Genomic DNA, 57671 nt, shown 5'->3' with positions numbered 1-57671 from the left:
CATCGACTAGTGTGATGACTTTTTCGAGGCTAAGTAGTTGCTGGTAGTATTGATTAGACAGCAACTGCAATACTTCTAAAGGATGCCCAAGTCCCGTAGGCTCAATAAGCAATCTGTGTGGATTGGCTTCTTTGAGTAATTGATTAAGAGCAATTTGCATCGGTAAGCCTGATGCACAGCACATACAACCGCCGGGGACCTCTCGGATATACACTTGTTGGTCTTTTGGTTTGCTAAGTAAGTTGCCATCAATACCAATTTCACCAAACTCGTTAACAAGAATAGCCCACCTCTCGTTTTCGGGTTTGTGACTGAGAAGATGTGTAATGGCAGATGTTTTGCCTACACCCAAAAAGCCAGTGATGATGTTGGTCGGGATCGCAGTGATCGGCTCTTTGTTACTTTGCATTGCTTGCTCCAAATTATGCTCATTAGAGTGACGAGTGCGCTCTAGTATATTTGAAATGTTATAGTATAACAATTGTTGTTATTCACCGAATAGTAATGGAGTTGGTGGTCGGTGTTCATACATGGCAACTGAGGCGCTGCGCTTGAATTGGCGGCAGGGTTGTGTGGAAATCAAAAAAGCGGCAGATTGACCGCCGCTTTTGTAGAGCAAATATTATTTGCGCCAAATTCCTTTTGGTAGGGTTTTAGCTATCTCTGGTCGACTACTAGGGTCAAATTTAGGTGTTTTGCCTTCTTTTAGCTGTGCTCTATAGTCTTTGGCAAGCCAAATAACAATGCCAGATAGCATAAACAGCGCAGCGACGTTAACAATGGCCATCAGGCCCATAGAGATATCTGCAAGTGTCCAAATAAGGCCAAGTTCGCCTACGGCACCAAACATTACCATGCCTAAAACACAAATACGGAAAACCATCATCGCCATTTTGTTTTCTTGTAAGAACATCAAGTTGGTTTCAGCATAACTGTAATTAGCCACGATAGACGTAAATGCGAAGAAGAAAATAGCCACCGCGATGAAGATAGCACCCCATTCACCTACATGTTCAACCAGTGCGGCCTGCGTAAGCGCGATACCAGTTACGCCTGAGTCAGGTACAAGCTGGTTTGAAAGTAAAACCAGTGCCGCTGTCGCACTACAAATAACAATGGTATCTACGAATACACCAAGCATTTGTACATAACCTTGTGATGCAGGATGGTTTGGGTTTGGTGTAGCACTGGCTGCAGCATTCGCGGCACTACCCATACCCGCTTCGTTAGAGAATAAACCGCGTTTAATACCTTGGATCATCGCCTGCATAACCGCGTAGCCAACTGCACCACCTGCGGCTTGTTCTAGTCCAAAGGCGCTATTGATGACCTGCATAAATACGTCCGGGAGTAGTTCAAAGTTGCTGAAGCAAACATAAAGTGCCACCATCAAGTAAGCCAATGCCATAAATGGCACCACAAGCTCAGCAAAACGAGCGATGGTTTTAAGGCCACCAAAAATGATGATTGCAGAGCCAATAACCAGCAAAATACCCATTACATACTTAGGTACATCGAATGCCACTTCAAAAGCTGCTGCAATGGAATTTGATTGTACTGCGTTAAATACTAAACCAAAAGCTAGGATAAGACAGAGTGAGAATAAGATCCCCATCCAACGCTTGTTAAGGCCGTATTGCATATAATAAGCAGGGCCACCACGGTAGTTACCCTCTTCATCTTTGACTTTGTAAAGCTGAGCAAGCGCACTTTCAGCAAAGCTGGTTGCCATACCAATAAGTGCAATTAGCCACATCCAAAAAATTGCGCCAGCACCGCCTAAATAGAGTGCAACGGCAACGCCCGCCATATTGCCTGTACCGACACGTGCTGCGAGTGATGTACAAAAAGCTTGGAAAGAGGAGATCCCTTCACCTGCGTTATTTCGGCTATTGGCCATGACTTTGATCATGTGCGGAAACTGGGCAAATTGAATAAACCCAAGTCGTATTGTAAAGAAAACACCGGCTGCGATGAGTAGGTATATAAGAATATGTCCCCACAACAGGCCGCTGATTTGGTTAAAAAACTCAGCCATCGGATATCCTTTATTTAAGGTAACGAATAATTTTGAGGGCGTAACTTACCACAACTTGGCATGTATACGAAATTACTGCGCTGAATTCAAATGTACAATATTGTTTGCATAAGCCTTATTTATAAGGCCTATGATGGTAATGCAGCCACTAAGAAAGCAGCTTAGGCCAAGATAGATTTTCCAAATCAGGGAAAAAGCTCAGTGCTTGTAATTTATCTGACCAGCCCAGTACTAGCGATGTAATGTCTGCCAAGTAAGGCATGGCAAAGTAAATGCAGCCAGCTGACACGGCAACCTGTGACAAGGAGGTAATAGGGTATCTTAAATCGAGTAATTTCATTGCTGTACCAAAAGAAGCCTTGAGCTCTTTGTTGTCAATGTCCACGCTATAGCATTCATCTAAGATCAGATGGGTAAGCGCACCTGTGAATACAAAAAAGCTGGTCAACAATGCGGTATGTAATGAGGCACCGAACAAAATAGAGCCGTGAAATGTAAGCAGACTAAACATCAGAACGGCAGATATTGAATGCAGGGTTGCTCGGTGGACAGTGAAGTGTTCAAAAATCGGTTTTATGAGATACATAAAGGTGACGTAGACCAGCAATCCAACTAACCAAGTTTCTGTTACCGAATTAAATTCGTAATTGAGTATAAGAGTACCGGCAACCAAAATTGCAAATACGCTAAACAGACTATTTAAAGATCTGGATTTGTCCGAATCAAGATCTGGTAATAGGCCTGCAAGTGCCCCAACGATAAACAGCCCAAGTGCCCCAAAGCCATTGATCTCCGCCATACTAAGCAATACTGAACTCAAGGTCGCACTCACGACAGTCGATGCTTTAAGATGTGTAGAAAAATTTGCCATTTTACTTCCAAGCAATTGATTAAGTTAACGAATAAAGGACACTTTTTGTTTTCATCTAGTGTACAGCAAAATTGACCTTGCGCACACGTCTAAGGGTGACTTGAAGTAGTTTGAAGGAGTAATTACGAAAGTACGCTGAGTTTATCGTCAAAGATATTACATTGAGGTGTGTTTCGAACAACTGAGACTGTAATAAGGTGTAATGTTCTTTATTCATACAGTTGGCTAGCCTAAAGCAATTAATCACGCTAGATAAGCGTATAAGCCGAAATTCCATGTTGAGCCTGTCAAGAAATGACGTTAGGAGTGAGCACACAATGCACTTTCTCAACCCCATGTTGCAAAACCATCCGATGGAAAGCTCATTTATTCAGACATGGCTTAATCGACTCGCAGATAAATACACACCGTCCTTGTTTCAATCTTATGCTAGTACTTCAGGGCATGTCGAAACTGGACCTTATATTGATATTTATGACGCTCGCCATGGTAGTGTCATATATCGTGAATTTTCAGATGTCTTAAACACAGTTGAAGCAATATCTATCCATAATGGCCAATTGCTGAACTTTGGCTCGTTTGCTGATGTTTATGGCAGTGCTAAATCCCATTCGGCGATGGTGAGACTACACCGATTGTCGCCCGGAGAGGCGATCTCGCCAAGTTGCGTTAATGTGCACTGCTATCTTGTGGAGTCTGCTTTGTGTCGACATTATGCAGACCTTGGTTTATTTGGCTTGTGTGGCAGTGCAAAGCGTGTACTGCAAGATTACAACTTGGATTATATACATAACGCGCTTGATTATTTAAATTGCAGTCTAGATAAACATGACTGCTTATTTTGCTTTGGCTTAGACCCTTACTTGCTTAATTGGGGCAAGCCTTTGGGAGAGCTGAATGTAGCAGCACTCGACGCGCTCGATTTGGGGCGTCCAGTTTGTATTGTTAGCAACAACTTTTCAGTGGCTTTTGTAAACTCTGATCTGATCAATCAAATTAGGCAAAGCGCGATAGGTCACTCACCTTCGTTTCAGAGCTTTATTGATTCAATAAACAAGCATGGTTACGTCAACGCTGAAGGCATGTCTATGTTGCCATGGGCATTCAGTGAAAAAGAATTATTATGGCATTTGAGTGATTTGCCAAACACATTTGGCGCCATAGTTGAACTTGGTCGAAAGCAAGGCGTAAGTCATTTTGAAGTGGCACTACAAAGTCATTTTGTCGATCTATTGTTTAAAAATTTGGTATCGAATGAGCCCCCTCAGCGGGCTTTCTCAGCATACTACACATACCAAAGTTATATAGATGAATTGGCGCGTTTGGATCACTGTGAAGTGATGAAAACTCCGCAGTTAGTTCGTTTAAATAAGACCACATCCGTCGCTCTGACAGTGGGTCGTCTTGCCACGTGTGGCTATAAATGGGTACATGACTATCACTATGACGAGCTATTTGTACCTTGCAGCAGTATTTTGCGTAACGGCAGCAATTTGTGCTTACACAGTGACTTTCCTCGAGAGCCTGTTTGCCCTCTCCGGCTAGCGGAGATCGCAACAGAGCGTGATATTGAAGCTATGCCCAACAACTACTCTTGTGACGAGCGGACACTCGACCCTGGGCAATGTATCACGCCTACTGAGGCACTTAGGGCTGTTACCCATGGTGCAGCATGGCATGCAAAAATAGCGGGCTTTAATACTGAAGGCGGCGCTGCACATTATATGAAGCTTGACGGTGATCCGCTTTGTGATAAAAAAAGGTGGCGAGATATCAAGGTCACACTGCTCTAGTTTGTACCATATATGTACAAAAACACATTTAGAAACGATTTGTATCCAATTCGTGACGGATCTTCATTCTAAAAAGTGCTTAAATTTAAGCTGTAATGGAGTGTAATAATTTCATATGTCACAATGAAGTTAAGTTTCAGTGCTAGGGTGCAATTATGATTGTAACTATATTTAAATCATTATTTTTTAAAGCTTTGAAGAATGAAGCTAGTAGAAAAATAGCTAAATCAGTGGTGGATGGGTGTGTCGACAAAGGAGTCGACTATTTAAAAAATCGCGGACAAGCAAATACCTCTGAGGGAGCTTCATTTGATACCCATGGCTTAATTACCGGGTTAAATAATCTGACTAAAAGAAATTTACCTGATGGTGACTATCCATTGAGGCTGGAAAAGCAAACCTTACTTGTTACCATGCGAAACCAAGGTATTGTTCATATCCAATATCTAAATAGCTCAATGACACAGTAATTTTCCCCCACTTAACTTTGCATGCCTTAGGGCTAGATGTGTTTTTAAGGTCCTCATTTAATTTGTTTTAGCGGTGTAACACCGGTGCTAAAACACGTGTCTTTTGAAGAATAATTCAGTTTTCTAAATACCAAAATAAAGAATTTAATACGCTGTTTATGAAATAATAATATATAAAATATATTGTATGCAATATTGCGTTTATGTTAAAAAAGTGTTCCCGGTTAGCGGGTTTGGATACACACATTAAAAGGTAATATTATGAAACTAAAAGCAATTGCTTTATCAATGCCGTTGTTGGCGTGTAGTTTACAAATACATGCTCACGACGTTGCACAGCGTACATTTAAACCATTGACAACATCACAGCCGATTCAATTAAACCATGGTGACGAGCATAAGCCACAGCATCGTGATGACTCACCAACAGCACAAACTGAAAATAGGCACAGCGCACAAACTATTTTAACAGCACCTATGATGGTATCTGCCAGCAATGTCGCAATACTACAATGTGATATTAATCAACTGGCGCAGGCTGGTGCTGGTGACATTGCAACCGTGGTAGTGCAACAAGGTGCAAGTTGCGTCAATGAGCTATTTAGTGCTTCCAGTACGCTTCAAACATCGGTATTTACCACTGCTAAAATGAGCGCAGTTGCCCAATACGCAAAGTCATTGGCCGCTGCCTATGATGGCAACGGGAGTGCCGAACTTGAGGCGCTATTTCTATTCATTCGAGCTGGGTACTATGTTGAGTTTTACAATGATTCTGTCAGTTTCGGCGCTGAGTTAAAGGCGATCGTGCGCAGTGCCATAGACGGTTTTGTTAATAATCAGCACTTTTATAACAATTCTGATGCACACGGTGAGGTGCTTAAAGAGGTCATTACCACAATGGACTCGTCAGAAATGCAAGATATTTATCTACCTGTTGTAAAATCTTGGTTAAAAAAATGGGACCAGAGTTACGCGGACAAGTGGCATATGCGAAGTGCCGTGAATGGGGTATTTACCATTCTTTATCGAGGCCAATGGAACAATGAGTTTGTGGCATCGGTGCAATCAGATACTGATCTGGTTGCAACATTAGAAGCATTTACCAAGCAAAGTTGGATGATTGGTTCAGATGCAGAATATTTGATTGTTAACTCTGCCAGCGAACTGGCAAGGTTAAAAAACTATAAGAATGCGCCTATACAACCGCTTATTGATACTGCCCTTAAAGGACTATTTAGCCGTTACGAAAGTTTTGGCTATGGTGATGGTATATGGTTGGCTGCTGCCGATGTGGCAACTTATTATGCGGATTGTGAAACGTTTGGCATATGTAACTTTGAACAAGCACTGACGGAAAAGGCGCTGTCTCAAACTCACCAATGTAGCTCTACGATCCGGATCCGCTCACAAAATATGACACCTGAGCAGCATCTTTCGGCTTGCCAAACAATGGCGTTGGAAGAGACTCGCTTTCATACCATGTTAGCCACCAATCAAGTCCCTGTAGCCGATGATAATAATACCATGTTGCAAGTTAATATTTTTGATAGCAGTGGTGATTACGGCAAGTATGCCAAAGCGATTTTTAAAATAGATACCAATAATGGTGGTATGTATCTCGAAGGTGATCCGAGTAAAGTTGGCAACCAAGCGAACTTTGTTGCATATGAAGCGAGCTACGCAAAAGCGGACCACTTTGTATGGAACCTAGAGCATGAATATGTCCATTATCTTGATGGGCGATTTGATTTGTATGGAGATTTCAATGCGCCGACAGAAGCCATCGTATGGTGGAGTGAAGGGGTAGCTGAATATGTCGCCAACTTAAATGATAATCAAGCGGCCATTGATACCATTAAAGATGGCAGTACTTATCGATTGAATGAAATTTTTGCTACCACGTATGCTGGATTTGATCAGGATCGGATCTATCGCTGGGGTTATTTGGCTGTTCGCTTTATGTTCGAGCGTCACTTTGAAGAACTCAAAGTCATGCTCTCTCAAACTCGACAGGGGAATTGGTCAGGCTACAAGGCTACTGTTGATGACTGGGCACAGCGATATGACCATGAGTTTACGCAGTGGACACAAGAACTCGCTGGAGGTAGCGACAATAAAGCGCCAATCGTATCAATCAATGGCCCTTATTCAGGCAGCGTTGGCAGTGAAGTGATATTCAGTAGCCAAGGTAGTTCCGATCCGGAAGGTCAAGCACTGTCCTACTTATGGCAGTTTGGCGATGGTAATCAAAGCACAGATGCAAATCCAAGACATAGTTATCGCAGTGAAGGAACTTTCAATGTTTCACTAACGGTGAGTGATCCGCAGGGGGCGCAAACCAGTGCATCAACCACAGTGTCAGTATCTCAAAACGGTGATGAAGTAGTTGTATTACAAAAGGCACAGGCAGTCTCAGTAGCTGGACAGCAAGATGGGTTAAAATACTTCAAGATTAACCTACCCGCGGGTGCGACAGACTTCTCTGTTGCAATGTCTGGAGGAACGGGAGATGCTGACCTTTATGTGAGGCATGGGCAACTCCCCACGCTGAATGACTATGACTGCCGTCCATATGTCAGTGGCAATGCCGAGCGCTGTGATATTGCACAGCCGTTAAGTGGCGACTACTTCGTTATGCTGCGTGGTTACAACGCGTTTGACAACGTAACATTGATTGCAGATTTCACTGGGCCTAGCGCAACACTGCCAGATGTGTGTAAAACTCAAGGCGGTTTATCCGGTGGGAGAGTCACAGCGGGTACACCGGTGTGTATGGCAAGCCAAGAGTCACTGTGGTATAGCTTGGAGAATGTTCAAGGGCAAGGCTCTATAAGTATTGAAACTGCGCACGGAAGTGGAGACCTGACATTGGAATATAGCAATCAAGGTTGGCCAAATGAGTCAAATGTGGAAGCCCGTTCGGCAAATGAGGGCAATGGCGAGTGCATCAACTTGTCTGGACAAAGTCAGTACTGGGGGTATCTCAAAGTATCCGGTACCCATCAGGGCGCAACGCTACTTGTTAAGTATAATGAGGGGAGTTGCAGCTAACTTTATTGTTTAAAACTTGATGACTGAACGGTGACAAGATAAATTTAAACTTAGAACCGTTTAGTCATTATTAGAGTTTATGTTGCTGAAGATACTATTGCTGTGTGCGCTTGTCTTGACGTCATTAAAAGTGATGGGGGCGCAACTTGAACGGCTTAACCTGTATACATATCATGATAAGCCGCCTTATATCGAGAGCTTAGTTGCAAAAAAAGGCCTGTATTTTGATATCGTCAACTTACTGAATGAATTTCAGCCAAATATAAAATATGAGCTAGTACTTTTGACAAAAGAGCAGATCCGCAGAGATTTAGATAAAGACAGCTTGGACGGTGCAGTATTAGGTGTAAATCCTGCTTGGTTTGGCGATATTGAGCTACAAAAGTTTATTTGGAGCGATCCGCTTTTTTACGATACTGATGAATTTGTATCGAGTATAAAAACACCGTTTGAATACCATGATCAAACGTCCCTACATGGAAAGAAATATGGCGGCGTTGAAGGGTATTATTATCCAAAGTTAGACGAAGCAGAACGACGAGAAAAGCTCACACGTGTTAATGCAAAAAGTGAAAAGCAACTGCTGGAGCTTATTTTACAGCAACAGCTGGACTTCGCGGTTGTAAGTCGACCAACATTTTTTTACTTTGCTAAGAAAAACGGCTGGTGGACGAGTCTGTCACTGTCACATCAAGCTCATCAAAAATATTACAGAGCACTGCTTGTGCCAAAATCGCAAAAGCAAAAATTTACCCAGTTACTCAATACAACGGGTTCGATTGGATTCAAAAAATACATGAAAGAACTGGTTAGTTCGTACCATATTGCTGAGTGACGTAGCGGGCCTAATACCCGCTTTGGTCTCGTTACCAAGAACCCGTGTTTGGCATTGAAAGCCAAGGTTCTTGAGGGGGAAGTGGCTCATCTTTTTGTAAAAGCTCGATGGAGATCCCATCAGGTGATTGAATAAATGCCATGTGGCCACATCGAGGAGGGCGGTTTATAGTCACCCCTGCTCGTTGAATCTTTTCACAAAGGGAATAAATGTTATCGACCGCAAATGCGAGGTGACCGAAGTTTCTACCGCCAGTATAGTCTTCGGTATCCCAGTTATATGTAAGCTCAATGGTAGGTGAGAAGGTTTCTTTTGCTTGCTCAAGTTGACCAGGTGCTGCTAAAAAAACCAGTGTGAATCTGCCTTTTTCGCTTTCTTTGCGTTTAATTTCTACGAGCCCTAATAGGTCGCAGTAAAACTTAAGTGATGCGTCTAAATCTTTTACGCGCACCATGGTATGTAAAAAGTTCATAATATGCCCCTTGTGTTTATGCCCAACATAATATGGGCAATCTCAAACTTCACAAGAGGCAAATTATGCTTTGATTAATATTCTGCGCTGAGTGTCACGCCACTATATGTCTCATAAGCTCTAACACCTAGATGCCATGTACCCGCACCAGGATTGGTAATGGTACAGGTTTCTGTATTGCCGTTTTCATAAGGGCGGCACTCGTAACTTGATGTGGTAGGTTGATTATTCAAGCGAATATACAAATCCGCATCCCCCGTACCGCCGCTAATTTTAACGGTTAACTTGCTGGTCCCCGCGGGTACCTCAAAAGTTTTGAAGTTCCAGTTAGATTTGTTCGCTGAGAGACCTGTCCACTCCTGCTTGTTACCCGGGTTAGTTGCTGTGCTATATGAGCCAACCAAAGAAACACCACTGTACGCGGCATATCCATTAAGCATGACATAATAAGTACCAGTTTGAACTGTTGAGATAGTACAAGACTCATTATTACCATCTTTATATGGACGGCAATCATAACTAGATGTCGTTGGCTCTGTGCCAAACTTAACATACATGTCGACATCACCAGTTCCACCACTGGATGTGAAAGACAATTGATTGGCATTCGCTGGCACGTCCATGGTGTAAATGACTTTGCTGCCTTTTGCGCCGCTCAAACCTGTGGCAGGTACGTCGTTCTCAAGGACATTAGGAAGGGGTTTATCTGGTGTATCAATGATAGATAATCCAGTAGCACTTTGCACTAGAGGCAATACGTCACCTAACCCACTTGCATACCACCAATTAACGTTATTTGGCAGTGCTAGAGGATCTGCTGCACGCTGTTCGCGCGTTAAAGTATTCGTAGAAGAAGCAAATTGAGCTGTTCTCACCTCCATTTTTGACGGAGTCACGGACAAAACTTTAAATTGCTGTATGCTTGCAAGATCTATGGTCCATGATTTGGGGTCATTGGCTGAGCGTGCAGGCGCGCCCCAGCTGCCTTCTCCAACATAAACTGTACCGCCAGTTGTGGTTTTGACAAAGTTGCTGCCCGAAGGTTTTAATGCTTCGGTAATTTTGTTGATATGGGTATCGGATTCAACCACTAAGTTCATTGCATTGTCAAAAAAGCTGTTTGCCCACCAAGTATGTAAAATGGTGTTGTCCGATTTGCCTGAATAGTGCGGATACATAGGCTTATGGTATTGCGCTACGCGCCATTTAGCATTGCCGCCTTGGCTTTGTAAGTCTTGTTTTAGCCAATTATTCATGGCTGTCGCATAGCTTGACCAGCCGCTGTTTTTATACTGGCTATTTAACGTATAGACACGCAATAGATTGGTCACATTAAATGCGCCGTAGGTGTCCTTGTTGGTACATTGGCCATCGCTGTCATAATCGACACCGAATACTTGGCACAATGTTTTGTAATTGTCGTCTTCATGATTTCCATGGGTGGCAATGAATGGGTAGACTCGTTTATAACTTTGTCCGTCGATTTGATCGCTAGAAAAAGTAAGTTGCCAATCTTTGAGGTACTCTTTCATCTCTGAAGCCGAGTTGGCATTGGTATAGTCACCACCGTGCATAATGAACAGGGGACGAATTTTAGCAACCATTTGATTTCCGGCACGACGTGTTGTCCAACCAGTACGGGTATCACCCCCTGCGATAGCAACAAAGCCAGTTGACGTTGTATTCGGCGCAGTTTTAAACCACAAGTGCTGGCCGCACCCCGTGCTATCACAGACACGATAATAGATGGCTGAGTCAGCAGGCAGCCCAGTTAGTTTGACAAATTGGCTACTTAAACTGCCGTCAAAGGTATGGCTAGCGGTTACCGATTTGGTGGCCCAGCTGGACTCGTTTGTATTTGTGCCATATTTGACGACATGGTTTGACCCGCCGGCGGGCGTAAATCCAATAGTCGCTTGGCTACTTGGGTTTCCATCCCAAATAATACGATGATAATCACTACCAGCGTAGCTGGTACCTGCCATGAGTATCGTTGACGTGAGGCCTAAATAAAGCGCTCTCATAGTGCTTATTCCTGTTTATGTTGTGTAATAGTTGTGCGACGACTTATCTGCAGTGAAGTATTTGCTGCTGGTAGATCAGCGACCAGCATCACAAATGCGGCGTTTCGATATGGGAGCGTATAACGCTTGCCAAAATGAAAGTTAATTGCGGTAGCACCAACTCCTTTCTGCCGATATTGCGTTGGCAAAGGCCGATTATGCTCGGATGTCCAATAATCTCCTTGTTTGATGTGAATAAAAAAATCATTGGCAATATGGGGTTGAGCTGGTGACGTTGGACTTTGAATTAAACTGTTAAGCTCTGCGGCTGTGGGCAATCGCCAATTGCTTTGAGCGCAGAGTGTTTGTTCATTGGTGCGACGGATCAGATCGCTGGTATCACAGCGATCGGGTTCATAATAACAATCACCGAAGTTACGCTTCCCATGCACGCCATCAAACCAAGAGTAGGTCCAATAGCCATCATGAATGCTTTCGTTGTCAGTTTTAACTTCCCACAATAAATGGTTTTGTTTATCTAACACACAGGCCCAAGGGCCCTGCCAAGGCGAGAGGAGTACACCGTCATGGGTCACTTTGGTAAAACGTTTATGTTGGCTCAATTTGGGTTGAGCTTGCGGCAATAAGCAAATACCGATGAAGATGGTTATGATTAAGGCGGACAGTATGAATCTTCGGATCACAGTGAATACCTCAGCTGGATTGCTTTAATGTGACGAGTATGCGCAATTTGTGCGTGATCAAATGCTGATACCCACATACATGTGCCTGTTTTTAGTGGAATGTCATACTGAGAGTGGGTATTGTGTTTTCTAACTAGTTCCAGTGTCCAACGCCCGTTAGACCATTCCCCCCGGGCTCTAACGTCAGCTCGATCGCCTTCAAATCGATTAGAACGATACAAAACGGAAGGTAAAAAAGTACCAATTGGATAAGTATCTTGCGTTTCCTGATAGGGTTTAGAGCCAAACCAAGGCAGTACTTCTAGATGTGATTGCGGCGTAATAGGCAAGCGTTTTGGCGATATGCCTTTGGCGCTGTACCATTGCCAATTCATTACATAGGCGCCACTCTCTTTTCCATCTGCCTGATATCCAGCAGAGTATCTACGTTTGCCCTTGAGGTGCTCACTAGGTGGACCTATAAAATTATCGTCGGCTAGGTACATGTCATTGGTTCTGACCGCCTTCCAGTGCCATAAGTCACGGACATGGCCGTCTAAGCTGGCGTGGTAACCTTTACCGTGCCAATTTTTAGGTTTATTTTTGATTGGCTTATCGCCAGAGTGAAAGGTTTTATCTCCAGCAATTTCACACCCACTTGAGAGCATCACTGCAAATTTGTCTTCGTAAAAGGTGCGCTCATCGAATCGATAAAAGCCATTTTCCTGTACTTGCCAGCCATTGGCTGTTTTTAGTAAGGGTAAGTGATTGGTACTTTTAGACTCGTCTTGCCAAGATATCAGAAAGTAGCTCTCAAATTGGTTTGCCAGTGCTTTTATAGACACCTGCGTAGAACCATCGGTAAAATTTGCGCCACCTATGGTGGAGACTGTAAAACTGGGAGCTTGTTGCCACTGAGGCTCATTGGCTTTTCCATCAATGTCGATGAGCACTGAATCTTCAATGGTTAACACGTTTAATTGGTGGCTGGCGTTTAACGTCAATGTATGAATGAAATATCCAACAGCGATCAGGCAAATTACCCCGCTGCAATGGCGCAAATTTAAGCGTTTGGGAAGTAATACAGACAGTACGGTACGGCCTTTTTGCAATATGTACATCCACGCATGCAAAACGAAATAGGCGATCATCAGCCACATTGCAATTTGGTGGATAGGCCGAAAAATTTGGCTGTAAATATTTGCCCAAATACACCAACCGGATAGCGTAGCAGACAGCAGTGCGATATAACCTAGGTAGTTGATCAATTTGTGATATGTTGAAGGATAGCTTCGCAAGGGGCTACGAATGGAATAGCAAACGTAGTATATAATTAGGAGTGTAATACCCACTGCAAAGCCCAGATGCCATATATGCATCGCACCTTGCGGTAACAAGACAGAGATAGGTGTTAACCAATCTTGACTGATGATGGCAATTCTAAAGCCTGTTATGATGTTGCCGATAACCACAAGAATGGCAACCACATGCAAGACAATGAATGTTTGTCGGTCCATGAAGGTGTTCATATAATTATTGTTTTTGTAAATTTAGTGTAAATTATAATGTTTACATAAATGTGTCATTTTTCAAATACTGCAAAAGGTTAAAGTTTTGACTAAACTTTGAGCAGTTAGGCTTAGTGAATAGCGTCAACTAGTTACAGAGGGATACGCAATGGAAAAAATAGCTGTAGAGGCAGTAGATAGCGGCTATGTGATCGATAGCATGACGGACATAGTAGCGTGTTTGAATACATCTGATTCAATTCAACGCTTCTTATTGGATATTCATTGCATCTTACAAAAAGTAACCTACGCAGATAATTTTTATGTTGTTTTATATCAAGAGAATGGCAATTTATCTTTCCCATATTTTCACGATGTAAAAGATGACATTCAAGCAGAAGAGCTGGATAACTTGTCCTTAGACGATATTTCGCATTCACTGACCGCGTTTGCGCTAAAATCTCACAAGGTATGTAATTTTAAACAAAAAGACATCGAGCAGTTAATTGAATCAAACGAGGTCAGCATATTGGGATCGGTACCAAAGCAGTGGCTTTGTTTTCCGTTAGTTAACCGTAATCAACACCTTGGTGCGTTTATTATTCAGTCTTATCGCAAAGAAAATGAATACTCGGGCATGATTGTGGATGTGCTGTACACCATAAGTCACGTGATCTCCTCAGCGCTTGATGCTTTCAATAATCAACAAGCCTTAATTGAGGCCAACCGAGCACTGCAAAATTATCAATCTGAGTTGGAAGTGAAAGTGCAGGAACGCACTTCAGAGTTGAAAGAAAGTTTAAACAAATTGGAACACGAGATTGAAGTCAGAGAATCACTCCAACAGCAATTAGAGCATGACTCCTTGCATGATAGCCTTACGGGGCTTGCCAACCGAAAGTACTTATTTAAGGAATTGGAACGACTGTCAGCACGTTCCCAACGTAATGACACGTTAGTTTATATTTTATATCTAGATCTTGATGATTTTAAGCCAGTAAACGATAACCACGGTCATCAAAGTGGCGATATTGTGCTAAAAACGGTAAGTGAACGTTTAATTCAAACTTTAAGGAGTTACGATTTTATTTGCCGACTAGGTGGTGATGAGTTTGTTGTGATGTTGACAGAGCAAATAGAGCGTCAATCTCTGACTTTACTTGCTGAACGCATGTTACAATCACTCTCCGCACCAATTAAATTGGACTCGGGTATTGAGGTGCAGTGTGGGTGCAGTATTGGTATTGCATCTGTCATTAATCAATCATTTGATGCTCAGGCATTAATCCATAATGCAGATCTCGCCTTATACGAAGCAAAAGGCCGAGGAAAAAATCAGATCTATTTTGCCAAGTAAATGTATCGCCACAGCTTTACCAGCGTGTATGATTGCATTAGGATCAAACTTTATTTTTGTTTAGATGGTTGCTAATGGCACAAAAACTCTTCTTAATTTGTCTATTTTGGATGTGCGGATCCGCGATTGCGATAGAGGTAACAGATCTATATGAAGCGACGCTCGTAGTGGATGATAAAACCCGTGCCACTAGGGCGAAAGCGAGTCAAGATGCCCTTGATCAAGTTATCAAAAAGCTCACGGGTAAGGCAGGACATAGCAACCACCCTTTGATCAAAAAAAGTAAGCGGCGGATCTCTGATTATATGCTCAAGTATGAATATATTGAGCATAGCAACCAAGAGCTTAAGATCCGAGTACGATTTGAAGCTGAAAAAGTTGAGAACTTGGTTCGAGAAAGCGGCTTTGGTTTGTGGGGAAATAGACGCCCACTAATTGCTATCTGGCTCGTCATCGAAGATAACCTGAGAAGAGACTTTGTCACGCAGGAAAGTTATCCGCAGTTAGAGCGTTTAATTTACGATACTGCTGCGGAGTGGGGGATCCCAGTGGTTGTGCCGTTGATGGATCTGACTGATCGCGCTCAAGTGGGAATTGCTGAAGTATGGGGAAACTTCTCAGAGCCGGTTGAAGCGGCATCGACGCGTTACAACGCAGAGCGGGTGATCACTGGTCGACTTTTCAAACAACCAAACTCAAGTAGCTGGCAATTAGATTGGCGTTATACCGACGCTGATATGTTTGAATCGGTGCAACTTGTTGGAGATAAACAACAACTACTTATTGCCATGGTCAACGATATGTCAGCTGCGTTGGCGAGCGAATATATTATTGACCCAACTAAATCTTATGCGACAAACAGCACAGTGATCACTGTGGATGGGCTAAGAACCTTTGATAAAATAGAACGAGCTAAAAGAGAGTTATTGACCATTAGTACAGTAAATAGCGTCGATGTGATTTATCGCAACAAACAACAAGTGCAGTTTGAAGTGGAGCATTTATCGTCGGTATCAGATTTGCAAAAGTCACTCAAGTTGGAGCAATCATTTGAGGTTTATGTTGACCCACGAGCCTTTCACCAAGTGGTAAGCTCCTCGAATTTAAGGTATAGCTGGGTAGGGCAGCAATAATGTTAGATCCTATGCAGTTAGCTTTGCCTGTTACTTTGCCTGATGACGAAACCTTTACCTCGTATTTTGGCGGTGAAAAATCATTAGAAGTGACACACTTAAAAAAAGCACTCAGTGATATTCAAAAAGACTTTCAGTTTACTTATTTGTGCGGTTTGGCTGACTCTGGCAAATCGCATTTGTTGTATGCAACTTGTATTCATGCACAAGAGCTGGGGCTCTCGACTATTTTGTTGTCGCTGCGTGAAGTAATTAAATTTGGCCCGGATGTGCTAGAAGGGTTAGATGCATTGGATGTTGTTTGCATAGATGATGTTCATTTAGTCGCTGGTGATGACGCGATGGAAAAAGCACTCTTTAACTTTTTTAACCGTTTTAACGAGGCTGGCAAGTGCCTTGTTATGACCGCTGATTTGCTACCCAATATGCTCAATATTACGCTGCCGGATTTGGAGTCGCGTCTTACTTGGGGAACCACATTTCAGATTCGCTCCATGAGTGATGACGACAAAGCAGAAGCATTGGTTAAGCGTGCAAATATGCGAGGGCTTGAACTAAGTGACGAATGTGCCCGATTTTTACTGACCAGATTAAGTCGAGATATGCGCGCATTGTTGGATGTTTTAGACAAGTTAGACCATGCATCTATGGCTGCACAGCGAAAACTTACCATTCCTTTTATAAAAGCCACCCTAAAGCTGTGAATTTGGGCTAGAATCTAGCCCTATCTTTCAGTTATCATAACTGATTCAGAAAAGGCAAATTACCTCAACCAGATCAGGTATAGAATGAACTTAGAGAATATATTAGCGCAAGCGCTTGAAGCCGTTTCAAGTGCGAGTGAGATTGCGCAACTTGAGGAAGTCAGAGTTAACTACCTTGGTAAAAAAGGTGAGATTACTGGGCTACTAAAAACCCTAGGCAAGCTAGCGCCTGAAGAACGCAAAGAAGCAGGCCAAGTAATTAACCAAGCGAAAAACCAGGTACAAACTGCAATTAACGAAAAGCGTGAAGCACTTACAAACGCTGCACTTGAGCAAAAACTTGCAGCAGAGACCATCGATGTGACTTTACCAGGCCGCGCAGCACCAGCTGGTGGATTGCACCCGGTAACTCGCACGATTGAGCGTATTGAATCATTTTTTGGTGAGCTCGGGTTTGCAGTGAAATCTGGTCCTGAAATTGAGGATGATTTCCATAACTTTGATGCTTTGAATATTCCTGAGCATCACCCAGCGCGTGCTGACCACGATACGTTCTACTTTAATCCAAAGCTGGTGTTACGTACGCAAACAAGTGGCGTCCAGATCCGTACTATGGAAGCAGAGCAGCCGCCACTTCGCATTATTTCTCCAGGCCGTGTATACCGTAATGACTACGACCAAACACACACGCCAATGTTCCATCAGGTCGAAGGCCTCATGGTGGATGAAAATGTGAGCTTTACTGAATTGAAAGGTATTTTGCATGATTTCCTGCGTAACTTCTTTGAAGAAGACATGGAAATTCGCTTCCGTCCTTCTTATTTCCCGTTTACAGAGCCGTCAGCAGAAGTGGATGTTAAAGGTAAAAATGGTAAATGGTTAGAAGTATTGGGTTGCGGTATGGTGCACCCAAATGTATTGCGTTCGGTTGGCATTGACCCTGAAAAATACACTGGTTTTGCCTTTGGTATGGGTGTTGAGCGCTTAACAATGTTGCGTTATGGCGTGAACGATTTACGTGCATTCTTCGAAAACGATTTAAAATTCCTAAACCAATTCAGATAAGAGCGAACCAAAAATGAAATTTAGTGAAAAGTGGCTAAGAGAATGGGTTAATCCAGCTATCGATACGGATGCTCTATCTGAACAGCTATCTATGGCGGGTTTAGAAGTAGACGGTGTTGACCCAGTTGCTGGTGATTTTGACGGTGTAGTGATTGGTGAGGTTGTTGAATGTGGTCAACATCCAGATGCAGATAAGCTACGTGTAACGAAAGTCAATGTCGGCGAAGAAGAACTACTAGACATTGTATGTGGTGCAGCAAACTGTCGTGCAGGCTTAAAAGTTGCAGTCGCCAAAGTTGGTGCTGTTTTACCAGGTGGCTTCAAAATTAAAAAAGCAAAGCTACGAGGCCAGCCATCACATGGTATGTTATGTGCGTTTGAAGAACTGGGTATGGCTGAAAGCTCTGACGGCATTCTAGAGTTACCTGAAAATGCGACAATCGGTCAAAGTATTCGTGAATATTTTCAGTTAGATGACGTTACAATCGACGTAGATTTGACGGCGAACCGCAGTGACTGTTTAGGCATAAAAGGCCTAGCACGTGAAGTTGGTGTTCTAAATGGTATTGACGTCAAAGAAATTGAAATCAACGCCGTTGAACCAACGATTGACGACAAAGTAGAGATTGAGCTGGTAGACAGCGATGCATGTCCTCGTTACTTAGGTCGTGTGATCAAGGGCATTAACCTTGATGCAGAGTCACCTCTGTGGATGGTTGAAAAACTACGTCGTTCGGGCATTCGTTCTATCGACCCAGTGGTTGATGTGACTAACTACGTACTACTTGAACTTGGACACCCAATGCATGCGTTTGATCTTGCTGCGATTTCTGGTGGAGTCAAAGTACGTAAAGCACAGCAAAATGAAGAACTAGTCTTGCTAGATGGCAATACTGCTAAATTAAACACTTCTACACTGCTGATTGCAGATCACGAGAAAGCGCTGGCGATGGCTGGTATTTTTGGTGGTGAGGCATCGGGCGTGAAAGAAGGTACTCAAGACATTTTGCTCGAAAGTGCATTTTTCAATCCATTAGCAATTGCTGGTCAAGCGCGTAGCTATGGATTACACACAGACGCGTCACACCGCTATGAGCGTGGTGTTGATTATCAATTGCAACGTGATGCAATGGAGCGTGCTACAGCACTACTACTAGAGATTGTAGGTGGTGAAGCTGGCCCTGTGGTTGAAGCAGTATCAGAGGCTGACTTACCTGCGTCCAAGTCGGTAACACTACGTCGTGAACGTTTAGACCGCGTGATTGGCTATCATATCGAAGATTCTAAAGTAACTGACATTTTGACTCGCCTTGGTTTAGATGTGTCATTTGAGTCTGGTCAATGGCAAGCACAGGTACCTAGCTATCGTTTTGATATCAGCATTGAAGAAGATCTGATTGAAGAAGTGGCGCGTGTGTTTGGTTACAACAACATTCCAAATGTTGCGCCGACAGCGGCACTTAAAATGACTGACCACCAAGAAGCATCAGTACCAGTCGCGCGTTTCCGCAATGAATTAGTTGCCAGAGGTTATCAAGAAGCCATTACTTATAGCTTTGTAGATCCTAAGAAACAGGCACTACTTCACCCTAGCAGTGATGCACTTGTGCTACCTCACCCAATTTCAGTTGAAATGTCAGCAATGCGTGTGAGCTTGATGCCTGGATTGGTCAACGCATTGGTTTACAACCAGAACCGTCAGCAATCGCGAATTCGTTTCTTTGAACATGGCTTAAAGTTCATCAAAGATGACAGTGCAGAAAATGGTGTGCGCCAAAGTGCAGTGCTTGGTGGTATTGTATACGGCAATACGCATAATGAGCACTGGGGAATTGAAAGCCGCAAGGTTGATTTCTTTGATATTAAAGGCGATGTTGAAGCATTACTTGCAGTTTGCAATGACCCTGCTAGATTTAGCTTTAAAGCAGAAGCGAGCGATGGACTACATCCTGGTCAGTCAGCAGCAATATATGCTGATGGCATTAAAGTTGGTTTTATTGGTGCGATACACCCTCAACTACAAAAGTCACTAGAATTGAATGATACTGCGTTTGTATTTGAGGTAGAAGTCGAAGCAATTGCCCAAAGAAAGCTGCCAGAAGCCGTTAGTATCTCAAAATTTCCATCAAATCGCAGAGATATTGCTATTTTAGTTGCAGATGATGTAAAAATAGGCGATATTTTAGAAAGCATTGAGAAAGTTGGCGGAAATCAATTAGTTGACCTAAACTTATTCGATGTGTATAAGGGCAAAGGTATTGAACCTGATTATAAGAGTTTAGCCATCGCCCTAACCCTACAAAACGTTGATAAAACGCTCGAAGAGAAAGATATCAATGAAGTTGTAGACAGAGTCGTGGCCGAATTGGCCAAACAATTTAATGCATCGTTGAGGGACTAGATATGGCGCTTACTAAAGCCGACATAGCTGAACACCTATTTGAAAAATTGGGGATAAATAAAAAGGATGCCAAAGACTTAGTTGAAGCGTTTTTTGAAGAAATCCGCTCAGCGCTTGAAAATGGAGAGCAGGTAAAGCTTTCTGGCTTTGGCAATTTTGACCTACGTGACAAGAAACAACGTCCGGGTCGGAACCCAAAAACTGGAGAAGATATACCTATTTCTGCAAGGCGTGTTGTAACTTTTCGACCAGGACAGAAGTTAAAAACTCGTGTTGAAGTAGGCACAAGCAAAAACCTGTAATAAGCTAAGTTACTGGCATTAAATGCTGGGTAATTGAGGCTTCCCTCAAAGGGTTTACTCGTAAGGGTAAACCCTTTGTCATATATTGGTAATAATAAAAATCTACACTTTTGTCACCCCCTACCAGCTTGGAAATGTGAATTGCGTCAGAGAGTATCTGCTTGGACAAGCCGCACAAAAAATATTGTTGTTTCTTGGCTGATTTGCTCATTTCTTTTTGGTCTTCTCACTACTTTTATTTACATCCAACATACAGAGTCAGAAAAAGCGGATGTCAGGTCCATGGCACAGAGAGTACTGATTGACTTCGGCTCACAGCTAGATAGCGTTGATACATTCTTGCGCCAGTCAGATAGCATTGATGTGACATGTTCTGATACCACTATTAGGCGAATGAGGCAGTTTGTCTTTAAGCACCCCGCAATCAGCGAAATCGGCATTGTGACTCCAAAAGGTGAACTGGTGTGTAATTCATTTGGCGTGTTGGCACCCCCTATGTTCATTGAAGAGCCACCTAAAAAAAGAGGGTTGCGTTATCATGGTCCGATCATTTCTGAATTTTTACAAGTCTCCGCTTTTGTGCTCGCTAGAACACGTCATGATGGATATGAAATTAATGCGTTGTTACCAACGGATTGGATCAACGATCTTTTGCATCTGAGCAAATATAGTGAACTGGATTATATTGCCATCGTTGATAGCGGATCTGGTGTGCCAATATTTTTGCAAGGGCGTTATAGTTTGCCATTGGGGCACAGCCTTTTTCCATCATCTCAAAGCAGTGCGTTTGAAGGGGAGTTTGATGATAAGTCCCGTAAATTTATGTACATACAGCCATTTAAAAATGTGCCTCAACTGTCAGTTATTGTAAGTAAGAGTACTCGACGTATTTTCACCCCAAGTCCAATATGGTTGGTTGTGTTGTGTTTAATGTATGTGATTTCGTGGGTAGGGTTGGTCTTGCTGCTCAATTACTATGATCAGCGCCTTCTCAGTAGTCGGGTATTGCTGCTTAGTGCGATAAATCGCGATGAGTTGTTCAATGTATATCAGCCTTTGGTTGATGCGCATAGTCAAAACATAGTTGGCGCTGAGGTGCTGATCCGCTGGATGCACCCATTAGAAGGTGAACTCGGTCCAGCTTATTTTGTTCCTGAAGCAGAGCGTGATGGAACTATACTAGAGATGTCACTGTATCAAATTGACCGAGCGATTTCCGATCTGAGGCCAATTCTGGTGGCCAATTCAAATTTCAAAGTGTCATTTAACGTCAATGGCTTTTTATTGGGTTGCCCAAGTTATATAAAAAAATTGTGTGAAGCCAAGGAAGTATTCCCTCGTCTCACCATAGAGCTCACAGAACGGGACATGTTATCCCAAGCAAAAATTAAATCTGTATTGCACCAACTGGTTGATCTCGGAGTCGAGATCGCCATCGATGACTTTGGAACTGGGTATTGTGGCCTGCAATATTTACAAAGCTTTCCAATTGATTTATTGAAGATAGATCAGAGCTTTGTCGCGTCCATTGGGCTAGATAACCTGCAATCGCCAGTATTGAATGCAGTGATAGAAATGGCGGAAAAATTAGGTAAAAAACTCATCGCTGAAGGGGTTGAGACTGAACTACAAGCTAAGTATTTAAAGGTACGCGGAGTGTCTGTGCATCAAGGATGGTATTACTTTAAAGCGCTGAGAATAGACGCCTTTAAAAATCAGCTAGCGCTGGGGGAGTAATAATTGAGAAAGCCCCAATAAGGGGCTTTAGGGGTCATCTGTGTTATATAGATGCAAAATAGCAACCGTAACCGGGCAGGGTTACTTTACCTGCTGTGAGCTCGCCGGTATGGTGAGCAAGGTCATCCATGCTGTCCTTAATGCTTTCTTCGACAACAAATTCAGACGTTTGTTCCGCTAAATTAAATAAACATAGCAGTTTGGTATTGCCTAACGTGCGATAGAAAGCTAAAACAGGCTCATTGGTATCAATAAACTCAATAGTGCCTGTGAGTAGTTCTGGACGTGTTTTCCTCCACGCTAAAAATGCGCGATATTGAGCGAGTGTTGAATTTGGATCTTGCTCTTGAAGATCGACAGACGCAAGAGAATGAGGTTGTGCGACTGGCAACCAAGGTTTCCCGTCAGTAAAGCCCGCGTGGGTTTCCGTGTGTGACCATGGCATTGGCGTTCGGCATCCATCTCTTCCCTTAAAGTTTGGCCAGAAAGTGATGCCATAAGGGTCTTGTAAGTCTTCAAATGCGACCTCGGCTTCGCCAAGCCCAAGCTCTTCCCCTTGGTACATGCATACACTGCCACGCAGCGAACCGAGCAATGCGGTTAGCATTTTAACCTGTTGAGTATTAACCGTTTTACCATTATTGGCCCAGCGGCTAGCAACACGTTCAACGTCATGATTGCTAAACGCCCAACATGGCCAACCTTCGGTCATTACTGACTCTAATCGCGAGACTGTTTCGCGAATGTATTTGGCACTGTAATCGTTGGTAAGTAGCTCGAAACTATACCCCATATGCAGCTTATCGCCACCAGAGGTATATTCGGCCATTGTTTTAAGCGAATCTTCGGAAGAGATTTCGCCAAGGCTGACGGTACCTGGGTACTCATTCAATAGCGCTCTTATCTCAGCCATAAAGTCTAGGTTTTCTGGCTGAGTATTATTGTAATAGTGGTATTGGAATGCATATGGGTTGTCCTCACTGAAGCCGCGGCCCTGTCTAAGGTGTTCAGGTTTAGCAGGGTTATCTTTGAGCTCTTGATCATGAAAACAAAAGTTAATGGCATCCAAGCGAAACCCGTCAACGCCCTTGTCCAGCCAGAATTTGACATTGTCTAATACAGCTTGACGCACATCTGGATTGTGGAAGTTCAAGTCAGGTTGCTCGGTAAGGAAATTATGCAAGTAGTATTGGCATCTTCTAGGTTCCCATTGCCATGCAACACCACCGAAAATGGACAGCCAGTTATTAGGTGGGCTGCCATCAGGGTTTGCGTCAGCCCATACATACCAATCAGATTTATCATTTTTATTATTTTGGCGGCTTTCAACAAACCAAGGGTGTTCGTTTGATGTGTGGCTAAGCACTTGGTCAATTATGATCTTTATATCACGTTGATGTGCTTGCTCAATCAGGTTGTCGAAATCATCAATACAGCCAAACATGGGATCGATATCGCGATAATCACTAATATCGTATCCAAAGTCCTTCATAGGTGATTTGAAGAAAGGGGATATCCAAATAGCATCGACATTTAATGACTTAATGTAGTCAAGACGTTCGATGATGCCGTTTAGGTCGCCAATACCGTCACCTTTGGTGTCATTAAAACTACGTGGGTACACTTGATAAATGACCGCACCTTTCCACCATTCGTTTTGAGCCATGCACGATTCTCCAGCTATGTGCAGTGAAGCCACTTTATATTGCGGTGGTTTTAAACCGGCGATATAAAGTGGTTCTGGTCGTTAATATTGTCGAAAAGCATACGGCATGCATGCATATGAGTAAAAAAACTGCATACGTATGCATGTGAAAATCTATTCTTTTTTGACAAATATCAGGCAAAAGGTCATTTACTTACCGTTCTTTACCAATTTATAGTTACGAATGTTAGATGTCAGGCATAACAGGCTTTATATATGTTTAAATTGGTAATACCAATTTAATATTCATTTATTCAACGCACATCTATGTGCTATTTTTTGTGTCATTCTCTGTGAGCTCAGTACATGAGTTACAAGCTTGTAAAATATAATTAAATGCATTGCTTAAATTGTTAAATTTGGATGTTTTCAAAATAAAGTTAGCAAAAGCATAGGGTTATATATTTAAAACGGGCGCTTCTTTAAGGAACATGGCTGTTCATCTTTATTTGAATACGTATGCATAAAGTTGTGAGCACCCAAGTCACAGCGCTAATATGGCCGATGACAACAAAATTAACGTCAAATGAATCTATTTTTGCAGTTTTGACTTCAACGACTGCATGGATAACAACAAAGCGACGTATAAAAAGCTAATTGGGATAAAACATTATGTCTACGTTCAAACCAAGCTTATTAACAGCTGCACTCATTGCTGCTGGTGTAAGTCACTCTGTAAGCGCGCAAGAGCAGCAAACAGCAAAGATAAACGAAGAAGTAGAAGTGATAGAGGTACGTGGGATCAGCCGCAGCATCATCGCTTCAATTGATAAAAAGCGCTTTGGCGATACCGTATCTGAAGTGGTAGATGCTGGAGATCTGGCTTCTTTACCTGATATTTCGATTGCTGATGCATTGAGCCGTTTACCGGGTGTAACTGCTGTGAGAGACAGCGGGCAATCATCTCAGCTGAATATTCGAGGTATGAACGGAGACTTCATTCAAACAACATTAAATGGTCGAGAGCAAGCCAGCACAAGTGGCTACTCAGCGGGTAGCCGTTGGATTTCGTTCGACCAGTATCCGTCAGAATTAATCACACAAGCTGCCGTTTATAAGTCGCCTAAAGCTTCTCTTGTCGAGGGCGGTGTGGCAGGTACTGTTGAGCTTAAAACAGCGAATCCACTAGATGCTGACAAGACACACAACTTCAATACAAGTGTCAGATTTTCACATAATGACGCAGCATCAGATATCGATGCAGATGCCAATGGAGAAAGACTGAGCTTTTCTTACCAAGGTAAATTCTTAGATGAAACTTTGGGCTTCGGTATTGGAGCTGCATTCCTAAATCAACCAAATAGTTCTGTTGAATTTTCAGGTCACTCTCCTGAAGGTTCTCGAGATATAGATGGTGATGGTGAAGCCAACGAGCGCTCGTTCAATGGCTATCAATATCGTAATTCTGTCGGCACCGACGAACGTTTAGGCTTGATGAGTACTTTGGTTTATCAGCCTACTGACAATCTAAAAGTTCAGTTTGATTACTTCCGTTCGACTTTTGACTCTGAAGATAGAAAAAATGGTTTGAATCTAGAAGGTCTATCAAGATCGAGCGATTTATATAACTTGGAAAATGCCAAGCTCGAAAATGGCTTTTTGGTTGGTGGAGATGTGTTTATCACTGACACAAATGGCCCATGGGTTGAGATGCGCTCAGAAGACCAGTCTACCGAGTCGACAACCGACAGCTTTGGCTTGAACCTAGACTACTCAACAGACAAGTGGGAAATCAGCTTTGATGTTGCACACAGTGAAGGTGAAAAAACGCGCCGTGACATGATAGCGTCGATGCACGCTTATGAATTTGGCACCGCTACGCTTGAAGATGGTACCAAGGTTGAGACATGGCAAGAGCTAAGTAATCAATACTTTGGCTTTGAGCATGTAGCAACGGATGCCGCAAAGTTAAAGTTAGGCCATGATTATACCGATCTTTCGCATATGCGTCTGGGTGACTGGGAGCAATTCCCTCACAAGTACACGGATAAAATCGACAGTGCCAAATTAGACTTTAAATACCATATTGAACACGACATTATTGCGTCGGTAGAGGTGGGTGTACGTTGGTCAAAACGTGAATTTACAGATCAGCGCTCGACATTCCGCTGGGGTGCGCGTGAAGGCCAAAATGGTTACCGTACGCCAAGTGGTGAAATTGTCACAAATAAGGGGTGTGAGTTTAACCACCAAAACCATGCGTGTGTACCACATGACTTAACAGGGTTTGTGACAGTTAAAAATGGCGGTGGCTTTGATTACCTAGACCTGGATATGGTTGGCATTGCAGACTCGGTATTTGGTGCCGGAAACTACGAAGGACAGCAAACTTGGGAACATAACTGGACGTTGGTCGAAAGTGGTGCAGTCAAAGAAGAAGTGACCGCAGCCTACTTTATGGCAAATATCGATACTGAGATTGGCAATATTCCAGTATCAGGTAATTTCGGTGTACGTGTGGTGCGCACAGATACTAAGTCTATCGGTATTCAGCAGATCCAAGGTGACGAAGTCGGTGATCCAATTACCGATGACAATGGCGTGACCGTTAACGATTATCGTCATGTAAATTATGGCCCTGAGTACACAGATACACTGCCATCATTGAACTTGAACTTCCGTATTACTGAGCAAGATCAAATTCGCTTTGCGGCGGCAAAAGTGATGGGACGTCCTCCAGTGAATCAATTACGCGGTGGCGCTGGCTCTTGGGCAGATACTGCAAACGATGGTGTCAGTAAAAGATACAATGTTTGGTCTAAAGGCAACCCGAACTTAGACCCATTCAGAGCCAACCAAATGGACCTGTCGTACGAGCATTACTTTGAAGATGGCGGCGCATTTGTAGCGGCACTATTTTGGAAAAATATTGAGTCATTGATTGAAGATGTGACTTACTTCGAAGGTGAAATTGACTGGGCGACAATTGGTCTAGAAGTACCTGAAGGGTTTGTGCCAGGTCAATATCAAACGACGCGTAACAATGACAAAGGCGGATATATTCGTGGTCTTGAGTTAGCATATACAACCTTGTTTGATAGCCTGCCTGGGGTTTTCTCTGGCTTGGGATTAAATGCAAACTATTCATATACAGAAAGTGAGACCACGATCGACGGTGGCAGCAACTTCCCAGATTTACAATTGGATTTGCCAGGCTTGTCTAAGCACGTGTGGAGCACAACACTATTTTGGAATATTGATAAGTTCACAACACACTTAAATATTCGTTATCGTGATGAATACACCTATTTAGGTGCGACACCAGGCGGTACGACTCCGACAACGGCGGATGAGTACACAGTGGTAGATTGGCAAGCAACTTATGACTTTGATAATGGTGTACAAACAGTATTCCAGATCAATAACTTAACCGATGAACCTAATACGTCAAATCTAGGCAGTTCACTAAGAACTGGGGAAGACAAAGTATTTGGTCGCCAGTACTTCTTGGGCTTTAACTATAGCTTCTAGTAGGCTAAGTTAGTCACTTGATATCAGGGCCATCAGAACGTATGTTTTGGTGGCTTTGTTATATGTAATATTTACGGTGTAGCGTATTAGGGGGAAGGCAATGAATAGCAGAAAAATTGTCATACTAGGTGGAGGAACCGCAGGCTGGATGGCGGCGAATCTAATTGCAAAAAGTTGGTGTGATAAAGACATTCGTATTAGCGTCATTGAATCGCCTGATATCGGTATTATTGGTGTTGGAGAGGGCTCTACGCCGCAATTCAAGGCCTTTATGGATTTCATTGAAGTCCCGGAATCAGAGTGGATGCCTAAATGCAATGCGACCTATAAAAATGGCATACGCTTCGTGAATTGGTCAACGAGGCCGGGGTTTGAGCAATACTTCCACCCGTTTCCGGCACAGCCTGATGATTACTCAGCGCCGGCTTTTTTTCATAATAGTTTTGTGCGCAGAAAAGGGGTTGATTTGGAAGGGCATCCAGACCCTTTCTTTTTAGCGACTTATTTGGCTGAGCAGGCAAAAGCCCCCATTGCAGCGGAAAATTTTCCATTTGAAATTAACTACGGTTATCACTTTGATTCTGCAAAACTAGGGCTGTTACTAGCAGAAAAAGCAAAAGCTTTCGGTGTTGAGCATATACAAACCCGAGTGCGGGACGTGCGAAAAGATACCGATGGCGCAATTGCAGCGTTAGTATGTGACGCTGGACAGGAAGTGAGTGGCGATATATTTATTGATTGCTCAGGTTTCTCTAGCCTGCTGATGCAAAAACACTTACAGGTCGGGTTTGAGTCATTTTCAAACAATCTATTTAATGACAGCGCAGTTGTTTTACCGACAGAGCAGGGCAATGTGATCGCATCAGAAACTTTGTCTGTGGCTAGAAAGCATGGCTGGAGCTGGCATATCCCCTTAACTAACCGCATAGGTAATGGCTATGTTTACAGTTCAAAATACTGTGACAAAGACCAAGCAGAAACGGAGTTAAGAGCTGCACTTGGTTTATTAGACAGTGACGTTGAAGCAAGGCACCTGAATATGAAAGTGGGCCAAGTAAAAGAGCACTGGCATAAAAACTGTGTCGCAATTGGGCTATCTCAAGGCTTTATTGAGCCACTGGAAGCCACTGCCCTGCATATAGTTCAAGAAACCGTTCAGTCATTTATTGAATGCTACCAAGAACAGAACTTTAGCTGTAAAGGGAAAGACAAACACAATCAAATGATGTCTCAAAGGTATCAAGCCATCAGAGATTATATTGTCGCGCACTACCGGGTAAATAGCCGCACAGATACCCCTTATTGGCGTGACAATGCAAATAACAACCAGCTTTCAAAATCCTTATTCGACGTTTTAAATACATGGGTGCAGGGTAAGAATTTATCAGATGAACTGGATAGGCAGGATATTGATAAATATTACCCATCTGTCAGTTGGCATTGTTTGTTAGCTGGGTATGGTATTTATCCAGAGCAGCATCAACTTGTTGCAGCAAGCCAAGCTGCGAATAAGCACGATCTGAATCAAATCCGTGAATATATTAGAAGGTGCGCTTTGAACTTTGCTGATCACCGAACCCAATTGGCTCACTTCACTGATTGATGTAAAGAGTGCGGTCAAAAGGTAGCCAAGGTATACCGCGTATAATAAGTGGCAACTTTTCATGGCGCGAAGTATGTATCATACTTCGCGTTTTTTTATATGAATAACAAATTAATCACCACTTTGAATACGTATGCAAGTGGTTCAACAGAGGGCTACAAGTCAGTAGACTCAATTAAAATACCAATATGACAACAAGATAATGACAATAAAACCATTGGTGCTTGCACTGAGCTTGATTTCGGGAAGCATGATATTGACCGCATGTCAGTCTGCGAACGTGAGTGAGCAAAGTAAACAAGCCGAGCAACAAGAGCAAAAGCCAGTCGTTTACCAAGTGTTTACTCGACTATTTGGCAACACCGAAACAAACAACGTGCCCTGGGGAACAGCGGCGCAAAATGGTGTGGGTAAATTTGACGACTTTACACCAAAGGCGTTGGCTGAAATTAAAGCAATGGGCGTAACCCACGTTTGGTACACAGGGGTTCTACATCACGCCTTGGTAGCTGACTATAGTGCGTATGGGATTGGTATTGATGACCCAGACGTTGTGAAAGGGCGTGCAGGTTCTCCTTATGCAATCAAAGATTATTACAATGTTAACCCTGACTTAGCACTAGAACCAGCGAAGCGTCTTGCTGAATTTGAAGCGCTGATCCAGCGAACTCATGATGCCGATATGAAAGTGGTGATTGACATTGTGCCAAATCATGTTGCTCGAAACTACCAGTCATTAAGCGCGCCACAAGGGGTAAAAGACTTTGGGGCACAGGATAACACTTCATTGGTGTATGCGCGTGACAACAACTTTTATTATGTTACAGGGCAAGACTTCAAAGTGCCGGAGTCAGCAGACTATCAAGTATTGGGTGGTAAGCCACATCCCTTGGTAGACGGAGAGTTTTCAGAATCACCAGCGAAGTGGACCGGTAATGGCGCACGTGCAGCGCAGCCCCACATCCATGATTGGTATGAAACTGTAAAAGTGAACTACGGTGTGCGCCCAGATGGCAGTTATGATTTCCCAACGCTGCCAGCTAATATGGCGAAGCAAGATTATCGAGCTCACTATGCCTTTTGGCAAAGTAAAGATTTGCCTGATAGCTGGTACAAATTCAGAGATATTACATTATATTGGCTCGACAAAGGCGTAGATGGTTTCCGTTACGATATGGCTGAAATGGTCCCTGTGGAGTTTTGGAGCTTTTTAAACTCATCTATTAAAATGAAAAATCCTGACGCTTTCTTATTGGCAGAAGTATATAACCCAACCCTTTATCGCCCTTATATTCACCAAGGGAAAATGGATTTCCTATACGACAAAGTCGGCTTTTATGACAGCTTGAAGTTGCTGATGCAAGGCTCAGGGACCGCGCAAAGTGTGATGGATGCACATTTAAGTGTGTCAGATATTGCACCGCATATGCTGCACTTTTTAGAAAACCATGATGAGCAACGCATTGCCAGCCCTGAATTTGCTGGTAGCGCCGAAAAAGGCAAACCCGCTATGGTGGTAAGCCATCTGATCAGCAAAGCGCCTACTATGTTGTATTTTGGCCAATCAGTGGGAGAAGACGGTTCTGAAATGGCTGGGTTTGGCAAGCCGAGCCGTACCAGTATATTTGACTATATTGGCGTGCCTGCACATCAAGCATGGATGAACGGTGGTAAGTTTGATGGAGGACAGTTAACACCCGAGCAGCAGGCTCTTCGTCAATATTACAAAAAGCTGATGAACTTAAGCTCACTTTCGGCAGTAAAAAATGGTGAATTGCGCCAACTAACAACATTGGATAGCAGTAAAAAATCAGCTCAAACAGTAATCGCATTTGGTCGTGAAAGTTCGGCTCAACAACTGCTGATTGCCAGCAATTTTGATGCACAACAGCCGCAAACAGTGACGATTAAGTTACCTGAAATGTGGCAGGGGAAAGTGGTTGATAGATTGGAATCTCACCCCTCGCAAACCATCAACAACAATCAACTCACAGTGACATTGGCGCCACTTGCCAGTGTTGTATATGAGCTAGAGAATTAATTATGCAAAAACAAAAACCGCAACTGAGTTTCTGGCAAATTTGGAATATGTGCTTTGGTTTTATGGGCATCCAATTTGGCTTTGCATTACAAAACGGTAATGTAAGTCGGATATTTCAAACGTTAGGTGCATCAGTTGATGATATCCCGATTTTGTGGGTAGCAGCGCCACTCACTGGACTAATCGTTCAGCCTATTATCGGCTACTGGAGTGATAGAACTTGGACCGGGCTTGGGCGTCGTCGGCCATTCTTTTTGTATGGTGCGGTCCTCACGACCTTGTCATTGTTTATCATGCCAAATTCACCAACGCTTTGGATTGCTGCTGGTATGCTTTGGATAATGGATGCGTCAATCAATGTAACCATGGAACCGTTTCGTGCATTAGTGGGAGACAATCTCAACAAAAAGCAACGCGCCACTGGATATGCAATGCAGAGCTTTTTCATTGGTATAGGTGCCATTATCGCTTCTGCTTTACCGTGGATGATGACCAATTGGTTTGGGATCAGCAACACCGCAGCACCTGGCGAAATACCTGAGTCGGTTAAATATGCCTTTTATTTTGGCGGTGTGATCCTATTTTTGGCAGTAGGGTGGACGATTCTAAAAACCAAAGAATACACCCCAGCGCAACTTTCAGAGTTTGAGTCACCAGACTTAAAACAAGCATCCGCAGAGCCTAAGAAAACTATTAATTTTGCTAAGTTTGCATTAATTGGTGGTGCAGTTGGTGGTTTGATTTTAGCGGGTGTGACGATTTTAGAGCTGGAAAAAGAGCTGTATCTACTTAGCGCACTGTTGCTATCGTTTTCTGCGATCATCCTCATCGCTGGGTATTTCCAAAATAAACAGCGCACTGATGGTGGATTTTACGAAGTGATATATGACGTTTTCACTATGCCCGACACAATGAAGCAACTGGCAGTAGTTCAGTTTTTTAGCTGGTTTGCGTTGTTCGCGATGTGGATTTATACCACTTCTGCGGTAACTAGCTTCCACTATGGTGCAACAGATGTGACATCGAAATCTTATAACGATGGCGCAGATTGGGTTGGAATTTTATTTGCCGCTTACAATGGCTTTGCCGCTTTGGCAGCGTTGTGCATTCCATTTGTTGTGAAGCGAGTTGGATTAAAGTGGGCACACAGTATTAATTTGTTGCTGGGCGCTGGCGCGCTGATCAGCTTTAAATTTATTTCAGAACCAAGTCTTTTATGGATACCAATGATAGGCATTGGCTTTGCGTGGGCATCAATTTTATCTCTGCCTTACGCGATGCTGAGCGATGCGCTGCCAGCACACAAAATGGGTGTGTTTATGGGGATATTTAACTTCTTTATCGTTATCCCACAATTGATGGCAGCCAGTGTACTGGGCCTTATCTTAAGAAATGTATTCGAAAATCAACCTATTTATGCATTAGTTATTGGTGGTGTGTCGTTTATTTTGGCGGCGCTGTCAGTTGCGCGTGTTAAAACAAATGCGCAATAAAGCAGGCCACAGGGGAGTAAAAATGAAAAAATTGTCATGTTTGTCGTTGGCTTTGGTTGCCGCAGGCCTAATCGGTTGTGGTAGCGCAACGAATACACAACAAATGGAGACTGCACCTGGGGCGCCAGGTGATAAACCTTTTTGGACCTATTCAGATAAAACAGGCATCGGTACGTCTTATGAAGCCTATAAAAATGGCCAGTATGCAAACGATGCACAAACAGGTGAAGTGTCTAAAGTATGGTTTTCAATTGCCAAAGGTATGATAACCGAAACCATGTTTGGCCTTATTCATCAAGCGCAGATCCGCGATATGCAATTTATCGTCACAGGTAAAGACTTTACCGTTACCGAGCGCGATGCGTTAGATGTGTCTATTGATTATCTTTACAAAGATGCGCAGGGTCGTCCGCTATCACTGGCTTATAAAGTGGTCAGCAAAGACAGGCAAGGTCGTTTTACGTTGGAGAAACACATTTTCACAGACCCCGATGGGCAGACGCTATTTGTAAGAGCAAAAGTAGATACGCAGCTGGGTGGCGTAAAAGCGTTTGTGAACGTCAATCCATATGTGAATAACAATGGCCTGAACGACTCTGCTAAAGTGACTGATAAAGGCCTAGTTGCTTGGGAAGGAGATAACTTTTTAACACTGCAAAGCAGCGCTGGTTTTGGTCAGGCATCTGTCGGTTTCACAGGCAGTAGCGACAATTTAAATGCCCTTAAGAAAAATCACACATTAACGCGTACTTACCAAAGCACTGGTGAGATTAAGGGTAATGTTAATTGGCTTGCCGAGCTGGGTGAAGTCAAGGGGTCGGCTACTTTTGATCTTGCTTTGAGCTTTGGTAAGTCGCAAGCGAATAGCTTTGCACAAGGCGCAACTGCGCTAGACAAAGGCTATGATAAAGTTCTTGCTCACTACAATGGTCAAGGTAATCTCATCGGTTGGGAAGACTATTTAGCAAACCTAAAGCCTATGCAACGCCTTGCAAATTACACGACTGATAGTGGTCAGTTGTTGCATGTCAGTGCATTAGTCTTAAAAGCGCAAGAAGATAAAACGCACGCAGGGGCACTTATTGCTTCATTGTCGAACCCATGGGGCGATACTGTAGCGGCAGAGCAAGGCCATACTGGTTACAAAGCTGTTTGGGTACGTGACTTTTATCAAGTTGCAATGGCATTTATGGCCATGGGCGACCCTGATACCGCGTTAACAGCCTTCGAATACCTTGAGAAGGTGCAAGTGATGGACGGTACACCGGGTAATCAAGGCGATACAGGCTGGTTTTTGCAAAAAACACACGTTGACGGTGAGCTAGAGTGGGTAGGTGTTCAACTCGACCAAACTGCGATGCCTATCATGCTTGCTTGGAAGTTGTGGCAAGCAGGTGTTTTAAGCGATGAAAAACTAGTTTACTGGTACGAGCGTATGCTTAAACCCGCGGCAGAATTTTTGGTAGATGGTGGCCTTGCCAAGATTTTGTGGAATGACACGCAAATTACGCCACCTGCAACACAGCAAGAGCGTTGGGAAGAGCAAAATGGTTATTCACCTTCAACCACAGCTGCGATTATTGCGGGCCTAGTCACGGCAAGTGACATTGCGAAGTTAGCCGGAGATAAAGCGGGTCAGCAAAGGTACTTAGACACAGCCAAACAGTATAATGACACAGTCGAAAAGCTGATGTTTACGACTGAGGGCAACTTGCAGGGTAAAGATGCTGATGGTGAGTATTTCTTCCGTATCGCGCGTGACGAAAACCCGAATTCATCAACTAAGCTAGGTGACAACAACGGTCGTGTTGGTTTAGATAAACGTCTCATCATTGACGGAGGCTTCTTAGAGCTTGTTCGTTATGGTGTCAGAGATGCCGATGCGCCTAGTGTGATAAACACACTGCCAGAATATGAAGATGAGACTTTACCTGAAAACCTGCGTGTGAGATACAGCTTCACATTCCCCGGTGATCCAAACACGTACCCAGGCTACCGCCGTTATGGTAATGATGGCTATGGCGAAGACGAAGTTAAAGGGACCAATTATGCTGAAGGCGGCCAAAATACATCAGGTCAGCGTGGTAGAGTATGGCCTTTCTTTACTGGCGAAAAAGGGCACTATGAAATTGCAGCGGCAGTCGCAGCGAAAGGATTAGACAAAGCGAAAGTTCAGCGAATTAAACACACTTATGTGCGTGGTATGGAACATTTTGCGAATGAAGGCCTGATGTTACCTGAACAAGTTTGGGATGGAGTCGGCGTCAACCCATTTGGCTATCAGTTAGGTGAGGGTACAAATTCGGCAACGCCATTGGCTTGGACTCATGCTGAATATGTCAAACTAGTACGTTCTCTGGCCGACAAGAATGTCTGGGATCATTACCCAGTTGTCAGTGAACAATTGAAGTAATGTCCGCCCTAGGGTGATGTGCTAACAAGACATCACCCACTCCATATACCTCAGTTTATTAATGAGTTTATATCCTTTCCTACTCGTACCTGAGTGGCGAACAGAAACATATTTAGCTGTTGTTTTTAGTTCAACTCATATTGGATGGCGCTTAGAGAGAAGCCTGAATTCCCTTATCGGTTCATCATTTTTAACTAATCATCAAAGCGGGATTCAAAATTTTGTATATTTCAATCATTACTCAAGCTTCTGTTTATAGCTTTTGCATAAGGGTATGCTTTATTGAGGTGGTTTAGCTTGTTGCGTCGGGTTTTGATAGGACAAGTACATTGCATTTAGGGCCATAGTTAATTTTCTATGACCCTAGCACTAAGAGTACTTATGGCTCACAGCGTGCCCAGCCAGTTGTGCACTCCCAAGACCAACCGCCAGCAATTTGCTTGGTTGCCTTGTTATTGAGTAATTGCTTGTCGCCAGATAAGTTTTTTAGATTGCCTTTCTGTAATTTTAGTTTCATGTTAATCCTTTGTTTTTTTGATTGGTTCATAATCACTCTAGCACCGATTGTTAATTTTAAACAAATAAAAGTTTCAAAATAGTTGCTATTAATGTACTAAATTTTTTAAGCGACAAGGTGACTTGTACTTCTTAACCAGTGTGTATCAAACTTAGTTATCTTAAATATGCGGTGCTTACAAAATGAGACGTCTTCTCCTAAAAGGCAACATAACTAACGTGTTATTGTCTAACGAATGTGGATTTTCCAGCTAGCAGTGCAATTTGAAAGTAGCCACAGCTAAATGTGCAATGTATTTACGATCCTGATTGTTTGAGCCGGAGAAACGCGAGTAAGTTGTTAAATCCGCGTTATGCTATTGCCAAACAATCTAGCGTGACATCGCCTTGCATACTCATCAGTCATGCCGGATAGGTAGTCAGCGAGCACCCGCATTTTTGCGATATCATCAACGGCATTTTGGTACTGCGATTGCGCGGTATAAGGCAGCAGGCGCACAGGGTCGCTGGAAAAGGCGTCAAATAGGTCGATTAACATATTTTGGCCACTGAACTCTATTTGCTGCATGGTCGGTTCACGAATAAGACGTTGATATACAAATTGCTTAAGAACTTTGAGAATGGCTTCAAACTCTGCGTTAAGCTTGACGGTGTTTTTTAGCAGTGGATCGTCAAAATCCGCGTTGTGCTTTACCAATGTACAGTGGACAATAAATATATTAACCAGCTCACCAATTGCATCTTTTCGAAGTGGCTCGTCATCGGAAAATAGCCTGTGGGTCAGGCTTGCAAGGTTTTGCTCCAACCAAGGTGAATTGATTTCTTTAAATGCTGGCATAGCATAGTTATACCAGTCTCGCTCTGACAAAGTACCTGTCGCTATGGCGTCTTCTAAATCATGGACCGCATAGGCAATGTCGTCTGCGTATTCCATAATAGCTGCATCCAGAGATTTATAAATTGTTTTAGATTTAAACTCATCAACTGGGCTGTGCGTTGTGAAAAGGTCTTTGTCCTCATTTGACAAAGGCGAAAGTATCCAGTCAAAAACGTCTTTATCGCAATCATAAACCCCTTTTGCGGGGAACCACTTTTGTGTGTAAATAAAACGTTCATTGGGGTTGGTGACTTGAGGCTTAATCAACAGCTTTGAGATGTAAGCTGGGTATTTGATAAATCCGAGCAAAGTCCGTCTAGTCAGGTTCATGCCATAGCCATTTGAATACGGTTCCAATTTGGTGACGATCCGCAAAGTTTGAGCATTCCCTTCAAACCCTCCGTGATCTCGCATCAGGTAATTGAGGGCGATTTCACCACCGTGGCCAAATGGAGGGTGCCCGATGTCATGGGCTAGGCAGATGGTTTCAATTAGGCTAGCTGATGGAAAGTGCTCAAATTCGGGGTTTTGCAGCTTTAGATGGCGCAGTAACCCTGTGCCTATCTGCGATACTTCTAATGAATGGGTCAATCGAGTTCGATAGAAATCATTGACACCTATGCTCATTATTTGCGTTTTGGATTGTAGGCGTCTGAAAGCAGCGGCATGGATGATCCTTGAACGATCAACCTGCCAAGCTGAGCGATTATCATTTGGGCGATTCTTAACTTGGTTAAGCAAACGTTGTTGCCATGCGGATTGGGTCATAAAGTACTCTATGGGATTGATTATCGTCTAAATTCGTCATCTTCGTTTTAGTATAGCGATGCAAAGTTAAAAATGTAATTACTTGGTCTAGATGGGAAAAAAGCTCATTTTCGCGATGGATTGGCATAAATTCGCGTTTAACGGTGATTGTTGCTATAATCAGCCGCCGTTTTATGAGATGAACTAAGTACGACGAGTCAATATCTGACAAAGGAAATTCAGACAGCTCGTTTGGTAGGTACTAGTGAGAGGAGAATCATGCGTTCTAATTTGATTAAGATTGTACTAATTGCTGTTTGTTTATTCGCAATTATGTATCCATTTATAACCGAGCCACCAGAGCAACCTGAGCCTGTAGAAGTCCCAGAAATTATTGTTGAGACCCCAGAAGTCACTTTACCAGAACAACCTTTACACGATGTTCAATTACCAGACTTTGGCTCAATTAAAGATATCGCTACGAAGAAAAAGCGCTTTTTTGACTTCATTAAGCCTCATGTTGAGGCGGAAAACAAAGTTATTCTACAGCAGAGAGCCAGCATTGAAATTGCGCTTATGATGTTGCAATTTGAAGAGTCCTTGAGCGATGTGCAAATACAAAGAGTTGAGAATATCTTCAAACTTTATAAGGTAGATCAACAAGAGATTACTGTCGAGAGTTTAAAATTAGCCCTTGAACGAGTAGATATTATTCCCAAAGAGTTGGCATTAATGCAGGCGGCAAATGAATCAGCGTGGGGTACCTCGCGATTTGCACGCATTGGCTTGAATTTTTTTGGACAGTGGTGTTATCGCGCGGGCTGCGGCATGGTCCCTAAACGTCGAGCAGATGAAGCTGCCCATGAAGTTGCTGCGTTTAAATCTGTTAGGGCGTCAGTGACCTCGTATTTTAGAAATATAAACACCCATGATGCTTATCGTGAGCTTAGAGCTGTGCGCGCGCAGTTAAGAGCTGATAAGCAAGAAATTACTGCCACCGCTTTAACGCCGGGTTTAATGTCATACTCAGAACGAGGCATTGATTACATTGAAGAACTCAATGATATGATCAGACATAACAAGGCTTATTTTGATGAAGAATAAGGTTCTGCCAATACTGTTGTTATCAAGCAGTTTTGGTTGTTTAGCTGAAGAGTTTGTGGCTTCCTATGAAGGGTTTTACGATCGTCTAAAGGTGGTTGAAAAAGGCGAGTTTGAATTTGCTCGAGTTAATTTCTATCTGGTAGAAGGGCAAAATAAGCGCCCGTGTGACATAGCTGAAGGTAAAATTGTAACAGAGCAAATATCATTGCCGTTACAATATACTAAAGATGCTCAACTGTTACTGCCAATAGATGACAAACTTGATAAAGACAAAGCCGTGGTAGTTGTAAAACCCAAAACGGCTGCATATTGCGAAATAAAAATTCAGATAGAGTCTGCACACTTCACAAACCAACAGCTCACCAAAGGAAAAGTTTTTCAATTGCATCGCGAGTTTGAAACGCTTTTGAGTGATCTGTCAGGGGTGTTTATCGGGAAATTGCTGTCATTTATGTTACCGGATCAAAAAGGGGTGACATTGGAATTTTCTGACAAGGTTGTTTTGTCAGGAAAACACGTTAGTTGTAAACAAAACCGCTGTCGCTTCGAAGTGCAGGATAACTGGGAACATGATAGTAGCCGATTCAATGTCATGACAAAGTTAGTGAGTGCAAAACCTTGGATAGAGAAGTAAACCTGACGACTTAAGATTCAAAAAATAAAAAAGCGACCATGAGGTCGCTTTTTGGTTCTGGTTGTTTATATGCTTATTTGAAACAGGTTAGGGCAAATTCCAATAGTAGATACCATAGCCGACAAATAATGCTGGAATTGCAGAGTAAGCAGTGGCTAAAAGTGCGGCTTTGGGGGCCAATGCTATGGCTGGAAAGAGCGCGTCGCCATCGTTTGCCACCGCGTTAGCAGCTAAGGCGCTAAATGGTAATACACCTTGAATGTACAAACTGGTGACCACAATCTGTGGCCCACAGCCGGGCAACAGGCCAATCATAATGGCGATCAGTGGTGCATAGATGGCGTATTCTGTAAACCACGCTGCTAGGTCGAGTCCAAATAGTGCTACTGACAGTTCGTAAATCATAAAACTAGCTACCACCCAAGCGGTTACAAAATGCGTATCTTGAAGAATTTTTGCTAATCGAGAAGGGGGCTTAACTTCTTCTTCTTCAGCGGTAATTTGTTTATATGTCTTGCCCTTAGATGACAGCGCCCAAATTAAGACAGCAAAAATAGCCATACCTGCACCGAGTAGCTCAACGGGTTGCTCAAATTGTCCTAAGTCTAGGTTAAATGCCATAAACAAAGAGATGGCAAGGCAGGGAAATAACAGTACTTTCCAGACTGGCTCACTCATTCGTACTGCAAATGTAGGCGGCTCGCAATCTTCTATCTGTTTGTTATTTGGTTCAGGGCGACAGTAGTCGGCTTTGTGAAATAGATTAACAGCAAGGCCACTGAGTGCACCTACCGCTACACCAAGCAAAATAATTGCCATGCCTTCAAGCGGTTTTTTGGCCAGTAGTAAAAATGCTGCGTCACCCATAGTTGCGGTAAGGACAGCAACGACAGAGGCAAAACTGGCCTGCCCTTTAGTAAATTGCGTTACGACGATAATGGCCCCGCCACACCCTGGCAATGCGCCAAGTACTGCTGCCATTGTGACTTCTAGTGCTGGGGACTTGCGATTCAGATAACTGAGCTCAAGTTGTGGGAGTTTCTCAACCAAGTAGTAGTAAATAGCCAAAGTACCTGCAACAAACACACTGACTTGAAAAAAAGCATCTGCAAGTGTACCCAATGCAATATCGCGAACGGGGGAATAAAACAAAGTTGCAATCAATAATAGCGGGAGTATCAACCGCTTGTTAGCTGCCAGATAGGCAAATTGGGAAGCCGTTTTAAACGGATAAGAACGAGAATATGAGAGCATATAGTGCAACCGGTAACATAATAACAGTTGCACTTTAGTGTTAAATTAAATGAAAATCAATATCATTTATATTTATTTTCTTTGGAACTCGGATGTTTCACTCCAAGTTGGCCAAGCTTCTTCTTGTGAAATTAGATAACCAGCTTTGAAAAATAGTTGAAGATCTTGAACTGCGCCACTTAGATCCCACTCTTTTCTATATCTATCACACGGTTGGTGGTAACAGCCACGCAATACAAGGCTCATACGTTTTCTATATTTCGCAGTAGCATCATCATACGGCTCATGGCCACCGCCTGCATACATTGCTGGGATGCCCATATTTGCAAAAGCGAAGTGATCTGAGCGATAGTAAATCCCAGCAGATGGGTTTGACTCATTTGAAATCGAACGGCTCTGCTCGTCAGCAACTTCTTTTAAAACGCCGTCTAATGACGACTTGCCAAGACCTACAACGCTGATGTCTTTTACTTTACCCAGTAGGTTCAGCGCATCTAAGTTGATGTTCGCAACGGTTTGGTTCGCCGGGATCACCGGTGTTTCTGCGTAAAATTTAGAGCCAAGTAGACCCTGTTCTTCAGCAGTAACCGCTAAGAAAGTAATTGAACGGTCTGGGCGCTGTGGTAGCTTAGCAAATGCTTCAGCCACTTCAATGATGCCGCCAGTACCTGTTGCGTTGTCGTGTGCACCGTTATAGATTTTGTCGCCCTTACGATTAGGATCGACACCTAAGTGATCCCAGTGTGCAGAGTAGATGATGTGCTCATCGGATTTTTTTGCACCAGGCAGTGTTGCGATGAAGTTATATGACACAGACTTTTTAATGGTACTTTTGACATCGACTGAAGCGGTTAAATCACCCATGTCGACATGGTAAGCACCTTGCGCTGCTTTCTTTTTCGCTTCGTCAAAGTTCAGACCCGCATCTGCAAATAGCTCTTTTGCAACATCTACGCTGATCCAGCCTTCAACTGCAACACGGTCCATGTTGTTGTTTTCTTTTTGAAAGCCAAACTGTTCGCCACTCCAAGAGTTTTCAACAACTTCCCAAGGGTAAGAAGCTGGAGCAGTTTCATGGATGATAATTGCACCAGCTGCACCTTGGCGGCTCGCTTCTTCGTATTTATACGTCCAGCGACCATAATATGTCATGGTGTTGCCGTTAAACACTTTAGGGTCTTTAGTTGCGTAACCTGGATCGTTTACCAGCATCACAACTGTCTTACCTTTGACATCTAAACCTTCATAGTCATTCCACCCATACTCTGGTGCGTTGACACCATAGCCTACAAATACTAGTTCTGAATTGTTTAAAGACTGCTCAGGGCTAATACGGCTTGTGCCCATGACCATGCCTTTTTTGTATGGATAGCTGCGCTCGCCAATTTTCAGCGTCATGTTTGGATCGGCTTCAATTGATACCAGCGGCACTTCTTGTAAGAAGCTGTTGCCATTGCCTGGCTCATAGCCAAGCGCTTTAAAGTGTTGAGTTAAATAAGCAAGCGTTAGCTCCTCACCTTTACTTGATGGCGCACGGCCTTCAAATTCATCAGAGGCAAGGGTTTTTATGTGTTCACCTAATTGCTCTGCATTAATACTGTTGTATGCAGTCGCAATGTCTTCAGGTGTGTTGCTTTTAGTCGTTGCACAGCCTGCTAAAATGGCAAGCGACAAAGCACTCAGTGTTAATTTTAGTTTCATGACCTTTCTTTTTTATGAGATTACTTCCGGGCACATTAATACCATAACTGCGAAGTAAATTCGACTTTAGCCGATGTATCACATAGGTGCGATGGAAAAGTGCACATCGGGTATTTATATTTTTGCGCCTAAGCAGGGATAGGGTAAAATAAGCACCTTGATTTAGTTTTGGCGAAATTTGTACACACGGCTAGCATGAAAAAGTTCACTCCTCCTGAAAACTGGCAAAGTCATTTGCTGGCACAACCTCCATTTGCGCATTTACAAGCAATCTTTAATTTAAAGGCATTTGACACTTGGCCAAGTTTTGAATGGTTAAACCAACAAACCAATCAACTCAATGCACAGGGTAAGCACATTGTTTTTACTGAAAACAGCAAGCTTGAAGAAGAAACTCGTTACTACGAGGAGATCATTGCGCAAACTGGTCAAGTTCCTACTCGAGAGAACAATTGGCATGATTTCTTTGGGGCTATGATTTGGTGCTTGTTTCCAAAAACGAAAAGTTTATTAAATCGCTTACATATGGAAGAGATCCAATTACATGGATTAAAAGAGCGTAGTCGTAAGCGCAATGCATTAACCTTATTCGATGAGTGCGGTTTGGTGCTAGCAGTGAGAGAAACACAGTGGCAAGATGATTTGCGTGCGCACCTGTGGTATGAGTCATTCTTCGAGCGAAAAGACTATTGGCATACAAGTGTGTGTCCATTTGTATTTGGGCATGCGAACTATGAAATGTTAACAAGTCCATTTATAGGCCTGACAGGTAAACTTTTGTGTGTTCAAGTTGAAGATGACTTTTATGATTTATCTTTAGTGGAACAATACAGACATTTAGATGAACGTTTAGTCGAGTTGATCACTGTGCACAAAGTTTTGGATGATAATAAACAGATGTCACCGATTCCTTTACTTGGTATCCCAAATTGGCATTATGATGTGCAGGATGAGGCATTTTATGCCGATGAAAGCTATTTTAGACCAAAGAGAAGGAAGGTAAGTGATAGTAGTAAACGGACTGAAAAAGCGCTTTAAGCTTGCCAAAGAACTATTAAATACAACAAGTAGCAGCGACTCAAGACAGCGAGAAGGTTTTTTTCACTCAGTTGAAAATGTGTCCTTTAGTTGTGGTCGTGGAGAAGTCTTGGGGCTGTTAGGTCCCAATGGCGCAGGAAAAACCACCACACTGCGGATGTTATCGACAGCGCTTAAACCAGATGCGGGCAGCATTGAAATATCTGGGCAAAATATTGTCAAAAATCCGCTTAAAGGCCGCAAAGCTATTGGTTTTTTATCTGGTACCACAGGACTTTATGGTCGCCTTACCGCACGGGAAAATGTTGAATATTTTGCCAAGTTGCATGGCTTAAAGGGCAGGGCCCTGAAATCAAGATGTGATGAGCTGTTTACGCGGCTATCAATGGGCGATTTTCTGGATAAGCGCGCCGAGCATTTGTCGACAGGTATGAAACAAAAAACCAATATTGCCCGAGCGGTTGTGCATCGACCAGATGTCGTTGTGTTGGATGAGCCAACAACGGGGTTGGATATAATGACCAAGCAAAACATCATAGAATTCATCCGCGACTTAAAAGCTGATAATACCCCCGTGGTTTTTTCAACCCATCACTTGGATGAAGTGGCCTTGCTGTGTGACAGTGTATGTTTGATTGACCGTGGTACAAGTCGCTTTAGTGGTAGTATCGAAGCGTTTAAAGAAGTGGGACAAAGCGGTGAGCTAAACGATGCATTCATGAATATAGTTAATCAGGGAAGTTTGCATGTTTGAAGTATTCTTAAAAGAAGTTAAAGAGCTTTTACGTGATCGTAAGACTCTATTCTTTGTCATTGCATTACCGATAGTGATCTTTCCCATCTTGTTTGCGCTGCTTGGTTTCTTGGCGTCAAAAACAACCTTTGAAGCGGAGCAAAAGGTACACATTTATTATCTTGCCAACGCCTCTTTATCCCCTGATTTTGAGCAAATGTTGTTTTATCACAAAAGTTTTCGACCTTACAAAGGTAATGAGAAGTTTGAAACGATTGAAGCGTTAAAAAGTGCAGTTAAAGCAGGGAAAATAGATGTTGGCATTGAGATCCCTGCAACCTATGACTCTCAGGTCGCGGGTAAGCATCAACAAATCAGTTGGCATGTGGTGTTTAATGACGCTCAGTCTATTAATTTTGTGTATAAGCGCCTTGAAAAACTTATTAACAAGTTTTCGGCGCAAATTCGAAGCACACGTCTAGAAGCTTTAGGCGCTCCCCAAAAAGAGCACCCTGCAATTTTAAAACCGATCACCATTACTAAAGTCGATACGGCTGATAAGCGTGAAAACTATGGTGAAAAGTTAGGTGCGCTGATCCCCTATATGCTTATTCCACTGGTGCTAATGGGAGCAAGTTACCCAGCCATTGATCTTGGTGCTGGAGAAAAAGAACGGGGAACCCTAGAGACATTGCTTTTAACACCTGTAACACGCACACAGTTAGTGCTTGGTAAGTTTTTAACGATTTTAGCAAGTTCGATATCCTGTGCTTTGGTGACCGTTTCGAGCATGGCGATTTGGGTTGCGATCGCTGGCGGGATCGGGGTACTTGATACTATTATCGACGCTTTCTCAAGTGTGACATTTACGGACTTTTTATTAATTTTTGCACTTTTATTACCCGTGGCTGTGATGCTTTCCTCTTTGGTATTAGCCATTTCGATTTATGCTCGCACGTTTAAAGAGGCACAAAACTATATGGGACCGCTGAGTATGTTGGTATTTGTGCCCATAGTGGTTTCTGTGATGCCAAACATGTCGCTTAATACCACGACAGCTTGGATCCCCATTACCAATGTGTCATTGGCTATCAAAGAGATCATTAAAGGCACTGTTGATCACAGCGCTGTAGGACTGATATTTGTAGCATCAGCCCTACTTGCAGGTGCATTGCTAATGTTTTGTATACGTTGGTTTAGCAAAGAGTCTGTGTTATTTAGATAACCTTAGGCGGCTTTAACGCCGTCTATGCTTTGTGCTTCTAACTCAACTACGTTCAACACTTTTTGTATATCGGACCAGTGCAAAAGCTCGATGCGCCCTTGTTCATTTTCTACCAATGCGGTGCAGTTTTCTATCCAGTCTCCGTCATTGCAATACACAATGCCGTCAGTGACATTGATACGCGGTTGATGAATGTGACCACAAATGATCCCATCCATACCTTGCTTCTTTGCTTCATGGACAGCGGCTTGCTCAAATGCAGCAATGGCGGCCCGCGCTTTATGAACTCGGTTCTTCAACCAAGACGCCAAAGACCAATAATGACCACCATAGAGTTTGCGTACACGATTAGTCCAGCGGTTTAAAAAGAGCAGAAAGTCATAGGCTTGGTCGCCGATGATACTAATTAGTTTGTTGTAACGTGTTGCTGAATCAAAGTCATCGCCATGTAGCAACAAGAAACGCTTTCCAGCAGAGGTCGTGTGTATATAGGTGTGGTGTACTTCAACGTTAAACAAAGTCATATCAACATAGTTGCGGAATGTTTCGTCATGATTCCCGGGAATGTAGATCACACGAGTGCCGGATTCGGCTTTTTTTTGAATACACTCTAAAACTTGATAATGACTTGGGTGCCAGTAAAACTGTCTTTTTAAAGACCAAAGATCAACTATATCACCAACTAAGTATAAGGTGTCACAGCGGGTGCAGTTTAAAAAGTCCAGCAGATAATCTGCTTTACAGTCTTTGTATCCAAGGTGTACGTCTGAAATCCATATGCTGGGGTAGTAGGTTTGATCCATCTTGTTTACTCTCAAGCGTAATAATGTCTACGTTAAAGGCACGAGATGACAAACTTTTATCAGTATTGAGACGCTATGATGACATTTTCATCAAAGCCAAAAAACAAAAAACGCGCCATGTAGGCGCGTTTTCTAATGGAGCTAAATGATTACGCCATTAGCTTAGTGATTTCAGCGACTGCTGAATCAATGTCTAGCATGACTTTTTCACCAGTGCGGCGGTTTTTCAGCTCAACTTGATTGTTATCAAGGTTACGCTCACCAATCACCAAGGTGAAAGGTACACCGACTAGCTCCATGTCGTTGAACATCACACCTGGGCGCTCTTTACGATCGTCAAATAATACGTCAAGACCTGCTGCTTTTAGGTCTGCATAAAACTTTTCGGCGATGTCAGGAATGCGATGAGATTTATGCATGTTCATTGGGACGATGGCAATATCAAACGGTGCAAGAGCTTGTGGCCACTTGATACCAAACTTGTCATGATTTTGCTCGATGGCTGCTGCCACAATGCGCGATACGCCAATACCGTAACAACCCATAGTCATCACTTGGTTTTTACCACTTTCGCCCAGTACACCCGCATTCATTGCTTCAGAGTACTTGCTACCAAGTTGGAAGATATGACCTACTTCAATACCACGTTTGATATTTAGCGTGCCTTGACCACATGGGCTAGGATCGCCTTCAACAACGTTGCGGATATCTGCTGTTATAAAGTCAGCAACATCGCGGCCCCAGTTGATGCCACTATAGTGAACACCGTCTTTGTTTGCGCCAGCAACAAAATCAGACATTACAGCAGCACTGTGATCAACAATAATTGGCATATCAAGGCCGACAGGTCCTAATGAGCCTGGTTTTGCGCCAATTGCTGCAACAATATCTTCTTCTTTGGCCATTTCAAGAGGCGAGTCAACAAGTGGCAGCTTTTCAGCTTTAAGCTCGTTTAATTCGTGGTCGCCACGAACAATTAATGCAACAAGGCCACGCTCATCTTCTTCATTGGCTGCGCCGTATACGATAAGAGTTTTAACGCCTTTGTGCGCTTTAACCCCATGTTGCTCTGCAAGATCAGCAATCGTTTTTGCATTTGGCGTGTCGAATGTATTGAGTTCTTTGCTTGGTGCTGCACGTTCAATCGCAGGGGCCAGTGCTTCTGCTTTTTCGATATTTGCTGCATAATCGCTTTCGGTACTAAACGCGATAGCATCTTCGCCAGATTCTGCAAGTACGTGGAATTCGTGTGACACACTGCCACCGATTGAACCTGTGTCTGCGATTACTGGGCGATAATCTAAACCTAAACGCTCGAAGATATTACAGTATGCTTGATGCATCACTTGATAGGTCTTTGCAAGACATGCGTCGTCAAGGTGGAAAGAATATGCATCTTTCATGGTGAACTCACGTGCACGCATGACACCAAAACGAGGGCGTACTTCATCACGTACTTTGGTTTGTACTTGATAAAGTGTTAAAGGTAATTGCTTGTAGCTGCTTACTTCTTTACGTACAAAGTCTGTGATCACTTCTTCGTGCGTCGGACCAAGTGCAAACGGACGGTTGTGGCGATCTGTAATTCTTAGTAGTTCTGGGCCAAACTGTTCCCAACGGCCAGACTCTTCCCACAGATCTGCAGGCTGAATGACAGGCATCAACATTTCGATTGCGCCAGCTTTTTCCATTTCCTCGCGTACAATAGTTTCTACGTTACGAAGTACTTTTAAACCTGACGGCAACCAAGTGTATAAACCTGAAGCGAGTTTGCGGATCATGCCCGCACGTAGCATTAGCTGGTGGCTTACCACCTCGGCATCAGAAGGCGTCTCTTTTAGAGTCGCTAAAATATATTGACTGGTACGCATGCTTGTTCCGTTCAATGTTATGTGTTTTTAATTAGGCACGTAGTTTAACAGTGCCTAAGGTGCTAAAAAAGAGTTATTTTCGCTGTGAAGATATTTAATCTTGTGGTTTTTTTATCGTTTGTGGTTTCTCAACGCTCACTTCGATGACATGGTTATGTTCATCTTCGACTTGCCAGCGAATATTGAATTCGTACAGATTCATACCGTAGCTTTGTGTTTGTTGTTTTTTCTTTTTATAAGCAGGTCTTGGATCTTGCTTTAAGACGTTGCTGATAAAGTTCATTAGCTCAGGATATTGGCGCTGTTTTTCGATAAAATCTTGGGCTTGCTCACTAAAAGAGACCGTCATTTCGGTTTCTGGACGCGTATCGGCAAATCCAGCAGATGCATCTTGCAATGCATCTGAATACGGGAGGTAAGGCTTGATATCCACTATTGGCGTACCGTCGAGCAAATCGATGCCTGAGAGTAATAGTGCCAATTGGCCATTTTTATACTCGACACCTTCCAGCTTGACCGCGCTCATACCAATGCCGTTAGGCCTAAAAGTTGCGCGTGTGGCAAATACGCCTTTACGTTCATTACCACCTAATCGAGGCGGGCGAACTAGAGCGGAGTAGCCTTTATCCGCAGTTTCATGGAATCTAAACAAAAGCCAAAGATGAGTAAACTCTTCAATCCCACGGACAAACTCTTCACGGCTAAATGGTTCACTAAAGATGAGTTTAGCGGTTGCTTCAGGGACTAACCTAGGTTGCCTTGGGATCGCAAACTTCTGCTTATATGGGGATTCAATGTGGCCTATGGCTTCAACTTCAAATTGCACGGTAGCGGGCTCTAACGATTAAAAGCGCCATTGTATCCTGTTGTATATGGTGCAACAAATTTAAATTATCAATTGGCCGTGTAATAAAGTGTAATGTACACAATAAGAATTATTCGCATAATTATCCCAAAAAACAGAACGGAAATAGCGATGTATTTTGCGCGATTTGGGAATGAGATGTTGACAAGTGACGAAATGGAGCTGATCGGTGATAGAGCTTTAGGCTTTAAAAAAAGTGTGGCAGACTCTGCTAAACAACAAAGTAAGCGTACCCAATTAAATAAACCAACATATAGCAATGCAGAAATATCAACTTTCATGAGCATTGTACTGCGCGCGTGCAAAAAACACCTTTGCCAAAATAGTCCTATCCGCACAAATGTGATCCTTGAATTACAAAGAAACAGACAGCCGCTTATGGATACCTTTAACGGTATAAAAGAAGGTTTGATCAGCCCTTGTAAGTTAGACCCGCTATTGCACTCGTATACGCAATCTATCTCAGCAAAACTATTACCTGAGACTCTATTGCCTGCTAGTGATCTAAAAGCGGCTGTGAGTACTATCTTATTTGACGTGGCAAGAGAGAGCATTTAGCCTGCGACGCCAAATCAGTGATGTAATTCTGACCGCAAAATCCCTATTGTAACTGCTCAATGTCTCATAAGCGCGATGTTTAGTGCCCAAAGCTTAGGTTAAACTAACCGAAACTACCTAATATTGGGTATTTTCAATAAAGCAGGACAGACACAAGCAACTGATTTAAAATAGATAGTATCCTCTAAAAAAGACATTAGATCTATGACATCGAACGGCAAACAAGTATTTCAAGGTGTCCAATACCACGGTGAAACGGTCATGGGGATCAAACAGTTTAGTGCGCCTTATACCTATCAAGATGGATTAGTAAATGAAGCGAGGTTAATTCATATATTTAAAGGGCAGTCATCTTTAATTTGTGCAGGAAAGACACTGTCACTTAAAGCTGGTGATACCTTACTCATGAAAGCTGACAACTTTATCAATCGATGGTTAGATAATGGACAATGTCGTGATGTTGAATTTGTCGGAGTCAGATTAACCCAGCCGCACATTCAGAAGTTGTATCAAAATAACCCTCCTGAAACATTCGCATTTGTCAGCGCAAAGCCCGAGGCTTTTGATGTCACGCCTAGAGTGCTGGTTTCGCAATCAACACTGCTCAAGAGTTACTTCACCACGCTAAAACACTACATTGAATGTTCAGATATGATGACCGACTTATTGATCGGTTTGAAAATTCAGGAGCTGCTAGAGCTATTTGCTTGCACAGAGACCAGTGGTCAAATTCGCGCGCTGTTGGCTGAGTTATTTGTGCCTAACCAGCCCCTGTTGCAAGAAGTTGTACAGACACATCTATTTTCGCCACTAAAAGTAGAGGAATTGGCATTTTTATGCCATATGAGTACATCGACATTTAATCGAAAATTTAAACATGTATATGGTATGAGTGCCAACAAATACCTTATAGCTAAGCGATTGGAAAGGGCGTCGTTACTCATAAAAACAACCGATAGAAGCGTGACTGATGTTGCGCTCGAATGTGGCTTTGAAGAATTGAGCTACTTCTCAAGGGTATTTAAGCAACACTTTCGATTGACCCCTTCACAATTGAGAAAAGCGGCAGGTTGATTGAAAAGTGCAAACCTTTAACTCAATTGTGCAAGTTGGCTGAAACTGAATTCACTAATATGTCTGCTAATCATTAAACGAAATACAGGCATACATTTTATGATCAAATTAGCCCAACTTTTATCCGCAATATTTGTCCTCGTGCTGGGCTCTGCGGCATTGACAGCTATCTTGTTTCCCACTGTTATCAATGAACCAAGTGGTTTTAATGCAGTGACTAATTATGGTTTTACCAACTTACGTACACTTGGTGCACCCACACTGAGTTTGGCGGTTATTACTGCAATTGGACTATACAAAAAGGAGTGGTTGTTGATATTACCTGCGTCTTTGTACTTTTTGTTTAACTTCTCCGCTAGAGTGATATCAACGATTACTGAGGGTTACGAACCTATTATGTTATTTGGTTTAATGTTCACATTGACATTGTTTGTGTTGTCTCAAATAGCATTGCATAGTTTTAGGAAATTGGCTTAACAAACCTCTTATTTAGGGCTGATCTAAACCATATCGGCCCTTTTAAAATTCGAGATTTTATAATTTAAACATCTATAGTAGCTGGTACTTTGGCCTCAATTTTAATAAGAAATGGAAATCATAACGCTTTCATTGATTTAGTGCTTTACTCGCCTTAGACTCACAAGTTTGAACACTGCGATGTATATACGCTGTGGCTTTTAACTAAGGTATATGAGGTTTTAGGATGAGAAGTTACTCTGAGTATTCACTGCAAGAGCTACAACAGGCGTGTGCCGATATTGATAGGGAAGCGTTCCCTGAAAAGTATCAAGAAATTTGTGATGAACTGGAGAGTAGGCAGGCACAGTCTCCACATTCGATAGAACAAGAACTCGATAGCGCTTGTGAAAAACCGATGCAAAAGAAACCTTTTGTTTCAATACCAAACGATCAGATTATTGAGCTTAACCAATGGTTTAAAAGGGTGACATCGGTATTGACTATAGGGGGCGCTTTTTTAGGGATCACCCATATGTTATCCACGTTACCAAATATTTCTGGATTATTCATATATGCGATTTATGCATTTTTTTTCGTGATTTATGTATTAGGGATCGTGGCTGCGGTGAGATTATTTGAAAAGTCGACAGTTGGCGTGATCAAAGACAATTTGATATTTTGGGCAATTCAAATACCTTTGTTTATGTCTCCATTTATTGGTTATCAACTGACCAATGGTGCATTTCTAAATATCTTTGTATCAAGTCAAACTGGACTAAATGTGGTGCCGATGTTGGGCAGTGTTTTTCAGTTTAGTATTTTTCAACTTCAGCAACCATGGGCTATCGGTATAAACCCTGTCGCAATACTGGTATCAGCATATTTTTACAGGGTTCTTAAAGCGGCAGATAAACGCCATAGCCAATAATTTAGACGGGCAATTATTAGCGCTGTGGTAGTTGCTCTTCCTCTTCCTCTCTTAATGTGAGTACTTCGTAGCCTGTTTCAGTAACTAATATAGTGTGTTCCCACTGCGCTGAAAGTTTACGGTCTCGTGTAACAACAGTCCATCCATCTTTAAGTGTTTTGACTTTGTGCTGCCCTTGATTGACCATCGGCTCTATCGTAAATGTCATCCCAGCTTGCAAAGTCAGCCCGCTACCTTGCTTACCAAAATGGAGTACGTCTGGACCCTCGTGCATTTCGCTGCCGATACCGTGGCCGCAAAACTCTCTAACAATGCTATACCCGTGTCGTTCTGCATAACACTGGATTGCGTGGCCAATGTCTCCTAGTTGTGCACCGGGTTTAACTTGTTTGATCCCTTGCCACATTGCTTCATAGGTGACTGTTGCAAGTTTCTTAGCTGCGCCTTGTGCGTCGCTCATTACATACATTTTACTTGAATCGGCAAGGTAGCCATCATGTTTTAGCGTGATATCTACATTGATGATGTCAGTCGATTTTATTTTTTGACTGGCTTTTGGCATGCCGTGGCATACCACCTCATTTATGGAAGTGTTGATGGCATACGGGTAGCCGTATTGGCCTTTCGTTGAGGCAATGGCGTTAAGTTCTTGAGTGATATAAGCCTCAACAAAGTCGTTGACCTCCATTGTGGTGATACCGGGACGAATAAAGTCATCAAGCGCTTTAAATACCGAAGCGAGCATGTGTCCAGAGCGCCTCATTTTTTCAATTTGATTTTGATCCTTAATCGTGACTGATTTCATGCTGTTTCTTTTTCACTTGTTCCAGTTCAATTTGTATAAGTTCTGCAAAGGGTTTGTCGGGGTTTTGCTCCGCTAAACGGCCCATTTTTATCCAAAACTCTGCTTGCGAATTGATGGATCGAGACATAACTTGACTGGCCAAGCGGATTTCTTCGTGAAGTTCTTCTGATATTTTTACAATACCCATTTCGTATATGAATTATTATAATTTGTATATAAATGATATGTTCAATACATCAAATATTCAAGTGCAAAATGCTCAAGTGGTATACATGGAATATTTATAGGTGACAAGGGAGGGCGGCATTGACTGTTATTGAGAAATTAGGCATAAAAAAACGCCCAGTAATGTGTGAATCTGGGCGTAGGGGAAGGCTCATATGGAGCCGTGCGCTAACTTAAACACCTTCTATTACATAAGGGAGAAGTAGAAAGTTCTTTAAGTGTAGTTAACACACCACAAAAGTTACAAACAGAGTGACATTTTTAAAACATAGAAAAAACAGTATGTTACATCTATATGAATTAATAATCTTAAAGTTGTCAAAAAGTTCTAATCAGGTTATACCCAAGTTATCAACTGCCCTTGAGCAATTAAGTCTCTAGGTAGGTTGTTTTTAATTTTCGTCTTTTGCCATTTACCTAGCCCTACCGGCGCATTACAAAGTGTTAGAATGACTTCACCTGTTTGGTTTGTTGGTTTTTCTAATCGAACGTCTTTCCCTTGAAAGTAATCAGCTGCTTGCTGATCGCTGAGAGCATGGATATTGGTGGCTGCCAAGTGGCCAAATGCCGTCGCCAGTTCATGTTCTAAACGCACACCATTTTTATGGATGGTGCCAACCTTTACACCCAAACGTGCATATTTTATTTTATTTTGAACATCTGAAAGTTTGCTTGGGAACAACCAAAGTTCTTTGTCTCTTTGCATAAGCACGCCAGGTAGTTGTTCAACTTTAAACTGCTTTTTTAAATAGCTAGTGAAAGCTTGCTGTGCTTTTGTTGGAAAGGGACCGAATGGAAAAGAGCCTTTTTTCTCTTTTTTGTTGTGATGCTCGACAGAGTTTCTTTTTTTAAATTTAGCAATGAAAAACCCTTCGCTATCGAATATCTGTGGCCATACATGCAAATAACCTTCACTGGTTGTGGCTTTGTCGGCATTATCGAACAGATTGTTTAAAGGTATGACTTCAACTGCATCGTTAAATTCCTCCAGCAGATATTTACAAACTTGTTGGTTTTCGAGTGGGGTCAATGTACAAGTAGAATAAACCAGTGTGCCTCCAGGTTTTAAAGCGAGGAATGCACTTCTAATAAGGCTTTTTTGCACGTCAGCTATGTCAATGTTTGACTTAATAGACCAGTTCTTAAGTGCATTGGCGTCTTTTCTGACTGTACCTTCACCAGAGCAGGGCGCATCTAACTGTATATGATCAAAACACTCATACATATAATCGCCAAATATCTGACCATCAAAATGAGATAAGGCGCAGTTAGCTATACCCATTCGCTTCATATTTGCAGCTAATACCTTCAACCGTGACGATGAAAATTCATTAGCGACAAGCAAGCCTTGATTGTTCATGAGCGCACTTAGCTGAGACGTTTTGGAGCCCGGAGCCGCAGCCATATCCAACACCGCATAGTGATCAGTGTCCATGTTTATTAATTCTTCTCGCAGTGCTAATGGGGGTAACATCGAGCTGGCTTCTTGAACGTAAATACACCCGCTTAAATGCAATGCAGTGTTGCCAATTGGCAGAGCCGTCTGTTCTTCTTCACTACGTACTACCCAAAACCCTTCTGGACACCAAGGAACAGGGGTTATCTGCCAACCGAGATTTTTTGCTTCGAGTTCAAATGCTTCGACAGACATTTTTAGGGTATTTACGCGCACTGATAATCTCAATGGCTTTTGGCAGTATGCAATAAAGTCATCTAAATTCAGATGTGTAGGTAGGTAGCTTTTAACGTCTTCGATAAAGTTTTCTGGGATGTAGGTATTCTTATCCAATCTTAAATACTCGAAACAACTAGGATTGGGTCTAGTTTAACATTAAACGTCTTTGAATAGGCAAATTTGGGGGGAGAGGGCAAACGTCATCTCAGTGTTAAGACAACGCTTGCAGGGGTCTATCTATTAGTTATGGGGTCTCAGAATCGCAGTGGTAATAAGTTTCGCATTCTTGGGTTGGGCCATTACTTAAACCCGCACCACCTACTAGTGGAGTCAGTTTTTTATCAAGAGGTAGGCTATCGTAACTCAACTTTTTCAGTGGCTTTTTGGTAACTTTAAGCTTCATAGTGATTAACTCCTTTCAATTTTACATTACTTGTTACTGCTAATTCCATGTTAGTAAATCGAAAAAAAGTTTCAAATAAAATTAATAAAAATGATACAAAATCATTACAAAAGCATGATTGCATATATGGGAAAATGAATATATGATTTATCGTATGTTTAGGTCGTATATAAATGACCATAATTTGGTGGACTTGGCGCATCGCTATGGCAGATTGAACAGCACAGCATGGTCTTCACCAGAGGTTTGTAACAATAAAATTGAAAATTGGAGTAAAGATCGATGAAAGTTAAAGTTGGGATCAATGGTTTCGGCAGAATGGGTCGTTTAACTATGCGTGCGTTGTGGAATTCACCTGGGATTGAGTTGGTAAAGATCAATGATCCTGCGGGAGATGCACACACATTGGCGCATTTGATGAACTTTGACTCAGTGCATGGAAAATGGCAACACGAAGCCTTGAGTGACGAAAATGACATGGTCATTGAAGGAAAACGTATTAGCGTCACTCAACAAACATCAGTATCAGAAAATGACTGGTCCATGTGTGATTTGGTGATAGAAGCGTCTGGAAAAATCAAAACAAAAGAAAAACTTGCTGCGTATTTCGTCCAAGGAGTCAAGCAAGTTGTAGTTACAGCACCGGTAAAAGAAGCGGGTGTATTAAATGTTGTAATGGGTGTCAATCATGAAGATTATGATGTTGAACAGCATCCAATTGTAACCGCCGCTTCATGTACAACTAATTGTCTAGCACCAGTGGTGAAAGTACTTCAAGATAATATTGGTATTAAACATGGTTCTATGACAACCATCCATGATATTACCAATACCCAAACTATCATTGATGCACCTCATAAAGATTTGCGTCGTGCACGCTCTTGTGGAACGAGTTTGATCCCTACGACGACGGGATCCGCGACGGCTATCACACATATTTTCCCAGAGTTAAAAGGCAAGTTAAATGGTCATGCAGTGCGCGTACCTTTAACCAATGCGTCGATTACCGATTGTGTTTTTGAAGTGAGTCGTGAAACCACCGCAGAAGAAATCAACGGTTGGATGGAGCAAGCTGCAAACGGCGAATTGGCTGGCGTTCTTGGTTACGAAACTCGTCCATTGGTATCAATAGACTATAAAACAGATCCAAGAAGTGCCATTGTTGATGCGCCCTCTACCATGGTGGTAAACGGCACGCAAGTGAAGCTTTATGTGTGGTATGACAATGAATGGGGATATGCAAATAGAACAGCTGATTTAGCCCGCTTAGTTATTGAAAAGCGCTGGGGTTAAGGCCATGACGCAGTCACTATTGGCCAGGCTGTCGCCAGAAATCAAGCAGTACCTAGTGATCACCGGCAACTATTGGTCTTTCACCTTGACTGATGGTGCACTGCGTATGCTGGTGGTCCTCTATTTTCATCAACTGGGTTACAGCCCACTTGCGATCGCGTCTTTATTTTTGTTCTATGAGATTTTTGGTGTCGTCACGAACCTCCTTGGTGGTTGGTTAGGCGCACGATTGGGCCTTAATAAGACCATGAATATTGGTCTTTTTTTACAAATTGTTGCCGTGACGATGTTGGCTTTAGATGAACAGCTATTGACCATTGCTTATGTCATGGTGGCACAGGCTCTATCTGGTATTGCAAAGGACCTCAACAAAATGAGTGCCAAAAGTGCCATCAAACTTTTAGTGCCTAAAGATCAAGATAATACCTTATATAAGTGGGTTGCGCTGTTAACTGGCTCTAAAAACGCTTTGAAAGGTGTGGGGTTTTTTCTCGGCGGATTACTGCTCTCGTTAATGGGTTTTCAAGGTGCACTGTGGTTTATGTCGGCAATGCTAACCTTTACTTGGTTATTAAGTTTGTTGTTATTGAAACAAGACTTAGGCAAGAAAAAGAGTAAACCTAAATTTCGTGAACTACTTTCGAAAAGCCGCCAGTTGAATTTATTGGCCGCCGCCAGATTATTTTTATTTGCATCGAGAGATGTGTGGTTTGTAATCGCACTACCTGTGTTTTTAGCTTCAACATTTGGCTGGGATCATTGGTGGGTTGGCGGTTTTATGGCAAGTTGGATCATTGCATATGGTGTGGTGCAAGCGAATGCACCAAAGATCACCGCTAATCGCGGAAGTAGTTATCGGCAGGCGTTGTTTTGGGTTGGTGTACTGTCAGTTATACCAGCTTTGTTGGCACTGGGTTTATGGGTACAATGGCAGCCTAAAGTGGTGATAGTGGTTGGCCTACTGATTTTTGGTGCTGTATTTGCTGTTAATTCTTCTTTGCACAGCTTTTTAATTGTGAAAATAGCCGATAGTGACGGTGTTTCTATGGATGTCGGCTTTTATTATATGGCCAATGCCATGGGAAGATTATTAGGTACTGTTCTGTCTGGTTTGGTTTATCAGCTATATGGCTTGGAAGTGTGCTTGATGCTCTCAAGTGCCATGTTGGTCATTGCAACAGTATTTACGTTTGGATTGAGCAAGCGCGATTAAGCGCTTGCATACCAATGTCAGTGTTTAATTTAATTGTTGTGGCAGTTTAAATGCAGACGTGACTTGTTTAAGCGTTTTTGATTGCTTATCCAGTTCTAAGCTAGCACTGGTTACTTGATCCGCACCAGCAGCGTTATCAAGAGCAGCCTGTCTGATAGATTCAACATTGTATGAAATCTCTTCTGTTGTGGCCGATTGCTCTTGTGCCGCTTGCGCTATTGTTTGAGCGCTTTGTGCAATTTGATTAATTTGATTTACGCTTTGCTCTAATAATGACGCGCTGTCATTGGCAGCAGTAATTGTCTGGCGAGTCGCTTCAGCAGACGCATGCATTTCCGATACCGCAGTTTGAGATGTTGATTGCAGATTCGCAATCATGTTTTCAATATCAGCAGTGGACGCTTGTGTTTTTTGTGCTAGCTGTCTGACTTCATCTGCAACCACAGCAAAACCACGACCATGCTCACCAGCACGAGCTGCTTCTATCGCGGCGTTCAGTGCCAAGAGGTTAGTTTGCTCTG

Annotated in this window: 47 protein-coding genes (2 of these 47 running past the window's edge); 27 read left to right on the top strand and 20 right to left on the bottom strand. The window is 42.8% G+C overall.

The genetic code is table 11. The features are described from left to right. From QNM18_RS03960 to QNM18_RS03950, 3 genes are all read right to left on the bottom strand, one after another. Positions 1 to 409, bottom strand: partial view of a CobW family GTP-binding protein gene (locus QNM18_RS03960; protein WP_284136408.1) — the start only. The gene continues 602 nt to the left of window position 1, outside the view; only the first 409 of its 1011 coding nucleotides appear in the window; it begins with the start codon at positions 407 to 409; the stop codon falls past the left edge of the window. A gap of 213 nt (positions 410 to 622) precedes the next feature. After that, positions 623 to 2038 (bottom strand): alanine/glycine:cation symporter family protein, encoded by a 1416-nt coding sequence (locus QNM18_RS03955; protein ID WP_284136407.1) that lies wholly within the window; start codon positions 2036 to 2038, stop codon positions 623 to 625. A 148-nt stretch (positions 2039 to 2186) separates the two neighbouring features. Beyond that, positions 2187 to 2909, bottom strand: a complete 723-nt coding sequence (locus tag QNM18_RS03950; RefSeq protein ID WP_284136406.1) for a metal-dependent hydrolase — start codon at positions 2907 to 2909, stop codon at positions 2187 to 2189. A gap of 317 nt (positions 2910 to 3226) precedes the next feature. On the opposite strand from QNM18_RS03950, the gene QNM18_RS03945 reads away from it, so the two are divergent. The 4 genes from QNM18_RS03945 (at position 3227) to QNM18_RS03930 (ending at position 9058) form a co-directional block, all read left to right on the top strand. Then, positions 3227 to 4702: a hypothetical protein gene (locus tag QNM18_RS03945; RefSeq protein WP_284136405.1), complete on the top strand. Its 1476-nt coding sequence runs from the start codon at positions 3227 to 3229 to the stop codon at positions 4700 to 4702. 155 nt (positions 4703 to 4857) lie between these two features. Beyond that, positions 4858 to 5172 (top strand): hypothetical protein, encoded by a 315-nt coding sequence (locus QNM18_RS03940; protein ID WP_211009085.1) that lies wholly within the window; start codon positions 4858 to 4860, stop codon positions 5170 to 5172. Positions 5173 to 5433: 261 nt separating this feature from the next. Then, positions 5434 to 8223 (top strand): collagenase, encoded by a 2790-nt coding sequence (locus tag QNM18_RS03935; protein WP_284136404.1) that lies wholly within the window; start codon positions 5434 to 5436, stop codon positions 8221 to 8223. Positions 8224 to 8302: 79 nt separating this feature from the next. Next, a complete protein-coding gene (locus QNM18_RS03930) occupies positions 8303 to 9058 on the top strand; it encodes a transporter substrate-binding domain-containing protein (protein WP_284136403.1) in 756 nt (251 codons plus the stop codon). Positions 9059 to 9089: 31 nt separating this feature from the next. Here the strand turns inward: QNM18_RS03930 and gloA are convergent, their stop codons facing one another. The 4 genes from gloA to QNM18_RS03910 all read right to left on the bottom strand — a co-directional run bounded on the left by gloA (position 9090) and on the right by QNM18_RS03910 (position 13733). Continuing rightward, on the bottom strand, positions 9090 to 9530 hold the full coding sequence (gene gloA, locus QNM18_RS03925) for a lactoylglutathione lyase (protein WP_211009088.1): 441 nt from the start codon (positions 9528 to 9530) through the stop codon (positions 9090 to 9092). Between the two features lie 74 nt (positions 9531 to 9604). Beyond that, a complete protein-coding gene (locus tag QNM18_RS03920) occupies positions 9605 to 11554 on the bottom strand; it encodes a pre-peptidase C-terminal domain-containing protein (protein WP_284136402.1) in 1950 nt (649 codons plus the stop codon). A gap of 5 nt (positions 11555 to 11559) precedes the next feature. Further along, the gene (locus tag QNM18_RS03915) at positions 11560 to 12237 is read right to left on the bottom strand and encodes an Lcl C-terminal domain-containing protein (protein ID WP_211009090.1); all 678 of its coding nucleotides are present in this window, start codon (positions 12235 to 12237) and stop codon (positions 11560 to 11562) included. Beyond that, the gene (locus QNM18_RS03910; protein ID WP_284136401.1) at positions 12234 to 13733 is read right to left on the bottom strand and encodes an ethylbenzene dehydrogenase-related protein; all 1500 of its coding nucleotides are present in this window, start codon (positions 13731 to 13733) and stop codon (positions 12234 to 12236) included. The genes QNM18_RS03915 and QNM18_RS03910 overlap by 4 nt, the downstream gene beginning before the upstream one ends. Positions 13734 to 13893: 160 nt before the next feature. On the opposite strand from QNM18_RS03910, the gene QNM18_RS03905 reads away from it, so the two are divergent. The 7 genes from QNM18_RS03905 (at position 13894) to QNM18_RS03875 (ending at position 22423) form a co-directional block, all read left to right on the top strand. Beyond that, a complete protein-coding gene (locus QNM18_RS03905; RefSeq protein ID WP_284136400.1) occupies positions 13894 to 15081 on the top strand; it encodes a sensor domain-containing diguanylate cyclase in 1188 nt (395 codons plus the stop codon). A gap of 74 nt (positions 15082 to 15155) precedes the next feature. Continuing rightward, a complete protein-coding gene (locus tag QNM18_RS03900) occupies positions 15156 to 16214 on the top strand; it encodes a DUF2066 domain-containing protein (RefSeq protein ID WP_211009093.1) in 1059 nt (352 codons plus the stop codon). Beyond that, on the top strand, positions 16214 to 16918 hold the full coding sequence (hda, locus tag QNM18_RS03895; RefSeq protein ID WP_023400416.1) for a DnaA regulatory inactivator Hda: 705 nt from the start codon (positions 16214 to 16216) through the stop codon (positions 16916 to 16918). The genes QNM18_RS03900 and hda overlap by 1 nt, the downstream gene beginning before the upstream one ends. Positions 16919 to 17002: 84 nt before the next feature. Further along, a complete protein-coding gene (gene pheS, locus QNM18_RS03890) occupies positions 17003 to 17983 on the top strand; it encodes a phenylalanine--tRNA ligase subunit alpha (protein WP_284136399.1) in 981 nt (326 codons plus the stop codon). Between the two features lie 13 nt (positions 17984 to 17996). Beyond that, the gene (gene pheT, locus QNM18_RS03885; protein ID WP_284136398.1) at positions 17997 to 20384 is read left to right on the top strand and encodes a phenylalanine--tRNA ligase subunit beta; all 2388 of its coding nucleotides are present in this window, start codon (positions 17997 to 17999) and stop codon (positions 20382 to 20384) included. 2 nt (positions 20385 to 20386) lie between these two features. After that, positions 20387 to 20686 (top strand): integration host factor subunit alpha, encoded by a 300-nt coding sequence (gene ihfA / locus QNM18_RS03880; protein ID WP_023400419.1) that lies wholly within the window; start codon positions 20387 to 20389, stop codon positions 20684 to 20686. A gap of 282 nt (positions 20687 to 20968) precedes the next feature. Continuing rightward, on the top strand, positions 20969 to 22423 hold the full coding sequence (locus QNM18_RS03875) for an EAL domain-containing protein (protein WP_417714765.1): 1455 nt from the start codon (positions 20969 to 20971) through the stop codon (positions 22421 to 22423). A gap of 43 nt (positions 22424 to 22466) precedes the next feature. Here QNM18_RS03875 and QNM18_RS03870 read toward each other — a convergent pair whose 3' ends face one another. Then, positions 22467 to 24089 (bottom strand): alpha-glucosidase family protein, encoded by a 1623-nt coding sequence (locus QNM18_RS03870; protein WP_284136396.1) that lies wholly within the window; start codon positions 24087 to 24089, stop codon positions 22467 to 22469. 651 nt (positions 24090 to 24740) lie between these two features. Between QNM18_RS03870 and QNM18_RS03865 the strand changes: the two genes are divergently transcribed. The 5 genes from QNM18_RS03865 (at position 24741) to QNM18_RS03845 (ending at position 35149) form a co-directional block, all read left to right on the top strand. Next, positions 24741 to 27599: a TonB-dependent receptor gene (locus QNM18_RS03865; RefSeq protein ID WP_284136395.1), complete on the top strand. Its 2859-nt coding sequence runs from the start codon at positions 24741 to 24743 to the stop codon at positions 27597 to 27599. Positions 27600 to 27699: 100 nt separating this feature from the next. Beyond that, complete coding sequence (locus QNM18_RS03860) at positions 27700 to 29202, top strand: tryptophan halogenase family protein (protein WP_284136394.1); 1503 nt, start codon at positions 27700 to 27702, stop codon at positions 29200 to 29202. A gap of 202 nt (positions 29203 to 29404) precedes the next feature. Beyond that, a complete protein-coding gene (locus QNM18_RS03855; protein WP_211009099.1) occupies positions 29405 to 31243 on the top strand; it encodes an alpha-amylase family glycosyl hydrolase in 1839 nt (612 codons plus the stop codon). A gap of 2 nt (positions 31244 to 31245) precedes the next feature. Further along, positions 31246 to 32736 (top strand): MFS transporter, encoded by a 1491-nt coding sequence (locus tag QNM18_RS03850; protein WP_284136393.1) that lies wholly within the window; start codon positions 31246 to 31248, stop codon positions 32734 to 32736. 22 nt (positions 32737 to 32758) lie between these two features. Beyond that, complete coding sequence (locus QNM18_RS03845) at positions 32759 to 35149, top strand: glycoside hydrolase family 15 protein (RefSeq protein WP_284136392.1); 2391 nt, start codon at positions 32759 to 32761, stop codon at positions 35147 to 35149. Between the two features lie 379 nt (positions 35150 to 35528). Here the strand turns inward: QNM18_RS03845 and QNM18_RS03840 are convergent, their stop codons facing one another. Both QNM18_RS03840 and QNM18_RS03835 read right to left on the bottom strand, forming a co-directional pair. Then, positions 35529 to 35666, bottom strand: coding sequence for a hypothetical protein (locus tag QNM18_RS03840; RefSeq protein ID WP_211009102.1), 138 nt, complete (start codon positions 35664 to 35666; stop codon positions 35529 to 35531). Between the two features lie 339 nt (positions 35667 to 36005). Then, positions 36006 to 37310 carry an anti-phage deoxyguanosine triphosphatase gene (locus QNM18_RS03835; protein ID WP_284136391.1) on the bottom strand — a complete coding sequence of 435 codons (1305 nt, stop codon included), beginning with the start codon at positions 37308 to 37310 and terminating at the stop codon, positions 36006 to 36008. A 258-nt stretch (positions 37311 to 37568) separates the two neighbouring features. Between QNM18_RS03835 and QNM18_RS03830 the strand changes: the two genes are divergently transcribed. Both QNM18_RS03830 and QNM18_RS03825 read left to right on the top strand, forming a co-directional pair. After that, the gene (locus QNM18_RS03830; protein ID WP_211009104.1) at positions 37569 to 38393 is read left to right on the top strand and encodes a glucosaminidase domain-containing protein; all 825 of its coding nucleotides are present in this window, start codon (positions 37569 to 37571) and stop codon (positions 38391 to 38393) included. Next, a complete protein-coding gene (locus tag QNM18_RS03825; protein WP_284136390.1) occupies positions 38383 to 39027 on the top strand; it encodes a DUF2987 domain-containing protein in 645 nt (214 codons plus the stop codon). The genes QNM18_RS03830 and QNM18_RS03825 overlap by 11 nt, the downstream gene beginning before the upstream one ends. Before the next feature lie 87 nt (positions 39028 to 39114). Here the strand turns inward: QNM18_RS03825 and QNM18_RS03820 are convergent, their stop codons facing one another. Together QNM18_RS03820 and QNM18_RS03815 are read right to left on the bottom strand one after the other, a co-directional pair. Beyond that, positions 39115 to 40281 (bottom strand): putative manganese transporter, encoded by a 1167-nt coding sequence (locus tag QNM18_RS03820; protein ID WP_284136389.1) that lies wholly within the window; start codon positions 40279 to 40281, stop codon positions 39115 to 39117. Between the two features lie 72 nt (positions 40282 to 40353). Beyond that, a complete protein-coding gene (locus QNM18_RS03815; protein WP_211009107.1) occupies positions 40354 to 41982 on the bottom strand; it encodes a M28 family metallopeptidase in 1629 nt (542 codons plus the stop codon). Positions 41983 to 42177: 195 nt separating this feature from the next. On the opposite strand from QNM18_RS03815, the gene QNM18_RS03810 reads away from it, so the two are divergent. The 3 genes from QNM18_RS03810 to QNM18_RS03800 are packed head-to-tail and all read left to right on the top strand — an operon-like array spanning position 42178 to position 44978. Next, the gene (locus tag QNM18_RS03810) at positions 42178 to 43020 is read left to right on the top strand and encodes a DUF3025 domain-containing protein (protein ID WP_284136388.1); all 843 of its coding nucleotides are present in this window, start codon (positions 42178 to 42180) and stop codon (positions 43018 to 43020) included. Next, on the top strand, positions 42986 to 43774 hold the full coding sequence (locus QNM18_RS03805) for an ABC transporter ATP-binding protein (RefSeq protein WP_284136387.1): 789 nt from the start codon (positions 42986 to 42988) through the stop codon (positions 43772 to 43774). Before QNM18_RS03810 ends, QNM18_RS03805 begins: the two co-directional genes overlap by 35 nt. After that, complete coding sequence (locus QNM18_RS03800; protein WP_211009110.1) at positions 43767 to 44978, top strand: ABC transporter permease; 1212 nt, start codon at positions 43767 to 43769, stop codon at positions 44976 to 44978. The genes QNM18_RS03805 and QNM18_RS03800 overlap by 8 nt, the downstream gene beginning before the upstream one ends. Before the next feature lie 2 nt (positions 44979 to 44980). Here QNM18_RS03800 and QNM18_RS03795 read toward each other — a convergent pair whose 3' ends face one another. The 3 genes from QNM18_RS03795 to tsaA all read right to left on the bottom strand — a co-directional run bounded on the left by QNM18_RS03795 (position 44981) and on the right by tsaA (position 48478). Then, on the bottom strand, positions 44981 to 45781 hold the full coding sequence (locus QNM18_RS03795) for a UDP-2,3-diacylglucosamine diphosphatase (protein WP_211009111.1): 801 nt from the start codon (positions 45779 to 45781) through the stop codon (positions 44981 to 44983). A 149-nt stretch (positions 45782 to 45930) separates the two neighbouring features. Further along, the gene (locus QNM18_RS03790) at positions 45931 to 47652 is read right to left on the bottom strand and encodes a proline--tRNA ligase (protein WP_211009112.1); all 1722 of its coding nucleotides are present in this window, start codon (positions 47650 to 47652) and stop codon (positions 45931 to 45933) included. A gap of 94 nt (positions 47653 to 47746) precedes the next feature. Then, positions 47747 to 48478, bottom strand: coding sequence for a tRNA (N6-threonylcarbamoyladenosine(37)-N6)-methyltransferase TrmO (tsaA, locus tag QNM18_RS03785; RefSeq protein WP_284136386.1), 732 nt, complete (start codon positions 48476 to 48478; stop codon positions 47747 to 47749). Between the two features lie 150 nt (positions 48479 to 48628). On the opposite strand from tsaA, the gene QNM18_RS03780 reads away from it, so the two are divergent. The 4 genes from QNM18_RS03780 to QNM18_RS03765 all read left to right on the top strand — a co-directional run bounded on the left by QNM18_RS03780 (position 48629) and on the right by QNM18_RS03765 (position 51536). Beyond that, positions 48629 to 49075 (top strand): hypothetical protein, encoded by a 447-nt coding sequence (locus tag QNM18_RS03780; RefSeq protein ID WP_284136385.1) that lies wholly within the window; start codon positions 48629 to 48631, stop codon positions 49073 to 49075. A gap of 204 nt (positions 49076 to 49279) precedes the next feature. Next, positions 49280 to 50149 carry a helix-turn-helix domain-containing protein gene (locus QNM18_RS03775; protein ID WP_284136384.1) on the top strand — a complete coding sequence of 290 codons (870 nt, stop codon included), beginning with the start codon at positions 49280 to 49282 and terminating at the stop codon, positions 50147 to 50149. Between the two features lie 99 nt (positions 50150 to 50248). After that, positions 50249 to 50626 (top strand): hypothetical protein, encoded by a 378-nt coding sequence (locus QNM18_RS03770; RefSeq protein WP_211009116.1) that lies wholly within the window; start codon positions 50249 to 50251, stop codon positions 50624 to 50626. Positions 50627 to 50852: 226 nt separating this feature from the next. Next, positions 50853 to 51536 (top strand): hypothetical protein, encoded by a 684-nt coding sequence (locus QNM18_RS03765; RefSeq protein WP_211009117.1) that lies wholly within the window; start codon positions 50853 to 50855, stop codon positions 51534 to 51536. Positions 51537 to 51552: 16 nt separating this feature from the next. Here the strand turns inward: QNM18_RS03765 and map are convergent, their stop codons facing one another. From map to QNM18_RS03745, 4 genes are all read right to left on the bottom strand, one after another. Beyond that, a complete protein-coding gene (map, locus tag QNM18_RS03760; RefSeq protein ID WP_284136383.1) occupies positions 51553 to 52341 on the bottom strand; it encodes a type I methionyl aminopeptidase in 789 nt (262 codons plus the stop codon). Next, entirely contained in the window at positions 52322 to 52528 is a 207-nt protein-coding gene (locus QNM18_RS03755) for a ParD-like family protein (protein WP_211009119.1), read from the bottom strand. Before QNM18_RS03755 ends, map begins: the two co-directional genes overlap by 20 nt. Positions 52529 to 52903: 375 nt before the next feature. Continuing rightward, entirely contained in the window at positions 52904 to 54355 is a 1452-nt protein-coding gene (gene rsmF, locus QNM18_RS03750; RefSeq protein ID WP_284136382.1) for a 16S rRNA (cytosine(1407)-C(5))-methyltransferase RsmF, read from the bottom strand. Between the two features lie 130 nt (positions 54356 to 54485). After that, a complete protein-coding gene (locus QNM18_RS03745) occupies positions 54486 to 54644 on the bottom strand; it encodes a hypothetical protein (RefSeq protein WP_023400447.1) in 159 nt (52 codons plus the stop codon). A 282-nt stretch (positions 54645 to 54926) separates the two neighbouring features. Here QNM18_RS03745 and QNM18_RS03740 point away from each other — a divergent pair, with 282 nt between their 5' ends. Both QNM18_RS03740 and arsJ read left to right on the top strand, forming a co-directional pair. Continuing rightward, a complete protein-coding gene (locus QNM18_RS03740; protein ID WP_211009121.1) occupies positions 54927 to 55937 on the top strand; it encodes an ArsJ-associated glyceraldehyde-3-phosphate dehydrogenase in 1011 nt (336 codons plus the stop codon). A gap of 4 nt (positions 55938 to 55941) precedes the next feature. Next, entirely contained in the window at positions 55942 to 57150 is a 1209-nt protein-coding gene (arsJ, locus tag QNM18_RS03735; protein ID WP_211009122.1) for an organoarsenical effux MFS transporter ArsJ, read from the top strand. A 24-nt stretch (positions 57151 to 57174) separates the two neighbouring features. Here the strand turns inward: arsJ and QNM18_RS03730 are convergent, their stop codons facing one another. Continuing rightward, on the bottom strand, positions 57175 to 57671 hold the final stretch of the coding sequence (locus tag QNM18_RS03730; protein WP_284136381.1) for a methyl-accepting chemotaxis protein. 1495 nt of this gene lie beyond the right edge of the window; 497 of the gene's 1992 nt are visible here — the last part of the coding sequence; its start codon lies beyond the right edge, outside the window; its stop codon occupies positions 57175 to 57177.

It is taken from the genome of Pseudoalteromonas obscura (assembly GCF_030135505.1).
In the GTDB taxonomy this organism is placed as follows: Bacteria; Pseudomonadota; Gammaproteobacteria; order Enterobacterales; family Alteromonadaceae; genus Pseudoalteromonas; species Pseudoalteromonas obscura.
The sequence above is the reverse complement of the archived record's forward strand: the minus strand, read 5'-3'. Positions and strand labels throughout refer to the sequence as shown.

Excerpts from the sequence above, each read along its gene's own strand:
- hda (WP_023400416.1), top strand. The coding sequence starts at position 16,214 with ATGTTAGATCCTATGCAGTTAGCTTTGCCTGTTACTTTGCCTGATGAC.
- QNM18_RS03955 (WP_284136407.1), bottom strand. The coding sequence starts at position 2,038 with ATGGCTGAGTTTTTTAACCAAATCAGCGGCCTGTTGTGGGGACATATT.
- QNM18_RS03860 (WP_284136394.1), top strand. The coding sequence starts at position 27,700 with ATGAATAGCAGAAAAATTGTCATACTAGGTGGAGGAACCGCAGGCTGG.
- QNM18_RS03850 (WP_284136393.1), top strand. The coding sequence starts at position 31,246 with ATGCAAAAACAAAAACCGCAACTGAGTTTCTGGCAAATTTGGAATATG.
- QNM18_RS03855 (WP_211009099.1), top strand. The coding sequence starts at position 29,405 with ATGACAATAAAACCATTGGTGCTTGCACTGAGCTTGATTTCGGGAAGC.
- QNM18_RS03795 (WP_211009111.1), bottom strand. The coding sequence starts at position 45,781 with ATGGATCAAACCTACTACCCCAGCATATGGATTTCAGACGTACACCTT.
- pheS (WP_284136399.1), top strand. The coding sequence starts at position 17,003 with ATGAACTTAGAGAATATATTAGCGCAAGCGCTTGAAGCCGTTTCAAGT.
- QNM18_RS03790 (WP_211009112.1), bottom strand. The coding sequence starts at position 47,652 with ATGCGTACCAGTCAATATATTTTAGCGACTCTAAAAGAGACGCCTTCT.
- QNM18_RS03830 (WP_211009104.1), top strand. The coding sequence starts at position 37,569 with ATGCGTTCTAATTTGATTAAGATTGTACTAATTGCTGTTTGTTTATTC.
- QNM18_RS03905 (WP_284136400.1), top strand. The coding sequence starts at position 13,894 with ATGGAAAAAATAGCTGTAGAGGCAGTAGATAGCGGCTATGTGATCGAT.
- QNM18_RS03945 (WP_284136405.1), top strand. The coding sequence starts at position 3,227 with ATGCACTTTCTCAACCCCATGTTGCAAAACCATCCGATGGAAAGCTCA.
- QNM18_RS03825 (WP_284136390.1), top strand. The coding sequence starts at position 38,383 with ATGAAGAATAAGGTTCTGCCAATACTGTTGTTATCAAGCAGTTTTGGT.
- QNM18_RS03865 (WP_284136395.1), top strand. The coding sequence starts at position 24,741 with ATGTCTACGTTCAAACCAAGCTTATTAACAGCTGCACTCATTGCTGCT.
- QNM18_RS03765 (WP_211009117.1), top strand. The coding sequence starts at position 50,853 with ATGAGAAGTTACTCTGAGTATTCACTGCAAGAGCTACAACAGGCGTGT.
- QNM18_RS03930 (WP_284136403.1), top strand. The coding sequence starts at position 8,303 with ATGTTGCTGAAGATACTATTGCTGTGTGCGCTTGTCTTGACGTCATTA.
- QNM18_RS03900 (WP_211009093.1), top strand. The coding sequence starts at position 15,156 with ATGGCACAAAAACTCTTCTTAATTTGTCTATTTTGGATGTGCGGATCC.
- QNM18_RS03820 (WP_284136389.1), bottom strand. The coding sequence starts at position 40,281 with ATGCTCTCATATTCTCGTTCTTATCCGTTTAAAACGGCTTCCCAATTT.
- map (WP_284136383.1), bottom strand. The coding sequence starts at position 52,341 with ATGAAATCAGTCACGATTAAGGATCAAAATCAAATTGAAAAAATGAGG.
- QNM18_RS03875 (WP_417714765.1), top strand. The coding sequence starts at position 20,969 with ATGGCACAGAGAGTACTGATTGACTTCGGCTCACAGCTAGATAGCGTT.
- QNM18_RS03835 (WP_284136391.1), bottom strand. The coding sequence starts at position 37,310 with ATGACCCAATCCGCATGGCAACAACGTTTGCTTAACCAAGTTAAGAAT.
- QNM18_RS03950 (WP_284136406.1), bottom strand. The coding sequence starts at position 2,909 with ATGGCAAATTTTTCTACACATCTTAAAGCATCGACTGTCGTGAGTGCG.
- QNM18_RS03780 (WP_284136385.1), top strand. The coding sequence starts at position 48,629 with ATGTATTTTGCGCGATTTGGGAATGAGATGTTGACAAGTGACGAAATG.
- QNM18_RS03815 (WP_211009107.1), bottom strand. The coding sequence starts at position 41,982 with ATGAAACTAAAATTAACACTGAGTGCTTTGTCGCTTGCCATTTTAGCA.
- QNM18_RS03910 (WP_284136401.1), bottom strand. The coding sequence starts at position 13,733 with ATGGACCGACAAACATTCATTGTCTTGCATGTGGTTGCCATTCTTGTG.
- QNM18_RS03755 (WP_211009119.1), bottom strand. The coding sequence starts at position 52,528 with ATGGGTATTGTAAAAATATCAGAAGAACTTCACGAAGAAATCCGCTTG.
- QNM18_RS03935 (WP_284136404.1), top strand. The coding sequence starts at position 5,434 with ATGAAACTAAAAGCAATTGCTTTATCAATGCCGTTGTTGGCGTGTAGT.
- ihfA (WP_023400419.1), top strand. The coding sequence starts at position 20,387 with ATGGCGCTTACTAAAGCCGACATAGCTGAACACCTATTTGAAAAATTG.
- QNM18_RS03745 (WP_023400447.1), bottom strand. The coding sequence starts at position 54,644 with ATGAAGCTTAAAGTTACCAAAAAGCCACTGAAAAAGTTGAGTTACGAT.
- QNM18_RS03740 (WP_211009121.1), top strand. The coding sequence starts at position 54,927 with ATGAAAGTTAAAGTTGGGATCAATGGTTTCGGCAGAATGGGTCGTTTA.
- QNM18_RS03775 (WP_284136384.1), top strand. The coding sequence starts at position 49,280 with ATGACATCGAACGGCAAACAAGTATTTCAAGGTGTCCAATACCACGGT.
- QNM18_RS03810 (WP_284136388.1), top strand. The coding sequence starts at position 42,178 with ATGAAAAAGTTCACTCCTCCTGAAAACTGGCAAAGTCATTTGCTGGCA.
- QNM18_RS03870 (WP_284136396.1), bottom strand. The coding sequence starts at position 24,089 with ATGGCTCAAAACGAATGGTGGAAAGGTGCGGTCATTTATCAAGTGTAC.
- QNM18_RS03840 (WP_211009102.1), bottom strand. The coding sequence starts at position 35,666 with ATGAAACTAAAATTACAGAAAGGCAATCTAAAAAACTTATCTGGCGAC.
- QNM18_RS03845 (WP_284136392.1), top strand. The coding sequence starts at position 32,759 with ATGAAAAAATTGTCATGTTTGTCGTTGGCTTTGGTTGCCGCAGGCCTA.
- QNM18_RS03940 (WP_211009085.1), top strand. The coding sequence starts at position 4,858 with ATGATTGTAACTATATTTAAATCATTATTTTTTAAAGCTTTGAAGAAT.
- QNM18_RS03800 (WP_211009110.1), top strand. The coding sequence starts at position 43,767 with ATGTTTGAAGTATTCTTAAAAGAAGTTAAAGAGCTTTTACGTGATCGT.
- gloA (WP_211009088.1), bottom strand. The coding sequence starts at position 9,530 with ATGAACTTTTTACATACCATGGTGCGCGTAAAAGATTTAGACGCATCA.
- arsJ (WP_211009122.1), top strand. The coding sequence starts at position 55,942 with ATGACGCAGTCACTATTGGCCAGGCTGTCGCCAGAAATCAAGCAGTAC.
- QNM18_RS03920 (WP_284136402.1), bottom strand. The coding sequence starts at position 11,554 with ATGAGAGCGCTTTATTTAGGCCTCACGTCAACGATACTCATGGCAGGT.
- QNM18_RS03770 (WP_211009116.1), top strand. The coding sequence starts at position 50,249 with ATGATCAAATTAGCCCAACTTTTATCCGCAATATTTGTCCTCGTGCTG.
- pheT (WP_284136398.1), top strand. The coding sequence starts at position 17,997 with ATGAAATTTAGTGAAAAGTGGCTAAGAGAATGGGTTAATCCAGCTATC.